The organism is Ectopseudomonas alcaliphila, assembly GCF_900101755.1.
Lineage (GTDB): Bacteria > Pseudomonadota > Gammaproteobacteria > Pseudomonadales > Pseudomonadaceae > Aquipseudomonas > Aquipseudomonas alcaliphila.
Genome location: NZ_FNAE01000009.1, coordinates 108,200 through 154,166 on the forward strand (window position 1 = coordinate 108,200; position 45,967 = coordinate 154,166).

At 62.1% G+C, this 45,967-nt stretch carries 41 protein-coding genes and 1 pseudogene (1 of these 42 only partly in view); 11 read left to right on the top strand and 31 right to left on the bottom strand.

Annotated elements, in window-relative coordinates; translation table 11 throughout:
• From BLR77_RS21880 to rpsB, 22 genes are all read right to left on the bottom strand, one after another.
• On the bottom strand, positions 1 to 145 hold the 5' portion of the coding sequence (locus BLR77_RS21880) for a septum formation initiator family protein (RefSeq protein WP_074681781.1). 134 nt of this gene lie to the left of the window's left edge; 145 of the gene's 279 nt are visible here — the first part of the coding sequence; it begins with the start codon at positions 143 to 145; its stop codon lies beyond the left edge, outside the window.
• A 421-nt stretch (positions 146 to 566) separates the two neighbouring features.
• A complete protein-coding gene (gene eno, locus BLR77_RS21885; protein WP_074681783.1) occupies positions 567 to 1,856 on the bottom strand; it encodes a phosphopyruvate hydratase in 1,290 nt (429 codons plus the stop codon).
• Between the two features lie 147 nt (positions 1,857 to 2,003).
• Positions 2,004 to 2,849 carry a 3-deoxy-8-phosphooctulonate synthase gene (gene kdsA / locus BLR77_RS21890; protein WP_074681785.1) on the bottom strand — a complete coding sequence of 282 codons (846 nt, stop codon included), beginning with the start codon at positions 2,847 to 2,849 and terminating at the stop codon, positions 2,004 to 2,006.
• A 3-nt stretch (positions 2,850 to 2,852) separates the two neighbouring features.
• Positions 2,853 to 4,484, bottom strand: a complete 1,632-nt coding sequence (locus tag BLR77_RS21895; RefSeq protein ID WP_074681787.1) for a CTP synthase — start codon at positions 4,482 to 4,484, stop codon at positions 2,853 to 2,855.
• A 151-nt stretch (positions 4,485 to 4,635) separates the two neighbouring features.
• Complete coding sequence (gene tilS, locus BLR77_RS21900) at positions 4,636 to 5,958, bottom strand: tRNA lysidine(34) synthetase TilS (protein WP_074681789.1); 1,323 nt, start codon at positions 5,956 to 5,958, stop codon at positions 4,636 to 4,638.
• Between the two features lie 58 nt (positions 5,959 to 6,016).
• Positions 6,017 to 6,967 carry an acetyl-CoA carboxylase carboxyltransferase subunit alpha gene (locus tag BLR77_RS21905; RefSeq protein ID WP_074681791.1) on the bottom strand — a complete coding sequence of 317 codons (951 nt, stop codon included), beginning with the start codon at positions 6,965 to 6,967 and terminating at the stop codon, positions 6,017 to 6,019.
• Between the two features lie 136 nt (positions 6,968 to 7,103).
• Positions 7,104 to 10,634 (bottom strand): DNA polymerase III subunit alpha, encoded by a 3,531-nt coding sequence (gene dnaE, locus BLR77_RS21910; protein ID WP_074681793.1) that lies wholly within the window; start codon positions 10,632 to 10,634, stop codon positions 7,104 to 7,106.
• Positions 10,635 to 10,748: 114 nt separating this feature from the next.
• Complete coding sequence (rnhB, locus tag BLR77_RS21915; RefSeq protein ID WP_074681795.1) at positions 10,749 to 11,348, bottom strand: ribonuclease HII; 600 nt, start codon at positions 11,346 to 11,348, stop codon at positions 10,749 to 10,751.
• Positions 11,348 to 12,481 (bottom strand): lipid-A-disaccharide synthase, encoded by a 1,134-nt coding sequence (gene lpxB, locus BLR77_RS21920; protein WP_074681797.1) that lies wholly within the window; start codon positions 12,479 to 12,481, stop codon positions 11,348 to 11,350. Before lpxB ends, rnhB begins: the two co-directional genes overlap by 1 nt.
• 5 nt (positions 12,482 to 12,486) lie before the next feature.
• The gene (lpxA, locus tag BLR77_RS21925) at positions 12,487 to 13,263 is read right to left on the bottom strand and encodes an acyl-ACP--UDP-N-acetylglucosamine O-acyltransferase (protein WP_074681799.1); all 777 of its coding nucleotides are present in this window, start codon (positions 13,261 to 13,263) and stop codon (positions 12,487 to 12,489) included.
• Complete coding sequence (fabZ, locus tag BLR77_RS21930) at positions 13,260 to 13,700, bottom strand: 3-hydroxyacyl-ACP dehydratase FabZ (protein ID WP_017674781.1); 441 nt, start codon at positions 13,698 to 13,700, stop codon at positions 13,260 to 13,262. Before fabZ ends, lpxA begins: the two co-directional genes overlap by 4 nt.
• Before the next feature lie 47 nt (positions 13,701 to 13,747).
• Entirely contained in the window at positions 13,748 to 14,803 is a 1,056-nt protein-coding gene (gene lpxD / locus BLR77_RS21935) for a UDP-3-O-(3-hydroxymyristoyl)glucosamine N-acyltransferase (protein ID WP_074681801.1), read from the bottom strand.
• Between the two features lie 2 nt (positions 14,804 to 14,805).
• The gene (locus tag BLR77_RS21940) at positions 14,806 to 15,309 is read right to left on the bottom strand and encodes an OmpH/Skp family outer membrane protein (RefSeq protein ID WP_074681803.1); all 504 of its coding nucleotides are present in this window, start codon (positions 15,307 to 15,309) and stop codon (positions 14,806 to 14,808) included.
• 44 nt (positions 15,310 to 15,353) lie between these two features.
• On the bottom strand, positions 15,354 to 17,714 hold the full coding sequence (gene bamA / locus BLR77_RS21945; protein ID WP_074681805.1) for an outer membrane protein assembly factor BamA: 2,361 nt from the start codon (positions 17,712 to 17,714) through the stop codon (positions 15,354 to 15,356).
• An 84-nt stretch (positions 17,715 to 17,798) separates the two neighbouring features.
• Entirely contained in the window at positions 17,799 to 19,151 is a 1,353-nt protein-coding gene (gene rseP, locus BLR77_RS21950; RefSeq protein WP_074681807.1) for a sigma E protease regulator RseP, read from the bottom strand.
• A gap of 54 nt (positions 19,152 to 19,205) precedes the next feature.
• Positions 19,206 to 20,390, bottom strand: coding sequence for a 1-deoxy-D-xylulose-5-phosphate reductoisomerase (gene ispC / locus BLR77_RS21955; RefSeq protein WP_074681809.1), 1,185 nt, complete (start codon positions 20,388 to 20,390; stop codon positions 19,206 to 19,208).
• Positions 20,387 to 21,202 (bottom strand): phosphatidate cytidylyltransferase, encoded by an 816-nt coding sequence (locus BLR77_RS21960; RefSeq protein WP_074681811.1) that lies wholly within the window; start codon positions 21,200 to 21,202, stop codon positions 20,387 to 20,389. Before BLR77_RS21960 ends, ispC begins: the two co-directional genes overlap by 4 nt.
• Positions 21,202 to 21,948, bottom strand: a complete 747-nt coding sequence (uppS, locus tag BLR77_RS21965) for a polyprenyl diphosphate synthase (protein ID WP_074681813.1) — start codon at positions 21,946 to 21,948, stop codon at positions 21,202 to 21,204. The genes BLR77_RS21960 and uppS overlap by 1 nt, the downstream gene beginning before the upstream one ends.
• A gap of 17 nt (positions 21,949 to 21,965) precedes the next feature.
• On the bottom strand, positions 21,966 to 22,523 hold the full coding sequence (frr, locus tag BLR77_RS21970) for a ribosome recycling factor (RefSeq protein ID WP_074681815.1): 558 nt from the start codon (positions 22,521 to 22,523) through the stop codon (positions 21,966 to 21,968).
• Positions 22,520 to 23,263: a UMP kinase gene (gene pyrH, locus BLR77_RS21975; protein WP_004424012.1), complete on the bottom strand. Its 744-nt coding sequence runs from the start codon at positions 23,261 to 23,263 to the stop codon at positions 22,520 to 22,522. Before pyrH ends, frr begins: the two co-directional genes overlap by 4 nt.
• A 185-nt stretch (positions 23,264 to 23,448) precedes the next feature.
• The gene (gene tsf, locus BLR77_RS21980; protein WP_074681817.1) at positions 23,449 to 24,312 is read right to left on the bottom strand and encodes a translation elongation factor Ts; all 864 of its coding nucleotides are present in this window, start codon (positions 24,310 to 24,312) and stop codon (positions 23,449 to 23,451) included.
• Between the two features lie 129 nt (positions 24,313 to 24,441).
• Complete coding sequence (rpsB, locus tag BLR77_RS21985; protein ID WP_074681819.1) at positions 24,442 to 25,185, bottom strand: 30S ribosomal protein S2; 744 nt, start codon at positions 25,183 to 25,185, stop codon at positions 24,442 to 24,444.
• Positions 25,186 to 25,467: 282 nt separating this feature from the next.
• Between rpsB and map the strand changes: the two genes are divergently transcribed.
• The 8 genes from map (at position 25,468) to BLR77_RS22025 (ending at position 34,389) form a co-directional block, all read left to right on the top strand.
• A complete protein-coding gene (map, locus tag BLR77_RS21990) occupies positions 25,468 to 26,250 on the top strand; it encodes a type I methionyl aminopeptidase (protein ID WP_045735080.1) in 783 nt (260 codons plus the stop codon).
• 85 nt (positions 26,251 to 26,335) lie between these two features.
• Entirely contained in the window at positions 26,336 to 29,035 is a 2,700-nt protein-coding gene (locus BLR77_RS21995) for a [protein-PII] uridylyltransferase (protein ID WP_074681821.1), read from the top strand.
• Positions 29,036 to 29,072: 37 nt separating this feature from the next.
• Positions 29,073 to 30,269: a succinyldiaminopimelate transaminase gene (gene dapC / locus BLR77_RS22000; RefSeq protein ID WP_074681823.1), complete on the top strand. Its 1,197-nt coding sequence runs from the start codon at positions 29,073 to 29,075 to the stop codon at positions 30,267 to 30,269.
• A gap of 304 nt (positions 30,270 to 30,573) precedes the next feature.
• On the top strand, positions 30,574 to 30,921 hold the full coding sequence (locus tag BLR77_RS22005) for an ArsC family reductase (RefSeq protein WP_074681825.1): 348 nt from the start codon (positions 30,574 to 30,576) through the stop codon (positions 30,919 to 30,921).
• Positions 30,922 to 30,957: 36 nt separating this feature from the next.
• Positions 30,958 to 31,992 carry a 2,3,4,5-tetrahydropyridine-2,6-dicarboxylate N-succinyltransferase gene (dapD, locus tag BLR77_RS22010; RefSeq protein WP_074681827.1) on the top strand — a complete coding sequence of 345 codons (1,035 nt, stop codon included), beginning with the start codon at positions 30,958 to 30,960 and terminating at the stop codon, positions 31,990 to 31,992.
• Between the two features lie 79 nt (positions 31,993 to 32,071).
• Positions 32,072 to 33,277 (top strand): aminotransferase class V-fold PLP-dependent enzyme, encoded by a 1,206-nt coding sequence (locus tag BLR77_RS22015; RefSeq protein ID WP_074681829.1) that lies wholly within the window; start codon positions 32,072 to 32,074, stop codon positions 33,275 to 33,277.
• A 103-nt stretch (positions 33,278 to 33,380) separates the two neighbouring features.
• Positions 33,381 to 33,791 (top strand): SufE family protein, encoded by a 411-nt coding sequence (locus BLR77_RS22020; RefSeq protein WP_074681831.1) that lies wholly within the window; start codon positions 33,381 to 33,383, stop codon positions 33,789 to 33,791.
• 67 nt (positions 33,792 to 33,858) lie between these two features.
• The gene (locus tag BLR77_RS22025; protein ID WP_074681833.1) at positions 33,859 to 34,389 is read left to right on the top strand and encodes a hypothetical protein; all 531 of its coding nucleotides are present in this window, start codon (positions 33,859 to 33,861) and stop codon (positions 34,387 to 34,389) included.
• 132 nt (positions 34,390 to 34,521) lie between these two features.
• Here BLR77_RS22025 and BLR77_RS22030 read toward each other — a convergent pair whose 3' ends face one another.
• The 3 genes from BLR77_RS22030 to tcdA all read right to left on the bottom strand — a co-directional run bounded on the left by BLR77_RS22030 (position 34,522) and on the right by tcdA (position 36,776).
• Positions 34,522 to 34,983, bottom strand: coding sequence for a YehS family protein (locus BLR77_RS22030; RefSeq protein WP_074681835.1), 462 nt, complete (start codon positions 34,981 to 34,983; stop codon positions 34,522 to 34,524).
• A 39-nt stretch (positions 34,984 to 35,022) separates the two neighbouring features.
• Positions 35,023 to 35,817, bottom strand: a complete 795-nt coding sequence (locus BLR77_RS22035) for a substrate-binding periplasmic protein (RefSeq protein ID WP_074681837.1) — start codon at positions 35,815 to 35,817, stop codon at positions 35,023 to 35,025.
• A gap of 149 nt (positions 35,818 to 35,966) precedes the next feature.
• On the bottom strand, positions 35,967 to 36,776 hold the full coding sequence (gene tcdA, locus BLR77_RS22040; protein WP_074681839.1) for a tRNA cyclic N6-threonylcarbamoyladenosine(37) synthase TcdA: 810 nt from the start codon (positions 36,774 to 36,776) through the stop codon (positions 35,967 to 35,969).
• A gap of 199 nt (positions 36,777 to 36,975) precedes the next feature.
• On the opposite strand from tcdA, the gene dapE reads away from it, so the two are divergent.
• From dapE to BLR77_RS22055, 3 genes are read left to right on the top strand one after another with little or no spacing between them, the layout of a single operon-like run.
• Positions 36,976 to 38,118 carry a succinyl-diaminopimelate desuccinylase gene (gene dapE / locus BLR77_RS22045; protein WP_074681841.1) on the top strand — a complete coding sequence of 381 codons (1,143 nt, stop codon included), beginning with the start codon at positions 36,976 to 36,978 and terminating at the stop codon, positions 38,116 to 38,118.
• Positions 38,115 to 38,921 carry a putative RNA methyltransferase gene (locus BLR77_RS22050; RefSeq protein ID WP_074681843.1) on the top strand — a complete coding sequence of 269 codons (807 nt, stop codon included), beginning with the start codon at positions 38,115 to 38,117 and terminating at the stop codon, positions 38,919 to 38,921. Before dapE ends, BLR77_RS22050 begins: the two co-directional genes overlap by 4 nt.
• A gap of 26 nt (positions 38,922 to 38,947) precedes the next feature.
• The gene (locus BLR77_RS22055; protein WP_074681845.1) at positions 38,948 to 39,322 is read left to right on the top strand and encodes a hypothetical protein; all 375 of its coding nucleotides are present in this window, start codon (positions 38,948 to 38,950) and stop codon (positions 39,320 to 39,322) included.
• A 209-nt stretch (positions 39,323 to 39,531) separates the two neighbouring features.
• Here BLR77_RS22055 and BLR77_RS22060 read toward each other — a convergent pair whose 3' ends face one another.
• The 6 genes and pseudogenes from BLR77_RS22060 to BLR77_RS22085 all read right to left on the bottom strand — a co-directional run bounded on the left by BLR77_RS22060 (position 39,532) and on the right by BLR77_RS22085 (position 45,739).
• Positions 39,532 to 39,741: a cold-shock protein gene (locus tag BLR77_RS22060; protein ID WP_004423973.1), complete on the bottom strand. Its 210-nt coding sequence runs from the start codon at positions 39,739 to 39,741 to the stop codon at positions 39,532 to 39,534.
• 229 nt (positions 39,742 to 39,970) lie between these two features.
• Complete coding sequence (locus tag BLR77_RS22065) at positions 39,971 to 40,963, bottom strand: DUF4340 domain-containing protein (RefSeq protein ID WP_074681847.1); 993 nt, start codon at positions 40,961 to 40,963, stop codon at positions 39,971 to 39,973.
• Positions 40,964 to 41,130: 167 nt separating this feature from the next.
• On the bottom strand, positions 41,131 to 42,957 hold the full coding sequence (locus BLR77_RS22070; RefSeq protein WP_074681849.1) for a GldG family protein: 1,827 nt from the start codon (positions 42,955 to 42,957) through the stop codon (positions 41,131 to 41,133).
• 9 nt (positions 42,958 to 42,966) lie between these two features.
• Positions 42,967 to 43,698 carry an ABC transporter permease subunit gene (locus tag BLR77_RS22075; protein WP_003244158.1) on the bottom strand — a complete coding sequence of 244 codons (732 nt, stop codon included), beginning with the start codon at positions 43,696 to 43,698 and terminating at the stop codon, positions 42,967 to 42,969.
• A complete protein-coding gene (locus tag BLR77_RS22080) occupies positions 43,695 to 44,618 on the bottom strand; it encodes an ABC transporter ATP-binding protein (RefSeq protein WP_074681851.1) in 924 nt (307 codons plus the stop codon). The genes BLR77_RS22075 and BLR77_RS22080 overlap by 4 nt, the downstream gene beginning before the upstream one ends.
• Before the next feature lie 168 nt (positions 44,619 to 44,786).
• Positions 44,787 to 45,739: pseudogene (locus BLR77_RS22085) on the bottom strand (integron integrase).
• Positions 45,740 to 45,967: the final 228 nt, after the last annotated feature.

Sequence of the window (45,967 nt, forward strand, 5' to 3'; positions counted from 1 at the left end):
ACCGCTCGTTCTCGCCCTGCTGTTCGGCGATCTGCTGTTGCAGACGGCTGGCAGACGCCAGGCTGCCGTCGCCTATCCACAGTCGATACTGCAGACCGACCAGCAACAGGATCAGCACGATAAACAGCCAATACGGACTACGCATGGAGCGGCTCGCAGATTGAGTCATCGGCATGGTAGGGGCTGCGTTCATGCTTGAAAAGAAGCCGTCTGATGAGTGACATGGGGTTTCGGTACCTGCATCCGTGCATTGGTTCCCAAGGATCGACGAAGCGTCCACGAAAAAGGGCGACTTGCGTCGCCCATTTTCAGACTAGAACGATCTCGCGAGCTAGAGACCTACAAGGCGCAACGACCAACGGGAGTAACAGCCGAAGGCTGGCCCGAAGGGTGAGCGCCAGCGAATCAAACAGGCGAGGAACGGTCGGAGTCGCGCTCGACTTTACTGAAGTAAATGAGCATTACTCGTTTCACTCGCCCTTCGGGCCGTCCTCCGGACGTTCAGTGACAAGTCACTGTCCGAGCCTGTTTTTAACGCAGTAGGGCCGACGCGCAGCAGATCGTGATCAGCCGCGGAACTCGGCACGGCCCTTGTATGGGGCTTTGGCGCCGAGCTGCTCTTCGATACGCAGCAGCTGGTTGTACTTGGAAACGCGGTCGGAGCGGCACAGCGAACCGGTCTTGATCTGACCGGCGGCAGTACCCACGGCCAGGTCGGCGATGGTGCTGTCTTCGGTTTCGCCGCTGCGGTGCGAGATCACTGCGGTGAAACCTGCAGCCTTGGCCATCTGGATGGCTTCCAGCGTCTCGGTCAGCGAGCCGATCTGGTTGAACTTGATCAGGATCGAGTTGCCGATCTGCTCATCGATGCCGCGCTTGAGGATCTTGGTGTTGGTGACGAACAGGTCGTCGCCCACCAGTTGTACCTTGGCGCCGATCTTGTCGGTCAGCACTTTCCAGCTGGCCCAGTCGGACTCGTCCATGCCGTCTTCGATGGAGATGATCGGATAACGCTCGGTCAGACCGGCCAGGTAGTCGGCGAAGCCTTCACCGCTGAATACCTTGCCCTCGCCAGCCAGGTCGTATTGACCGTCCTTGTAGAACTCGCTCGATGCGCAGTCCAGCGCCAGGGTCACGTCGTCGCCCAGCTTGTAGCCGGCGTTGGCAACGGCTTCGGCGATGGCTGCCAGGGCGTCTTCGTTGGAGGCCAGGTTCGGTGCAAAACCACCCTCGTCACCCACAGCGGTGTTCAGGCCACGAGCCTTGAGCACGGCTTTGAGGTGATGGAAGATCTCGGCGCCCATGCGCAGGGCGTCGGCGAAATTCTTGGCGCCGACCGGCTGCACCATGAACTCCTGGATGTCGACGTTGTTGTCGGCGTGCTCGCCGCCGTTGATGATGTTCATCATCGGCACCGGCATGGAGTAGACGCCCGGGGTGCCGTTCAGGTCGGCGATGTGCGCGTACAGCGGCACGCCCTTGGCCTGAGCAGCGGCCTTGGCGGCAGCCAGGGACACGGCGAGGATGGCATTGGCGCCCAGAGTCGCCTTGTTCTCGGTACCGTCGAGTTCGATCATCGCGCGGTCCAGAGCTTTCTGGTCGACGGCGTCTTTGCCGAGCAGCAGGTCACGGATCGGGCCGTTGATATTGGCGACGGCCTTCAGCACGCCCTTGCCCAGGTAACGGCTCTTGTCGCCGTCACGCAGCTCCAGCGCTTCGCGCGAGCCAGTGGAGGCGCCAGACGGAGCGCACGCGCTGCCGACGATACCGCCTTCCAGAATTACATCCGCTTCCACGGTGGGGTTGCCGCGGGAGTCGAGAACCTCACGACCCTTGATGTCGACGATCTTTGCCATTCTTGATAACGCTCCAAAGGTTGACGATAAGACGGCAGCAGCAGGCTGCACTGGGCCGTCGCTGCCCGAGGGCAGATCGACGGCTCACTCTGACTCACGGGTCAGGGGGATTTTTCTCGGGCGGCACTTTACCGGATTACGACCGGCTCAGGCAGTCTCGATTGGCGGAAAACTCTTGATCAGGTCATCCAGCTGCTTGAGCTGGGTGAGGAACGGCTCCAGCTTGTTCAGACGCAGGGCACAGGGGCCGTCGCACTTGGCGTTTTCCGGATCCGGATGGGCTTCGAGGAACAGACCCGCCAGGCCCTGGCTCATGCCGGCCTTGGCCAGGTCGGTGACCTGGGCGCGGCGGCCGCCAGCGGAGTCGGCGCGACCACCCGGCATCTGCAGGGCGTGGGTCACGTCGAAGAACACCGGGTACTCGAACTGCTTCATGATGCCGAAGCCGAGCATGTCCACCACCAGGTTGTTGTAACCGAAGGAGGAACCACGCTCGCAAAGGATCAGCTGATCGTTACCGGCCTCTTCGCACTTGGTCAGGATGTGCTTCATTTCCTGCGGAGCGAGGAACTGAGCCTTCTTGATATTGATCACAGCACCGGTCTTGGCCATGGCCACCACCAGGTCGGTCTGCCGCGAGAGGAAGGCCGGCAGCTGGATGATGTCGCACACTTCGGCCACGGCAGCTGCCTGATGCGGCTCATGGACGTCGGTGATTACCGGCACGCCGAAGGTCTTCTTCACTTCCTCGAAGATCTTCATGCCCTCTTCCAGACCCGGGCCACGGAAAGAAGTGACGGAGGAACGATTGGCCTTGTCGAAACTGGCCTTGAATACATAAGGGATGCCGAGCTTCTCGGTCACCCGCACGTATTCCTCGCAGGCCTGCATGGCCAGGTCACGCGACTCGAGCACGTTGATGCCACCGAACAGCACGAACGGCTTGTCGTTGGCGATCTCGATGCCGCGAACCTTGATGATCTTCTGTGCCATGTTTCAGACCTTCTTCGCTTTCTGAGCCAGCGCGGCGTTGACGAAACCGCTGAACAGCGGGTGACCATCACGCGGCGTGGAGGTGAATTCCGGGTGGAACTGGCACGCGACGAACCACGGATGGTCCGGTGCCTCGACCACTTCGACCAACGCGCCATCGCCGGAACGACCGGTGACCTTGAGGCCAGCCTCGGTCAGTTTCGGCAGCAGGTTGTTGTTCACCTCGTAACGGTGGCGGTGACGCTCGACGATCACGTCCTTGCCGTAGCAGTCATGCACCAGCGAACCGGCCTGCAGCTGGCAATCCTGCGCACCCAGACGCATGGTGCCGCCCAGATCGGAGCTCTCGCTGCGCTGCTCGGTGGCGCCGGTCGCGTCCTGCCATTCGGTAATCAGACCCACCACCGGATGAGCACTGGCCATGTCGAATTCGGACGAGTTGGCGTCGGTCCAACCCACGACATTGCGCGCATACTCGATCACTGCCACCTGCATGCCGAGGCAGATGCCCAGGTAAGGGATCTTGTTCTCACGGGCGTACTGCACGGTCTTGATCTTGCCTTCCACGCCACGCAGACCGAAGCCACCCGGCACCAGGATGGCGTCGACGCCTTCGAGCAGCGAGGTGCCCTGGTTCTCGATGTCTTCGGAATCGATGTAGCGCAGGTTGACCTTGGTGCGGTTCTGGATGCCGGCGTGACTCATCGCTTCGATCAGCGACTTGTAGGCGTCCAGCAGTTCCATGTACTTGCCGACCATGGCGATGGTGACTTCTTTTTCCGGGTTGAGCTTGGCATCGACGACGCGGTCCCACTCGGACAGGTCGGCGCCGCCGCACTCCAGGCCGAAACGCTCGACGACGAAATCGTCCAGGCCCTGGGCATGCAGCACACCCGGAATCTTGTAGATGGTGTCGACGTCTTCCAGGCTGATCACCGCACGCTCTTCGACGTTGGTGAACAGGGCGATCTTGCGCCGCGAGGACACATCGATCGGGTGGTCGGAGCGGCACACCAGCACGTCAGGCTGCAGGCCGATGGAGCGCAGTTCCTTGACCGAATGCTGGGTCGGCTTGGTCTTGGTCTCACCGGCGGTGGCGATGTACGGCACCAGGGTCAGGTGCATCAGCATGGCGCGCTTGGCGCCCACTTCCACGCGCAGTTGGCGAATGGCTTCGAGGAACGGCTGCGACTCGATGTCGCCGACGGTACCGCCGATTTCCACCAGGGCCACGTCGGCATCGCCGGCACCCTTGATGATGCGACGCTTGATCTCGTCGGTGATGTGCGGAATGACCTGGATGGTCGCCCCCAGGTAGTCACCACGGCGCTCCTTGCGCAGTACGTCTTCGTACACACGGCCGGTGGTGAAGTTGTTGCTCTTGCTCATCGTGGTGCGGATGAAGCGCTCGTAGTGGCCCAGATCGAGGTCGGTCTCGGCACCGTCGTGGGTGACGAACACCTCACCGTGCTGGAACGGGCTCATGGTGCCCGGATCGACGTTGATGTAAGGGTCCAGCTTGAGCATGGTGACCTTCAGGCCCCGCGCCTCCAGGATGGCCGCCAGTGAAGCCGAGGCGATGCCTTTCCCCAATGAAGAAACAACACCACCCGTGACGAAGATGTAGCGCGTCATGAAAAACCCTAGAAGTCTGCGTTTAAGCGGTCAGTGCCGCCGGGGAAAGCGAAGGAGCGCCATCAGTACGAACAATGGCAAGCTCGCCAAGCTCCCTGAGGGAGTCGGCAAAAGCTGTAGTAAGACGGGAGCGTAGTCTACCCGAAAGCCCTTACCAGCTCAAACCTTGCGCGCCGATAGGCGGCGACCAGTGCAGACGCGCCCCGCAGGCTTCGATTTCTGACGACTGCGACAGGTTCGCCACCGCCATCAGTTCGTCGCCATCGAACAGCAGCGGCAGGCGTGGACGCGCGAATGCCGGCACCCGCAGTTCGTTGAGCAGACGCTTGAGATCGCGCCGGCCACGCCCCGGCACCTGCAGCGACTCACCACCCTGGCGGTAGCGCAAATGCCAGCGACCTTGCGGCAGCTCGCCCAGTAAATGCACACGACCATTGCCGGGAAGTTCGACCGACTCGGGAAACGCGCCACAGGGTAGATCGATTGCATCGAGCGGCTGCAGCCACTCACCACTGAGCCACCAGAGCCGACCGTCGGCACGATGCAGCTCACCATCGGCCAGTCGCCAGACTGGTGCCGCATCCAAACCAGCATCACGCAGGTCACACCAGCCCGCCCAGTGATCGCTATCAGGCATACGGCTAAGCGGCGCCAACCAATGTCGCAGCAGATTGCGCTGACGCGCACCACTCAGAGCAGTCACTGCCGACAAGTCCAGAGACGGCAGGGGCAGCCAGGGGCATGCAGAAACGCCGCGAGCACCCAGCAGATCCATCTCCGCTAACTCATCGAGCAGTTGCTGCGCTTCAGACAGATGGCTTGCGCTGCGCGCCAGACTATTCGACGCCTGCGGCCAGCGCTCAGCCAGCAGCGGCATCACCTGCCTGCGCAGGAAGTTGCGACTGAAACGCTCGTCGGCATTGCTCGGGTCCTCGATCCAAGCAAGCCCGTGGCTCTGCGCATAGGCCTGCAGCTCAGCCCGGGAACAATCGAGCAGCGGCCGAACCAGACTGCCCTGCCCCAGCGGTCGACTGGCCGGCATCGCCGCCAGCCCACGCACGCCAGCACCGCGTAATACACGAAACAGCAGCGTTTCGGCCTGATCATCGCGGTGCTGGGCACTGAGCAGCACGTCGCCCGCGCTCAGCTGCTCGCTGAAAGCCTGGTAACGCGCACGTCGCGCGGCCTGCTCGAGACTGGCCCCAGGCGTGACCTGAACCCTGGCGACGTCGAGAGGAATGTCCAGCTGCTCGCAAACACTTGCACAATGCGCGGGCCAGGCGTTGGCCGCAGGCTGCAGCCCATGATGGACATGAATGGCAGAAATCGGCGGCAGGCCCTCACGCCGAGCCCAGTCGGCGAGCACGTGCAGCAGCACGCTGGAATCCAGGCCACCAGAGAAGGCAACGCGCCACGCCGGGGCCGCACGCCAGGGCTGCAAGGCCTGGCGCAGGCGAAGTTCGAGAGCAGTCATCATTCAAGCTTAAACAACAACGGGCCCGAAGGCCCGTTGATATATGCGTAGAAACGACTCAGGCGATGCCGTAGCTCATCAAACGGTCATAACGACGCTTGAGCAGCGCCTCGGTGTCGTGCTGCTGCAGGCTGGCCAGTTGCTTGGTCAGTTCCTGGCGGATCGACTCGGAAGCTGCTGCCGGATCACGGTGCGCGCCGCCCAGCGGCTCGCCGATCACCTGATCGACGATACCCAGATCCTTCAGACGCTCAGCGGTGATGCCCATGGCTTCAGCGGCATCTGGCGCCTTCTCGGCGGTACGCCAGAGAATCGAGGCACAACCTTCCGGCGAGATCACCGAGTAGGTGGAGTATTGCAGCATGTTCAGCTGATCGCAGACACCGATGGCCAGCGCACCGCCAGAACCACCCTCACCGATCACCGTGGCGATGATCGGAGTTTTCAGGCGCGCCATCACGCGCAGGTTCCAGGCGATAGCCTCGCTCTGACCACGCTCCTCGGCATCGATACCCGGGTAGGCACCGGGGGTGTCGATGAAGGTGAGGATCGGCATCTTGAAGCGCTCGGCCATTTCCATCAGGCGGCATGCCTTGCGATAGCCCTCAGGACGCGGCATGCCGAAGTTGCGACGCACCTTCTCGCGCACTTCACGGCCCTTCTGGTGGCCGATGATCATCACCGGCTGATCGCCCAGACGGGCAATACCGCCGACGATCGCGGCGTCGTCGGAGAAGTGGCGATCCCCGTGCAGCTCATCGAACTCGGTGAAGATGTGCTGGATGTAATCCAGGGTGTACGGGCGGCGCGGGTGGCGTGCCAACTGCGCGATTTGCCAACTGGTCAGGTTGCCGAAGATGCTTTCGGTCAGGGTGCTGCTCTTGTCCTGCAGGCGGGCAATCTCATCGCCGATATTCAGCGAGTTGTCGTTACCAACCAGGCGTAGCTCTTCGATCTTGGCTTGCAGGTCGGCGATCGGCTGTTCGAAATCGAGGAAATTCGGGTTCATAGTCATCCGTCTTGCGTCGACGGCCAAGTGGCCGGGGAGCTGTATCCATTAGGCGCCCTACCTTAAGGGATAGGACGCAGCGGGTCGACACCCAGGGTGTCGATGCCAACACAAAGGGGGAATTCCCCCTCTCGCATCAGCGGTAGTGCAAAAAGACGTTGTCGCGCCCGAACTGGTCACGCAATGCCTGAATCAAAGTGTCGGCCGGGTCGATTCGCCAGGCCTCGCCGAATTGAAGCAAGGCACGTGCCTCCTCGCCACTGTAGTCGACGGTCACCGGGCAGGCGCCCTTGTGCTTGCTGCACAGCTCGGCCAACCAGCGCAGTCGGTCACCCTTCAATGCCTCGCTGGCGACCTTCACGCGCAGGCTGTCGGCCAGACCGGTGCGGGCTTCTTCCAGGCTCATCACGCGTTTGGCACGCAGGCGCAGACCGCCGGAGAAGTCGTCGTTGCTGACTTCGCCCTCGACCACCACCAACGCATCGTTCTGCAGCAGCGCCTGGTTGCTGGCGAAAGCATCGGCGAACAAGGACGCCTCGATACGCCCGGAACGGTCGTCAAGGGTGATGAAACCCATCTTGTCGCCCTTCTTGTTCTTCATCACCCGCAGGTTGACGATCATCCCGGCGATGGTCTGGGTATCGCGCGCCGGCTTGAGCTCGACGATGCGCTGGCGGGCGAAACGGCGAATCTCGCCTTCGTACTCGTCGATGGGGTGGCCGGACAGATAGATGCCCAGGGTGTCCTTCTCACCCTTCAGACGTTCCTTGATCGGTAGCTCGCGCGCCTTGCGGTGGTTGGCGTAGACATCAGCCTCAGGCTCGGCGAACAGGCCGCCGAACAGGTCCATGTGGCCACTCTCGGCGCTGCGCGCGGTCTGCTCGGCCGACTGCACGGCTTCTTCCATGGACGCCAGCAGCACGGCGCGGTTCTTGTCCACGCTGGCCTGGTAGGCCTTGAGTTCGTCCTGGTAGTACGGCCCGAGACGATCCAGCGCGCCACTGCGGATCAGCGCTTCGAGGGTGCGCTTGTTGATGCGCTTGAGGTCGACGCGGTTGCAGAAATCGAACAGATCCTTGAACGGCCCACCTTCGGCGCGGCATTCGACGATGGCCTCGACCGGCCCCTCGCCCACGCCCTTGACCGCACCCAGGCCGTAGACGATACGGCCGTCGTCGTTGACGGTGAACTTGAACTCGGACACGTTCACGTCCGGCGGATCGATGCGCAACTTCATGTTGCGGCACTCTTCCACCAGGATCACCACCTTGTCGGTGTTGTGCATATCCGCCGACAGCACCGCCGCCATGAAAGGCGCCGGGTAATGCGCCTTCAGCCAGGCCGTCTGGTAGGACACCAGACCGTAAGCAGCCGAGTGCGATTTGTTGAAGCCATAACCGGCGAACTTTTCCACCAGGTCGAAGATGTTGCCGGCCAGTTCTGCATCGATGCCGTTGTTGGCACAACCTTCGATGAAGCCGCCGCGCTGCTTGGCCATTTCCTCGGGTTTCTTCTTACCCATGGCACGACGCAGCATGTCCGCCTGGCCCAGGGTATAGCCCCCCATGACCTGGGCGATCTGCATCACCTGCTCCTGATACAGGATGATGCCGTAGGTGGGCTTGAGCACCGGCTCGAGGCCGGCGTACTGGTAGTCCGGGTGCGGGTAGGACAGCTCGGCGCGGCCGTGCTTACGGTTGATGAAGTCGTCCACCATGCCGGACTGCAGCGGACCGGGGCGGAACAGCGCCACCAGTGCGATCATGTCTTCCAGGCAGTCGGGCTTGAGCTTCTTGATCAGCTCCTTCATGCCGCGCGATTCAAGCTGGAAGACTGCAGTGGTCTCCGCTTTTTGCAGCATGTCGTAGGTTTTCTTGTCATCCAGCGGGATGAAGTCGATGTTGACCAGATCCTCGTCCGAGGCACCATCGCGCTTCTGAACGCGGTGGATGGTCTCCATCGCCCACTTGATGATGGTCAGGGTACGCAGACCTAGGAAGTCGAACTTGACCAGGCCGGCCTGCTCGACGTCGTCCTTGTCGAACTGGGTCACCAGACCGCCACCCTCTTCGTCACAGGCGATCGGCGAGAAGTCGGTGAGCTTGGTCGGCGCGATCACCACGCCCCCGGCGTGTTTACCGGTACCACGCACCACACCTTCGAGCTTGAGCGACATGTCCCAGATTTCGGCGGCTTCTTCGTCGTTCTTGAGGAAGTCGCGCAGCGGCTCCTCCATCTCGTAGGCCTTCTCCAGGGTCATGCCCACTTCGAAGGGGATCATCTTCGACAGACGGTCGGCCAGACCGTAGGACTTGCCCTGGGCCCGGGCCACGTCGCGCACCACCGCCTTGGCCGCCATCGAGCCGAAGGTGATGATCTGGCTCACCGCGTTGCGCCCGTATTTCTCGGCGACGTAGTCGATCACCCGGTCGCGGCCGTCCATGCAGAAGTCGACGTCGAAGTCGGGCATGGACACCCGCTCGGGGTTGAGGAAACGTTCGAACAGCAGGTCATAGGCCAGCGGGTCGAGGTCGGTGATCTTCAGTACGTAGGCCACCAGCGAACCGGCGCCCGAACCACGGCCTGGGCCGACCGGCACGCCGTTGTTCTTGGCCCACTTGATGAAGTCCATCACGATCAGGAAGTAACCGGGGAAACCCATCTGAATGATGATGTCGAGTTCGAAGTTGAGGCGGTCGATATAGACCTGCCTCTTGGCCTCATAGTCCGGCGTATCCTTGGGCAGCAGGACTTCGAGACGCTCCTCCAACCCCTCGAACGAGGCATGGCGCAGGTAGTCGTCGATGCCCATGCCATTGGGTGTGGGGAAATCCGGCAGAAAGTATTTGCCGAGCTGCACATCGATATTGCAGCGCTTGGCGATCTCGACGGTGTTCTCCAACGCCTCGGGCAGGTCGGAGAACAGCTCCCACATTTCGGCAGCGCTTTTCAGGTACTGCTGATCGGAGTAGTGCCTGGGCCTGCGCGGGTCGTCCAGGGTACGGCCTTCACCGATGCAGACGCGGGTTTCGTGAGCCTCGAAATCACCCTGCTTGATGAAGCGCACGTCGTTGGTCGCCACCAGCGGCGCCTCGACACGATCGGCCAGCGCCACGGCGGCGTGCAGGTATTCCTCGTCGCCAACTCGGCTGGTGCGTTGCACTTCCAGATAGAAACGATCCGGGAACACTGCCATCCATTCACGCAGGCGCACTTCGGCCAGCGCTTCGTCACCGGCCAGCAGCGCCTGACCGACTTCGCCTTCACGCGCGCCGGATAGCGCGATGAGACCTTCGGCGGCGTCCTTGACCCAGTCACGCTGGATGATCACCAGGTCGTTGCTCTGCCCTTCGGCCCAGCCACGGGAGATCAGTTCGGTGAGGTTGCGGTAGCCCTTGGCGTTCATCGCCAACAGGGTCAGGCGCGTCAGTGGGCCGTCTTCCTCGGCGCTGGCCATCCAGATATCGGCGCCGCAGATCGGCTTGACCCCGGCGCCCATGGCCGTCTTGTAGAACTTCACCAGCGAGCACATGTTGCTCATGTCGGTGACCGCTACCGCCGGCATGCCGGCCCCGGTGACGGCCTTGATCAGCGGTTTGACCCGCACCAGGCCATCGACCAGGGAGTATTCGGTGTGCAGACGCAGGTGGACAAACGCTTGAGTCATGGGCGGCCTTGCAGGTGAAAACGACAAAGCGCGGATTGTAGCCTAAGAGGGTCTGGCTGAGGGCCAGAGCTTCAACAGGTGTGGCATTTCCCGGATTGCATCCGGGCTACGCGGCTACACGCCTTCCAGCAAGGCACGCACCGGAGCGAAGGAACGCCGATGAATCGGCGTGGGCCCGAGACGTATCAGCGCTTCGAGATGAACGGGCGTGGGGTAGCCCTTGTGACCGGCGATGCCATAACCGGGATAGAGACGATCCATCTCGAGCATCTCGCGGTCGCGACTGACCTTGGCCAGGATCGAAGCCGCGGCGATGGCCGGCACCCGGCTGTCGCCCTTGACCACCGGGGCGCTCGGCACCGCCAGTTTCGGGCACCGATTGCCGTCGATCAGCGCCAGTTTCGGCGTCACGCTCAGCCCTTCGACCGCGCGCTGCATCGCCAGCATGGTGGCATGCAGGATATTCAGTTGGTCGATCTCCTCCACCTCGGCGCGGGCGATGCACCAGGCCAGAGCCTTTTCGCGAATCTCGTCGAACAGCGCTTCACGGCGCGCCTCGGAGAGTTTCTTCGAGTCGTTCAGACCAATGATCGGCCGAGCGGGATCAAGAATCACCGCCGCCGTGACCACGGCACCGCAGAGGGGGCCACGGCCAACTTCATCGACGCCGGCCACCAGCTCTTCAACCAAAGTGAAGTCGAGCCCCAGCTGCATCAGGCGCGTCCAGCCAGTTTGAGCACAGCCTCGGCCGCCGACACCGAAGCATCGCGACGCAGTGCACGGTGAATCACGTCGAAGCCTTCGGTTTGCACTTGCCCACCGTCGATCAGCGGCGCCACCGCCTGGGCCAAAGCCTCAGGCGTCGCTGCATCCTGAATAAGCTCAGGCACCAGCAGACGCTCGGCCAGCAGATTAGGCAGCGAAATATAGGGGCTTTTGACCAGGCGCTTGAGAATGCGATAGGTCAGCGGCGCCACACGATACGCCACCACCATCGGTCGCTTGTACAGCAGCGCTTCCAGGGTCGCGGTCCCCGACGCGATCAGCACCGCATCGCAGGCAGCCAAGGCCTCATGGGAACGGCCATTGAGCAGTGTCAGCGGCAGATCACGCCCGGCCAGCATCTGTTCCAGCTGCTCGCGACGCTCGGGCGTGGCGCAAGGCAGCAGGAAGCGAATACCGGGGCGCAGTGCGCGCAGACGAATCGCCGCATCAAGAAACAGCTCACCGAGACGTGCGACTTCACCGCCACGACTGCCAGGCATCAAGGCTACCACCGGCTCATCCTGCGGCAGATCCAACGCCTCGCGTGCGGCAGCACGATCAGCCTGCTGAGGAATGGCATCGGCCAGCGGATGCCCCACGAAACGCACTGGCACCTGATGCTCGTCGTAGAACTGCGCTTCGAACGGGAACAGCGTCAACATCAGGTCGCAGGCTTCACGAATCTTCAGCACGCGCTTCTGCCGCCAGGCCCAGACCGAGGGGCTGACGTAGTGCACGGTCTTGATGCCGGCACGGCGCAGCCTGAGCTCCAGGCCCAGGTTGAAATCGGGGGCATCGATGCCGATGAACACGTCCGGTTTGGCAGCGATCAGGTCGCGAGCCAGTTGACGACGGCGGCCGAGCAGCTCGAACAGACGACCCAGCACCTCGACCAGGCCCATCACGGCCAGACGCTCCATCGGGAAGTAGGATTTCAGGCCCTCGGCTTCCATGCGCGCACCACCAACACCGATGAACTCGGCATCCGGATAGCGCTGCTTGATGGCCTGCATCAGGCCGCAACCGAGGATGTCACCGGACGCCTCACCGGCGACCAGTGCGACGCGAATAGGTCTGCTCATAAGAATCAGCGGGTGATGCCGCGCGTGGAGGCCTGAATCGAATCACGGAAAATCGCCACTTCCGGGAACTGAGCAGCAGACTCGGCCAGCTCGGTCAGTGCCTGCTCGACGGTCAGCCCCTGGCGATAAACCAGCTTGTAGCCTTTGCGCAACGCGGCGATGGCCTCGGCAGAGAAACCACGACGACGCATGCCCTCGAAGTTCATGCTACGCGCCTCGGCCGGGTTACCGAACACGGTAACGAAAGCCGGCACATCCTTGCCAATCGCGGTACCCATGCCCGAGAAGCTGTGCGCACCAATGCGGCAGAACTGATGCACCAGGGTGTAACCGGACAGAATCGCCCAGTCGTCGACCCAGACATGCCCGGCCAGCGCAGTGTTGTTGACCAGAATGCAATGGTTACCGATCACGCTGTCATGGCCGATATGGGCATAGGCCATGATCAGGTTGTGATCGCCAAGGGTGGTTTCGCTGCGATCCTGCACGGTGCCACGGTGGATGGTGACGCCTTCGCGAATCGTGTTGTGATCGCCGATCACCAGGCGAGTTAGCTCGCCCTTGTATTTCAGGTCCGGCGTATCTTCACCGATCGAGGAAAACTGGTAGATGCGGTTGTGCTTGCCGATCACCGTCGGTCCTTTGAGCACTACGTGCGGACCGATGACTGTACCCTCGCCGATTTCCACATCGGCCCCGACAATGCTCCACGGGCCAACGACGACGTCGTCAGCCAATCTGGCACTGGGGTCGATGATCGCGCGGGGGTCAATCAAACTCATAGCTTGCGTTCCGCACAGATGATTTCAGCGGCGCAGACTTCCTTGCCATCGACAGTGGCGCGGCACTCGAATTTCCAGATGCTGCGACGGTCGCTCAGGTACTTGGCTTCCAGGGTCAGCTGGTCGCCTGGCAGCACCGGCGAGCGGAAGCGCAGCTTGTCCGAACCGACGAAGTAATAAAGCGTGCCATCGGCTGGCTTCACACCCATCATCTTGAAGCCGAGGATACCGGCAGCCTGGGCCATGGCCTCGATGATCAACACGCCCGGCATGATCGGGTGCTCGGGGAAGTGTCCGTTGAAAAACGGCTCATTGATGCTGACATTCTTATAGGCGCGAATCTGCTTGCCTTCGACGTCCAGGTCCACCACGCGATCCACCAGCAGGAACGGATAGCGGTGCGGCAAATATTCACGAATTTCGTTGATGTCCATCATGTCCGGTTAAGCCTGTAAGAAAAGAAAAGAGCACGGGCACGCCGCGCTCAGGCATCAGATGAGACGTTTGCCGCTTGGGTCACGGCGGCCAGCTGTTTTTCCAGCTCACGCAGTCGCTTGGCCATCTCGTCCAACTGACGAATACGGGCTGCACTCTTCTTCCACTCGCCCGCCGGTTGCATGGCAGTACCTGAAGAATAGGCGCCCGGCTCGGTGATCGAACGGGTCACCATGGTCATGCCGGTGACGAACACGTTGTCGCACACCTCGATATGACCAACCATCCCAACACCGCCGGCGATCATGCAGTTCTTGCCGATCTTGGTACTCCCGGAAATACCGCAGCAGCCAGCCATGGCAGTGTTGTCACCGATCTGCACGTTGTGCGCGATCATGATCTGGTTATCCAGTTTCACGCCATTACCGATCAAGGTATCGGACAGCGCACCGCGATCGACCGTGGTATTGGCACCGATCTCGACGTCATCGCCGATGGTCACCCCACCAATCTGCGCGATCTTCTGCCAGACGCCCTTCTCGTTGGCGAAACCGAAGCCTTCGCCACCGATCACCGCGCCGGACTGGATCACCACACGTTTGCCGATCTGCACATCGTGGTACAGCGTCACGCGTGGGGCCAGCCAGCCGCCATCACCAACCACGCTACGCGCACCGACCACGCAATGCGCACCGATGCTGACTTCTGCGCCGATACGCGCACCACGTTCGATGACCGCAAAGGCGCCGATACTAGCGCTCGGATCGACCTGAGCATCTTCGGCGACCTGGGCGGTAGCATGGATACCCGGCGCAGCCTTGGGCTTGCGATCGAACACATGCGAAAGCTGGGCATAAGCCAGGTAAGGGTTGGCAACGATCAAGGCATCGCCAGCGTAGCCTTCGGCATCAGCTGCGGTCAGCAGCACAGCACCGGCCTGGGTCTGCTCCAGGAACTTGCGGTACTGGGCGTTGGCCAGGAAGCTCAACTGTTCGGGCCTGGCCTCCTGTAAGGTGGCCAGGCCCGTGATGACCTTAGCTTCGGCGCCACGCAAGGTGGCGCCCAGGCGCTCGGCCAATTGGCCGAGGGTAAATGTCACAGTCATGCTTAACGCATCTGATTCATGCGCTCGATGACCTGGCGAGTGATGTCGTACTGAGGTTTGACATCGATCACCGCACCGCGCTCGAGCACCAGGTCGAAGTTACCGTTCTTGATCACTTCTTCGACGGCCTTGTCCAGGTTCGGCTTCAGCTTGGCCAACATTTCACGATCAGCGACGGCCTTGGCTTCGTTCAGTTCCTTGGACTGGAACTGGAAGTCACGGGCCTTCTGCTTGAACTCGAGCTCAAGGCGCTCGCGCTCGGCCTGCTGCATCTTATCGCCATCCTTGACCATACGATCCTGGATGCGCTTGGCGTCACTCTCCAGGGTCTTGAGCTTGTTCAACTGCGGGCCGAATTTCTTCTCGGCATCAACGGCGTAGCGCTTGGCCGCATCCGACTCGAGCAGGGCCATCTGATAGTTCAGCACGGCCACCTTCATCTCGGCGAACGCCGGAGTGGCGATCAGGGCGGCGGTGAACAGAACCAGTTGAGTCAACTTACGCACAATGCACTCCTGCAACAAAACTGTTGGCTTTCTGTGAAACGAACTTAGAAGGTTTGACCCAGGGAGAACTGGAATACCTGAGTATCGGCATCATCCGGCTTCTTGATCGGCATGGCCAGACTGAAACTCAGCGGGCCCAGTGCAGTGATCCAGGTCAGGCCGACACCCACGGAGCTGGCCAGGTTGCTGAAATCGATGTCGCAGCTGTCGCTGAGCTTCTTCTGGCTCGACGAGCAGTTGGTGTCGAAGACGTTACCCACGTCCCAGAACAGCGCGGTACGCAGCGAGCGCTGATCCTTGACGAACGGCAGCGGGAAGAGCATCTCGACGCCGCCCTGCACCAGCACGTTACCACCGAACGGCAGCGGATCCTGATCCGGATCAGCGAGAGTACCGGCTTTGGTACCGCTGCTAGGCGTACTGCGCGGGCCCAGGCTGCTGTCCTTGAAACCACGTACCGAGTTGAAACCACCGGCATAGTAGTGTTCGTAGAACGGCAGTTCAGCGGTGGAACCGTAGCTGTCGCCATAACCCAGCTGGGTATGGAAACGCAGGGTGTAGTTGTCGCTGATCGGGGTGAACACCTGGCCGCGGTAGTCGAGCTTGTAGAACGACAGATCGCTACCCGGCAGCGTGGTTTCCAGCACCAGGCTCTGCGAATGACCACGGTTGGCCAGCACGCCACGGTTCAGGGTCGACTCGGACCAGCCGATGGAGCCCTTGAAGTTCAGGTAGTCGTCACCCTCGGCCTCGATGAAATCGAAGATCTCGTCGACGGTGTAACGGCCGGTATCGATGCTGTCCTGCTGCACGGTCAGACCGTAGGTCAGACGCGCGGTTTCGCTGATCGGATAGCCGATGTTGATACCGGCGCCCAGACTGTCGACCGAATAGCTGGATACGTCGACATCGAGCTCATCGTAGTCGGTGGTGCGGTAGAAGGCGTTGTAACCCAGGCTGACACCGTCGACGGTCCAGTAGGGGTCAACGAAGCCGAAGCTGTATCGGGTCTGGTATTCGCTACGGGTCAGGCCGATGCTGACGCGGTTACCGGTACCGAGGAAGTTGTTCTGACTGATCGAACCGCCGAGGATCAGACCGGCGTTCTGGGCGAAACCGACACTGGCGGTGATGGAGCCAGACGGTTGCTCTTCGACGCTGTAGTTGACGTCGATCTGGTCGTCGGTGCCCGGCACCTGCGGCGTTTCGACGTTGACTTCCTTGAAGAAGCCCAGACGTTCCAGACGCACCTTGGACTGGTCGATCAGGTAGGTCGAGGCCCAGCCACCTTCCATCTGACGCATTTCGCGACGCAGCACCTGGTCTTCGGACTTGGTGTTGCCGCGGAAGTTGATGCGGTTGACGTAAGCACGCTTGCCAGGATCGACGAAGAAGGTGATCGAAACGGTGTTGTCCTCGTCGTGCGCTTCCGGTACGCCGTTGACGTTGGCGAAGGTATAACCCTCGTTACCCAGGCGACGGGTGATCAGCTCACTGGTGGTGGTCATGATCTTGCGCGAGAAGACCTGACCTTCCTTGACCAGCAGCAGTGCACGTACGTCCTCTTCCGGCACCTTGAGGTCACCGGACAGTTTCACGTCGCGCACGCTGTACTTCTCACCCTCTTCGACGTTGACGGTGATGTAGACGTGCTTCTTGTCCGGGGTGATGGATACCTGGGTGGAGCTGATATCCATGTTGATGTAGCCGCGGTCCAGGTAGTAGGAGCGCAGACGTTCGAGGTCACCGGACAGTTTCTCGCGGGCGTACTTGTCGTCGTTCTTGAAGAAGGACAGCCAGTTGGTGGTCTTCAGCTCGAACAGATCCACCAGATCTTCATCGGAGAAAACGGTATTACCCACCACGTTGATGTGGGAGATAGCGGCAACGGTGCCTTCGTTGATGGTGATCTTCAGCGCCACGCGGTTACGCGGCTGCGGAATCACTTCGGCTTCGATCTCGGCCGAGTAGCGGCCCTGAGCGACATACTGGCGTTGCAGTTCGTTACGCACGCCTTCGAGAGTGGCGCGCTGGAAGATCTCGCCCTCGGCCAGACCGGACTGGTTCAGGCCCTTGAGCAGGTCTTCGGTGCTGATGGCCTTGTTACCTTCGATCTCGATACCGGAGATGGAGGGACGCTCGACCACGGTAACCACCAGCACGTCGCCATCGCGACCGAGCTGGATATCCTGGAAGAAGCCAGTGCGGAACAGAGAACGAGTGGCATCGACCAGCTGGCGATCATCTACCTGCTCACCCACGTTGAGCGGCAGTGCGCCGAATACGCTACCTGCGGAAACCCGCTGCAGGCCATTGACGCGTATATCGGAGATGGTGAAGGACTCGGCGTGAACTTCGGCGATCATCAATGCGGACAGTACCGCAGGTAGCAGCAGACGTTTCATGAAGTCCTTTCTTATTCCAACTGACGATAAAAACTGCCGCTTAGGCGACACTTCTTTAAATCTCAAGAACGTATTCAGCAATGCTTACAGGCGGCTGAGGTCGTTGACCAGGGCAAGCAACATGACCCCGATGACCAGACTGATGCCGATCTGCATCCCCCAACCCTGAACCCGCTCAGACAAGGGGCGACCACGCACCCACTCGACCAGATAAAACAGCAGATGCCCACCATCCAGTACAGGAATGGGCAGCAGATTGAGAACCCCCAGGCTAATACTCAGATATGCAAGGAATTTCAGGAAATCCCCCAGCCCTGACTCAGCTGAAGCGCCCGCCACTTTAGCAATGGTTATCGGCCCACTCAAGTTTTTTACCGAGAGCTCCCCGAACAGCATTTTCTTCAGCGAATCGAGGGTCAGCAGGCTCATGGACCAGGTTTGACGCATACCTTCGACGACGCCATCGAGCGGGCCGTAGCGCACCTCGCGGAGCATCTCCGGCGGCCATTCGACGCCCTGCACGCCCGCGCCCAGGTAGCCACTGCGGGCCTCCCCCTCACCGCGCGACGCCAGGGTCAGCTGTACGTCCTGCGCTTGCCCCGCGCGCTCGAAGCGCAGCGTGACCGCCTCGCCCGGTAATGCCCTTACGCGATCGACCAGCCCCTGCCAGTCGGCAAGCGGCTCACCATCGAGCGCCAGCAGTCGATCTCCGGCTTGCAGACCTGCTGCATGGGCAGGCCCCTTGGCGTCGACCTCTGCCAGGACCGGCTCCAGCGCCGGACGCCAGGGACGGATGCCCAGCGAACCGATCGGGTCCGGCTCATCGGCACCGCGCAGCCAGTTGTCCAACTGCACCTGCTTGGACGTCTCGACGGTGGAACCCGGCTCGAGCACACGCAGGTCGAGCGTACCGCTCTCGCCCAGACGCCTTACCAGTTGCAGGTTGACCGCCGCCCAGCCACTGGTGGCCTCACCGTTGACCGCAACGATCTCCTGCCCGGCGCGCAGGCCGGCGACATCCGCCAGGCTGTCCTGCTGCACCGCGCCAATCACGGGTCGCACCTGCTGGCTGCCAAGCATGGCGACAAACCAGAAGAACAACAGCGCCAGCAGGAAATTGGCCAGCGGGCCCGCAGCCACGATGGCGATGCGCTGGCGCACGCTCTTGCGATTGAAGGACTGCTCGACAAGCTCGGGCGGCACGTCGCCCTCGCGCTCATCGAGCATCTTGACGTAGCCACCGAGGGGGATGGCCGCTATGACGAACTCGGTGCCTTGGCGGTCATGCCAGCGCACGAGCGGCGTGCCGAAGCCAACGGAAAAACGCAGAACCTTGACGCCGCAGCGGCGGGCCACCCAGAAGTGTCCGTACTCGTGAAAGGTCACCAGGACACCCAATGCGATCAGGGTGCCAACCAGCATGTACAAGCCACTCATTTCACTTCTCCAGCCGCTCTAGCTCCGGCACAAGCCAAGCCAATACAGGCGTTATCAACGACCAGCCAACCATTGCTGCGCCAGTTCACGCGCACGGGCATCGGCCTCGAATACTGCGTCGAGCGCTTCGACAGCCTGCACGGGCTGGGCGTTCAACACGGACTCAATCATACGCGCGATATCAGCAAAACGGATGCGCCGCTGCAGGAAGGCCTCGACCGCCATTTCATTAGCAGCATTGAGCATCGCCGGAGCACTGCCGCCGACCTGCGCCGCCTCACGCGCCAGGCGCAAACAGGGAAAACGCTGCTCATCGGGGCGCTCGAAATCCAGGCGACCGACGGTGAACAGATCCAGAGGTGACACGCCCGAGTCGATGCGTTCCGGCCAGGCCAGGGCATGAGCGATGGGCGTGCGCATGTCCGGGTTGCCCAACTGGGCCAGCACCGAACCGTCGATGTAATCGACCAGCGAATGAATCACGCTCTGCCGATGGATGACCACCTCGATCTGCTCGGGACGGGCATCGAACAACCAGCAGGCCTCGATCATCTCCAGGCCTTTGTTCATCATGCTCGCCGAATCGACGGAAATCTTGCGCCCCATCGACCAGTTCGGATGCGCACAGGCCTGCTCCGGCGTAACGTGTTCCAGCTCGGCCAAGGGCGTCTCACGAAACGGCCCACCAGAAGCAGTCAGCAGTACGCGGCGCACACCGACAGCCTGCAGTCCCCGTGAATAGTCGCCAGGCAGACACTGGAAAATGGCGTTGTGCTCGCTGTCGATCGGCAGCAGCACCGCCCCACTCTGCTTGACCGCCTGCATGAACAAGGCGCCGGACATCACCAGCGCTTCCTTGTTGGCCAACAGCACCTTCTTGCCGGCCTGCACCGCGGCCAGGGTCGGCTTGAGGCCAGCCGCGCCTACGATGGCCGCCATCACGCAATCGACGGCGGCATCGGCAGATACCGCACATAGCCCTTCTTCACCAACCAGCACTTCGGTCGCGAGCCCGGCCTGACGCAAATTACCCTGCAGTTCGAGCGCGGAATCGGCGTCCGGCACTACCGCGTAACGTGGGCGATGCCGCAGGCACAGCGCCTGCAGCTCCACCAGACGCGAGAAGCCCGTCAGCGCGAATACGCTGTAACGCTCAGGGTGGCGCGCGATCACATCCAGCGTACTGAGGCCAATAGAGCCGGTAGCGCCCAGCACGGTGACCTGCTGCACCATGCTCACAGCGAACCCCAGCCCGCCAGCCAGAGCAATGCTGCAAACACCGGGACGGCCGCTGTCAGACTGTCGATACGATCCAGCACACCGCCATGACCCGGCAGCAGGTTACTGCTGTCCTTGATCCCGGACTGACGCTTGAACATGCTTTCGGTCAGATCGCCGACCACGGAAATCAGCACTACCACAGCTGCACCGCCCAGAGCCAGGAGCAGTCCACCAGCGGACCAGCCTTGCTGCAGACCGACCACCAGGGTGATCAACAGACTGGCCGCGAGACCGCCATACAGCCCTTCCCAGCTCTTGCCCGGACTGACCTTGGGCGCCAGCTTGCGCTTGCCAAAGGTCTTGCCGGAGAAATAGGCACCGATATCCGCACCCCAGACCAGCACCATCACTGCAATGATCAGCGCATTGGCCTGCGGCCACTGCTTGAGCAGGATCAGCCCTTGCCAGGCAGGCAGCAGAATCAGCAGCCCGATCAGCAAGCGCCCCGGCACACCGCCCCAGTAGCGACTGCTGTCGGGATAGGTCATGACCAGAAAGGTCGCGGCCGACCACCACAGCACAGCCACCACCAGCAACACCGGCGCAACGGCCGGAACCATGTACAGCAAGCCCAGCAACACGGCCACTGCAGCCGCATAGGCCACACGCAACGACTGCGCCTCGAACCCAGCCAGGCGGGCCCATTCCCAGGCACCCAGCGTGACTACCGCACCAATGAACAGTGCAAAGGCACCGCCGTCGAGCAGGAAAAACCCGCCCAGGGCGATGGGCAACAGCACCAGCGCCGTGATGATTCGTTGTTTGAGCATTAAGAGCGCGCCTCAGCTTCCACCTGCTCGCTGGTCTTGCCGAAGCGACGCTGGCGGGTAGCGAAATCGGCCAGCGCCTTGCGCATGGCCTCATGCTTGAAGTCCGGCCAATACAGGTCGGAAAAGTACAGCTCGCTGTAGGCCAACTGCCACAGGAGGAAGTTACTGATGCGGCGCTCGCCCCCCGTACGGATGCACAGGTCGGGCAGAGGCAGGTCACCGGTAGCCAGACAGCCCTGCAGCAATTGCGGGGTGATGTCCTCAGGCTGCAGATGGCCTGCCTGCACCTCACGCGCCAGGCGCTGAGCGGCCTGGGCGATATCCCACTGACCACCGTAGTTGGCAGCGATCTGCAAGGTGAAGCGACGATTGCCAGCAGTCAGCTGCTCAGCTTCGCGCATGGCAGCCTGCAACTCGGGATGAAAACGCGAGCGATCACCGATGATGCGCAGGCTGATATCGTTATCCAGCAGCCGCTTGGCCTCACGACGCAGCGCCCCCAGGAACAACTCCATCAGCGCCCCGACCTCTTCGGCCGGACGCTGCCAGTTCTCACTGGAGAAGGCGAACAGGGTCAGCACCTCGACGCCCGACTCGGCACACACCTCGATCACCGCGCGAACCGCGTCGACTCCAGCCTTGTGCCCTGCCACACCCGGCAACAGGCGCTTCTTCGCCCAACGGTTGTTGCCATCCATGATGATGGCGACATGCCGCGGCACCGCCCCCAGCTTGTTCTTGTCCATGTATGGGCGCCCAGCCGTCAAACGGCCATCAGGTCTGCTTCTTTGACCTCGAGCGCCTTGTCGACATCACCGATGAACTTGTCGGTGATCTTCTGCAGCTCGTCAGCAGCGCGGCGCTCTTCGTCCTCGCTGATTTCCTTGGCCTTGGACAGCTTCTTCAGCTCGGCCAGGGCATCGCGACGCACGTTGCGCACGGCAACCTTGGCGTCTTCGGCAACGCCACGCGCCTGCTTGGTGTAGCCCTTGCGGGTTTCCTCGGTCAGAGCCGGCATCGGCACACGAATGGTGGTGCCGGCGCTGCTCGGGTTCAGGCCCAGATCGGAGGTCATGATGGCCTTCTCGATGGCGGCGCCGAGGCTCTTGTCGTGCGCAACGATCTTCAGGGTACGCGCGTCCTCAACGGTGATCGCAGCCACCTGATTCAGCGGCATGTCGCTACCCCAGGCCGGCACCTTGATGCTATCGAGAATGCTCGGATGGGCACGACCGGTTCGAATGGAGGCCAGGTTACGACCCAGCGCCTCCAGGGACTTGCTCATGCGCTCCTGAGCGTCTTTCTTGATGTCGTTGATCATTGTGCATCCTCCTCGATCAGAGTTCCTTCGGCGCCACCCACTACAACGTTCAGCAGTGCGCCGGGTTTGTTCATGTTGAAAACACGCAGCGGCATGTTGTGATCGCGGCACAGGCAGATGGCGGTCAGGTCCATCACGCCCAGCTTGCGATCGAGCACCTCGTCATAGGTCAGGCGCTCGAACTTCTCGGCATGCGGGTCTTTGAACGGGTCGGCAGTGTACACGCCATCGACCTTGGTCGCCTTCAGTACCACGTCCGCATCGATTTCGATGGCGCGCAGGCAGGCAGCCGAATCGGTGGTAAAGAAGGGGTTGCCGGTACCAGCAGCGAAAATCACCACCTCACCGGTCTTCAGGTGGCGCATGGCCTTGCGGCGGTCGTAATGATCGGTGACGCCGACCATGGAAATCGCCGACATGACGATGGCCGGGATGTTCGAACGCTCCAGCGCATCACGCATGGCCAGCGCATTCATCACGGTGGCCAGCATGCCCATGTGGTCACCGGTGACGCGATCCATACCAGCAGCGGACAGCGCCGCGCCACGGAACAGGTTGCCCCCACCGATCACCAGACCGACCTGCACACCGATACCGACCAGCTGGCCGACTTCCAGCGCCATGCGATCGAGCACCTTGGGATCGATACCGAAATCCTCGGAGCCCATCAGGGCCTCGCCGCTAAGTTTGAGCAGAATGCGTTTGTAACGAGGTTGGCGACCAGTTGTCTGCTGAGCCATTGCAAGTCTCTCCTGCGGCGATTTGAATTCTGTTGCAGCGTTTGCGCGCTGCGATTATCCGGCATGGAACCCATGCCGACGACCATTGTTTGCATGGCCGCCACGACATTCGTGCCCCTCTATTCGGCAAAGAGGCTGCACGCGCAAGCGGGCAGCCTCTCTGGGACAACTGGCCGAACCGCCGATTACTGCTTGCTGGCAGCAACCTGAGCGGCAACTTCGGCAGCGAAGTCGGTCTCGGCCTTCTCGATACCCTCGCCCACTTCGTAACGAACGAAGGAAACGATTTCGGCACCGGCTTTCTTGACCAGGTCACCGACCTTGACTTCCGGATCCATGATGAAGGCTTGCTCGACCAGGCTGGCTTCTGCCAGGAACTTGCTGATACGGCCTTTGATCATGTTCTCGACGATGTTTTCCGGCTTGCCGGAGATCTTCTCGGCGTTCAGCTGCAGGAAGATTTCCTTTTCCTTGGCAACCAGCTCTTCGGAGACCTGATCCGGCGAAACAACGGCCGGGTTGGAGGCAGCGACGTGCATGGCAACGTGCTTGGCCAGTTCGTCGTCGCCGCCTTTCAGGACAACCAGAACACCGATGCGGTGGCCGTGCAGGTAGGCACCAACGGTTTCGCCGGAAACAGCGGTCAGGCGACGGATGTTGACGTTCTCGCCGCACTTGGCAACCAGCGCTTCACGAGCGGATTCGCGCGAGGCGATCAGCGGAGCGGCTTCGGTCAGGTTCTTCTCGAACGCTTCGTCGATGCTTTCTTTGACGAAGGCCTTGAAGTCGTCCTGCAGAGCCAGGAAGTCGGTCTGCGAGTTGACTTCGATGATCAGGCCACGGCCACCCTCGACGCGTACGGCGATGGAGCCTTCGGCGGCAATGTTGCCAGCCTTTTTGGCAGCCTTGATGGCACCGGAAGCGCGCATGTCATCAATGGCTTTCTCGATGTCGCCACCAGCGGCAACCAGCGCCTTCTTGCACTCCATCATGCCTTGGCCAGTACGCTCACGCAGTTCTTTAACCAGGGCTGCAGTAATTTCTGCCATCTTGAAAATCCTCTCGGTAGGTCTTCAACCATTCACCCGCATGGCGGGCGATCAAATCTGTGAGTGGCAAAAAGGGGGCTTAGCCCCCTTCTTGCACAGCGCGTAACGCTAGATGCTTTGCGTTACCGCTTAGCCTTCGGCGCTCTCGGCAGCCGCGGCTTCTTCGATGAACTCTTCAGTGCCGCCGCCAGCATTGCTGCGACCACGGATCACGGCGTCGGCCATGGCACCCATGTACAGCTGGATGGCGCGGATGGCGTCGTCGTTACCCGGGATGATGTAGTCAACGCCTTCCGGGCTGCTGTTGGTATCGACGATGCCGATAACCGGGATGCCCAGCTTGTTGGCTTCGGTGATAGCAATGCGCTCGTGGTCAACGTCGATCACGAACAGAGCGTCCGGCAGACCGCCCATGTCCTTGATACCACCCAGGCTGCGATCCAGTTTTTCCAGATCACGGGTGCGCATCAGCGCTTCTTTCTTGGTCAGCTTGGTGAAAGTGCCGTCCTGAGACTGGGTTTCCAGCTCGCGCAGGCGCTTGATCGAAGCACGGATGGTCTTGTAGTTGGTCAGCATGCCGCCCAACCAGCGGTGATCGACGAACGGCGAGCCGCAACGAGCAGCTTCTTCGCGAACGATCTTGCCAGCGGAACGCTTGGTGCCGACGAACAGGATCTTGTTCTTGCCAGCAGCCAGCTTCTCAACGAAAGCCTGAGCTTCGTTGAACATCGGCAGGGTTTTTTCGAGGTTGATGATGTGAATCTTGTTACGCGCGCCGAAAATGTACTTGCCCATTTTCGGGTTCCAGTAACGGGTCTGGTGGCCGAAGTGCACACCGGCCTTCAGCATATCGCGCATGTTGACTTGGGACATGATAGTTCCTTGATAAGTCGGGTTAGGCCTCCACGTATCCCAGCTTCCAACCCTCGAACTTGTCGAAAGGCACCCAGGAAACCGTGTCGATACGTGTGTGGGTTTGAGCTTTCGGGCTTAGTGCCCGTAAAGCGGCGCGTTTTATACCACACAAAGCCGGCTCAGGCTACAAAAGCTGGCAAACAACGCAGTAACGCCCTGCAGCGGTTGCAGTGCCCTTTGGGGCTGGCACGGCGAAGCTGCTAATATATCGCCCTTTCCGTTCGTGCCCGAGAGCTTCATATGACCGTCACCATCAAATCCGCCGAAGAAATCGAGAAAATGCGCGTGGCCGGCCGCCTGGCCGCCGAAGTGCTGGAGATGATCGGTGAACACGTCAAGCCTGGCGTCACCACCGAGGAAATCGACCGCATCTGCCACGACTATATCGTCAACGTGCAGCAGGCCATTCCCGCCCCGCTCAACTACAAGGGCTTCCCCAAGTCGATCTGCACCTCGATCAACCACGTGGTGTGCCACGGCATTCCCAATGACAAGCCGCTGAAAGACGGCGACGTGCTGAACATCGACGTCACCGTGATCAAGGATGGCTACCACGGCGATACCAGCAAGATGTTCATGGTCGGCAAGGTCGCCGAGTGGGCCGAGCGTCTGGCCAAGGTCACCCAGGAATGCATGTACAAAGGCATCGAACTGGTCAAACCCGGCACGCGCCTGGGCGATATCGGCGAAGTGATCCAGAAGCACGCGGAAAAGAACGGTTTCTCCGTGGTCCGCGAATACTGCGGCCATGGCATCGGCGCGGTCTTCCATGAAGAGCCGCAGGTGCTGCACTACGGCAAGGCCGGCACCGGCATGGAGCTCAAGGAAGGCATGACCTTCACCATCGAGCCGATGATCAACCAGGGCCGCCCGGAAACCCGCCTGCTCGGCGACGGCTGGACCGCCATCACCAAGGACCGCAAGCTGTCGGCGCAATGGGAGCACACTGTGCTGGTCACCGCAGACGGCTATGAGATCCTGACCCTGCGCAGCGACGACACCCTGCCGCGCACCTCGGCCTGACCGCGACCCGTAGGGTGCGCCGTGCGCACCATTGAAGCTTGTGGTGCGCATCGCGCACCCCACCTTATATAAGGAAGGCAACTGCATGCCGCAGATGGACCCCGAACTGTTTGACCGCGGTCAGTTCCAGGCCGAGCTGGCCCTGAAATCCAGCCCCATCGCTGCATTCAAGAAGGCCATCCGCGGCGCGCATGAGGTGCTCGATGCGCGCTTTCGCGCCGGCCGTGACATTCGCCGCCTGGTCGAAGACCGCGCCTGGTTCGTCGATCAGATCCTGCAGGAAGCCTGGAAGCGCTTCACCTGGAGCGAGGATGCCGACATCGCCCTGCTCGCCGTTGGCGGTTACGGCCGTGGCGAGCTACACCCTTACTCGGACATCGACCTGCTGATCCTGCTCGACAGCAGCGATCACGAAATCTTTCGCGAGCCCATCGAAGGCTTTCTCACCCTGCTCTGGGACATCGGCCTGGAAGTCGGCCAGAGCGTGCGCTCGGTCGACGAATGCGCCGAAGAGGCGCGCGCCGACCTGACGGTGATCACCAACCTGATGGAAAGCCGCACCATCGCCGGCCCCGAACACCTGCGCCAGCGCATGCAGCAGGTGACCAGCACCGATCAGATGTGGCCGAGCAAACACTTCTACCTGGCCAAGCGCGACGAGCGCAGAGCGCGTCATGCCAAGTACAACGACACCGAGTACAACCTCGAACCCAACGTCAAGGGCTCGCCCGGCGGCCTGCGCGACATCCAGACCGTGCTCTGGGTGGCGCGCCGCCAGTTCGGCACGCTGAACCTGCAGGCCCTGGTCGGCCACGGCTTCCTGCTGGAGAGCGAATACGCCCTGCTCTCCTCCAGCCAGGAATTTTTGTGGAAGGTGCGCTACGCCCTGCACATGCTCGCCGGGCGCGCCGAAGACCGCCTGCTGTTCGATCACCAGGCCAAGATCGCCGCCCTGTTCGGCTATCAGGACGGCGACGGCAAGCGCAGCATCGAACACTTCATGCAGAAGTACTACCGCGTGGTGATGGGGATTTCCGAGCTGTCGGACCTGATCAACCAGCACTTCGAGGAAGTGATCCTGCGCGCCGGCGAAAGCGGCCCGGCCACGCCGCTGAACAGCCGCTTCCAGGTGCGCGACGGCTATATCGAAGTCACCCACCCGAACGTGTTCAAGCGCACGCCCTTCGCCATCATCGAGATTTTCGTGCTGATGGCGCAGCACCCGGAAATCAAGGGTGTACGCGCCGACAGCATCCGCCTGCTGCGCGACAGCCGCCACCTGATCGATGACGAGTTCCGCAAGGATATCCGCAACACCAGCCTGTTCATCGAGCTGTTCAAGTGCAAGGAAGGCATTCACCGCAACCTGCGCCGCATGAACCGCTACGGCATTCTCGGCCGTTACCTGCCGGAGTTCGGCCATATCGTCGGGCAGATGCAGCATGACCTGTTCCACATCTATACGGTCGACGCGCACACCCTCAACCTGATCAAGCACCTGCGCAAGTTCCGTTGGCCGGAGCTGGCGGAAAAATTCCCGCTGGCCAGCAAGCTGATCGACAAGCTGCCCAAATCGGAGCTGATCTACCTCGCCGGTCTGTATCACGACATCGGCAAGGGCCGTGGCGGTGATCATTCGGAGCTGGGTGCGGTCGACGCCGAAGCCTTCGCCCGCCGCCATCACCTGCCGGCCTGGGACAGTGCCCTGATCGTCTGGCTGGTACAGCACCACCTGGTGATGTCCACCACCGCGCAGCGCAAGGACCTTTCCGACCCGCAGGTGATTCACGATTTCGCCCAGTTCGTCGGCGACCAGACGCACCTGGACTACCTCTACGTGCTGACCGTGGCCGATATCAACGCCACCAACCCCAGTCTGTGGAATTCCTGGCGCGCCAGCCTGCTGCGCCAGCTCTATACCGAGACCAAGCGCGCCCTGCGCCGCGGCCTGGAAAACCCACTGGATCGTGAAGAGCAGATTCGCCAGACCCAGAGCGCGGCCCTGGACACCCTGGTACGTGGCGGCACCGACCCGGACGATGCCGAACAACTGTGGAGCCAGCTCGGCGACGACTACTTCCTTCGCCACACCGCCACCGACGTGGCCTGGCATACCGATGCCATTCTTCAGCACCCCAACGATGGCGGCCCGCTGGTGCTGATGAAGGAAACCACCCAGCGCGAGTTCGAGGGCGGCACGCAGATCTTCATCTACGCACCGGACCAGCACGACTTCTTCGCCGTGACCGTGGCTGCGATGAGCCAGCTCAACCTGAACATTCACGACGCGCGGATCATCACCTCCACCAGCCAGTTCACCCTCGATACCTACGTGGTGCTGGATGCCGACGGCGGCTCGATCGGCAACAACCCGGCACGCATCCAGCAGATTCGCGAAGGCCTGATCGAAGCGCTGAAGAACCCGGACGACTACCCGACCATCATCCAGCGCCGCGTACCGCGCCAGCTCAAGCATTTCGCCTTCGCGCCGCAGGTGACCATCCACAACGACGCGCAGCGCCCGGTGACCATCCTCGAACTGACCGCACCGGACCGGCCCGGCCTGCTGGCGCGGATCGGGCGAATCTTCCTCGAATACGACCTGTCGCTGCAGAACGCCAAGATCGCCACCCTCGGCGAGCGCGTCGAGGACGTATTCTTCGTCACCGATGCCAACAACCAGCCGCTGTCCGACCCCGAACTCTGCGCGCGCCTGCAGGAAACCATCGTCCGCCGCCTGTCCGAGCCCAGCGCTCAGCCGCAGCCCCTGCAGATCGACATATGATTGCGCCGCCCCGCTTTCCGAAGTACGCGAGATAACGATGAATCCAGCCCTCGACCAGCTCCAGCCCTACCCTTTCGAGAAACTGCGCGAACTGCTCGGCAGCGTGCAACCGGCCGCCGACAAGCGCCCGATCGCCCTGTCCATCGGTGAACCCAAGCATCGCTCGCCTGACTTCGTCGGCCAGGCGCTGACCGCCAATCTCGACAAGCTCGCCGTCTACCCGACCACCCTCGGCCTGCCGGAACTGCGCCAGAGCATTGCCAACTGGTGCGAACGCCGCTTCGGCGTGCCGACTGGCTGGCTCGATGCCGCGCGCCACGTGTTGCCGGTCAATGGCACGCGCGAAGCCCTGTTCGCCTTCACCCAGGCGGTGGTCGACCGCAACGCCAAGGGCCTGGTCGTCAGCCCCAACCCCTTCTATCAGATCTATGAAGGCGCAGCGTTCCTCGCCGGTGCCGAGCCGCACTACCTGCCGTGCCTGGAAGCCCACGGCTTCAATCCGGACTTCGATGCAGTGCCGACAGAAGTCTGGCAGCGCTGCCAGATTCTGTTCCTCTGCTCGCCAGGCAACCCCACCGGCGCTCTGATCCCGGTCGAGACGCTGAAGAAACTGATCGCCCTGGCCGACGAGCATGACTTCGTCATCGCCGCTGACGAGTGCTACAGCGAACTGTACTTCGATGAAGACGCACCACCGCCCGGTCTGCTCAGCGCCTGCGCCGAACTCGGCCGTAGCGACTTCAAACGTTGCGTGGTGTTCCACAGCCTGTCCAAGCGCTCCAACCTGCCGGGTCTGCGCTCGGGCTTCGTCGTCGGCGACGCCGAGATCCTCAAGCACTTCTTGCTGTACCGCACCTACCACGGCTGCGCCATGCCGGTCCAAACCCAACTGGCCAGCGTGGCGGCCTGGAACGACGAGGCGCACGTACGCGCCAACCGCGACCTGTACCGTGAGAAGTTCGCTGCCGTGCTGGACATCCTCGCCCCCGTGATGGACGTGCAGCGCCCCGATGGCGGTTTCTACCTGTGGGCGCGCACGCCGGGTGACGACACCCTGTTCACCCGCGACCTGTTCGCCAGCGAGCACGTCACCGTGGTGCCCGGCTCGTACCTGTCGCGTGAAGTGAATGGCGTCAACCCAGGTGCCGGCCGCGTGCGCATGGCGCTGGTGGCACCATTGGCCGAATGCATCGAGGCCGCCGAACGCATCGCCCGCTTCATCCGCAGCGCCTGAACTGCTTCAACAGTCGCGGCTAAAGCCCCTCCCACAGCTAATTGATTTGTAGGAGGGGCTTTAGCCACGAGCCTCTGACTTCGTAGCCCGGATGCAATCCGGGGATAGCCCGCCTATGGGGTCCCGGATTGCATCCGGGCTACGCGTATCTGGCGGCTCAGTTCATCAGATCGTCTCACCGTGGCGGTTGCCAGCCCTGCAACACATCGCAGCGACAGCCTCCGCCACGCCAGGATGCGACGTGGCATAATGGCCCGCTATATTTACCGGACCTTCCGGCACGCCACTCATCAGAGGAAGATCAATGAGTTACGTCCTGTATGGCATCAAGGCCTGTGACACGATGAAAAAGGCCAGAACCTGGCTCGATGAACACCAGGTCGACTATGCCTTTCACGACTACAAGAGCGTCGGAATCGACCGTGCAAACCTGGAAAAGTGGTGCAACGAGCATGGCTGGCAGACCGTCCTGAACCGCGCTGGCACCACCTTCCGCAAGCTGGATGACGCGCACAAAGCCGATCTCGACCAGGCCAAAGCCATCGAACTGATGCTGGCCCAACCGTCGATGATCAAGCGCCCGGTACTCGATCTGGGCAACAAGACCCTGGTCGGCTTCAAACCGGATAACTACCAAGCCGCGCTGGCCTGATCACTCTCACCCGATTTCGTTGCAAGGAACCCATCTATGAGCACCTCCCTCTTCAGCATCGCCTTTGGTGTTGGCACCCAGAACCGCCAGGGCAACTGGCTGGAAGTCTTCTACGCCCTGCCGCAGCTCAACCCGACCAGCGAGCTGGTGGCCAAGGCCGCCGAGAAGCTCGGCTATCAGGGCGGCAACCAGGCCATCGCCTTCACCAGCACACAGGCTGCTGACCTGGCCGAAGCGCTGAAAGGCGTGGACGCCGCCCAGTCGGCGCTACTGACCCGCCTGGCCGAAAGCCACAACCCACTGGTCGCCACCTTCCTGGCTGAAGATGCTGCGCTGACCAGCACCCCCGAGGCCTACCTCAAGCTGCACCTGCTGTCGCATCGCCTGGTCAAGCCGCACGGCCTGAGCCTGGCCGGCATCTTCCCGCTGCTGCCCAACGTCGCCTGGACCAGCCAGGGCGCCGTCGACCTGAACGAACTGGCTGAACGTCAGCTGGAAGCGCGCCTGAAGGGCGAGCTGCTGGAAGTGTTCTCGGTGGACAAGTTCCCGAAAATGACCGACTACGTGGTGCCGGCCGGCGTGCGTATCGCAGACAGCGCCCGCGTGCGCCTGGGCGCCTACATCGGCGAAGGCACCACGGTGATGCACGAAGGTTTCGTCAACTTCAACGGCGGTACCGAAGGCCCAGGCATGATCGAAGGTCGCGTCTCCGCTGGCGTGTTCGTCGGCAAGGGTTCGGACCTGGGCGGCGGCTGCTCGACCATGGGCACCCTGTCCGGCGGTGGCAACATCATCATCAGCGTCGGCGAAGGCTGCCTGATCGGCGCCAACGCCGGTATCGGCATCCCGCTGGGCGACCGCAACACCGTCGAAGCCGGCCTGTACATCACCGCCGGCACCAAGGTGAACCTGCTCGACGAGGGCAATGCCCTGGTCAAGGTGGTCAAGGCACGCGAACTGGCTGGCCAGGCGGACCTGCTGTTCCGTCGCAATTCGCTGACCGGCGCCGTGGAGTGCAAGACCCACAAGTCGGCCATCGAGCTGAACGAAGCCCTGCACGCCCACAACTGATCCCGCGTAGGGTGCGCCGTGCGCACCGCTCAGCCATGCGACCTGGTGCGCATGGCGCACCCTACGGGATAGGCTCCCCATGTCACTGATCTCCCCCTGGCGTGCCGATTTTCCCGGCATTCTCGCCCTCGAAGCCGAGGGCCAGACCTATCTGGACAGCGCCGCCACCGCGCAGAAACCGCAGGCGGTGCTGGACGCCCTGCTCGGCTACCTGGCCAGCGGCGTGGCCAACGTGCACCGTGCCCAGCACCTGCCGGGCGAGCGCGCCACCCGCGCCTTCGAGGCCACACGCAGCAAGGCCGCGCAGTGGCTGAATGCGGCCCGCAGTGAGGAGATCATCTTTACCCGCGGTAGCACCGAATCGCTCAACCTGCTTGCCTATGGCCTGGAACATCTGCTGCAGCCCGGCGAGCAGATTGTCATCAGCGCGCAGGAGCACCACGCCAACCTGCTGCCCTGGCAGCAAGTGGCCAAGCGCCGCAATCTCGAGTTGGTGGTATTGCCACTGGATAACACCGGCAGCATCGACCTGCAGCAAGCGGCTCGCCTGATCGGCCCGCGTACGCGCCTGCTGGCCGTCTCGCAGCTGTCCAACGTACTCGGGCGCTGGCAAGCGCTGACCGAGCTGCTGACCCTGGCCCGCACGCAAGGCGCACTAACTGTGGTCGACGGCGCCCAGGGCGCGGTGCATGGTCGTCATGACATGCAGGCGCTGGGTTGCGACTTCTACGCGTGCTCCTCGCATAAGCTCTACGGTCCGGATGGCGTCGGCCTGCTTTACGGGCGGGGTGCAGCGCTGGCGAAGTTGCAGCATTGGCAGTTCGGCGGCGAAATGGTGCTCGACGCCGACTACCACAAAGCGCACTTTCGCCCGGCGCCGCTGGGCTTCGAGGCCGGCACACCCGCGGTTTCTGCGGTCATCGCCCTGGGCGCTGCACTGGATTGGTTGAGCAGCCTGGATCACCTGACCGTGGCCCAGCACGAAGCGGCTCTGCATGCCGAACTGCTGGCCGGCCTGCAAAGACGTGACGGTGTTCGCCTGCTTGGCCAGCCTCAGTTGGCGCTGGCCAGCTTTTGCGTCGACGGCGTACATAACGCCGACCTGGCTCATCTGCTCAGCGAGCAGGGCATCGCCGTGCGCGCCGGGCATCACTGCGCCATGCCACTGATGAAAGGCCTGGGTCTGAGTGGTGCCATCCGCGTCTCGCTCGGCCTGTACAACAACGGCGAGGACCTGCAGCGATTCTTCAGCGCCCTGGATAGCGCCCTGGAACTGCTGCGATGAAATGCCGCCAACGGCTTTTCGTAGGAGCGGCTTCAGCCGCGAATATCGGCACTAGGACCATCGCGGCTGAAGCCGCTCCTACATGCTACGGGAGGCTCTCGCCATGAGCTTGTCAGTCGCCGCCCAACAAGCGCTCGACGCCTTCAGCGCCTGCCCCGGCTGGGAGCAGCGCGCGCGCCTGTTGATGCAATGGGGCGAACGCCTGGAACCATTGAGCGATGCCGAACGCGTCAACGAACACCGCGTGCATGGCTGCGAGAGCCTGGTCTGGCTGGTGGCAGAGAAAGAGGATGGCATCTGGCATTTCCGCGCCGGCAGCGACGCCCGCCTGCTGCGCGGCCTGCTTGCCATATTGCTGGCCCGGGTCGATGGACTTAGCGGTGACAAACTGGCAGCGCTCGACCTGGTCGACTGGTTCAACCAGTTGGGCCTGCAACGACAGCTCTCGCCGTCACGCAGCAATGGTCTCAATGCGGTGCTGCAGCGTATGCGAGAACTGGCGCAAGAAAGCTAGAAGCAGGTTCGGCCTCGCCCGGCGTCGATAATGTATGCTCGCCTCCCCCGAACTCATGGAGCGAGTCATGCCTATTTTTATCCGCGTAGGGCTAGCCGCCCTGCTTAGCATCGCCTTGGTTTACGTCGGCCCACAGTTGCTTGGAGGAATGCTGGCATTTCTGCCGGACGCCTTCTACGAGGCGCTACCGATGCATCCCTTCATCTTGATCCTGCTCTTGTCCGGCCTGCTTGCCGGGATTTGCCTGGCGCTGATGGCTCCGAATCGGCGCCTCGTCACCAGCGGCTTGGTCGCATTCGGCTTGATCGCCCTGGGCAGCATCAGTTTTTACAACAATCTATGCAGCCCAGAAGAAACGCAGCGTATCCATGATGACTGGGCCGCCATACCCCAGTACAACTTGGGACAACCGCTGGATCAGCAACCTTTGCAGTTCGGTGCGCTCAACAGCGTCAGCTACGACTGCCTATTGCCTGAGACTGGCTGGGACAGCGCAGGCGCCATCGCTGGGGATCTGCTGACCAGCTTTCTGGGGGTAGCCTTGGGCATATTGCTGGTCCCGCGCCGCCGGCAGCGGCCAACCCCCGAAATCATCTAGGGAAACTCTGAAAAAGCCGTCATTCCCGCGCAGGCGGGAATCCAGGACCTGCGAATTTCCTAGGCTCCCGCATTCGCGGGAGTGACGAAAACTGCTTTTCCAGTACATCCCTAGGCAATGTGCAGCAGGGATTCAGCCCCGCTCGCGCAGCGTCAGCCCCCGCAGAAAATTGCGCAGGATCTGGTCGCCGCACTCGCGAAAATGCTTGTGACCCGGTGCGCGAAACAGAGCGCTGAGCTCGGTCTTGGTCATCGGCAGGTCAGCCAATTGCAGAATCACCTGGATATCGTCGTCACGCAGCTCGAAGGCCACGCGCAGCTTCTTCAGGATGAGGTTGTTGCTCAGGCGCTTTTCCACCGGCAGACGCGGACGGCTGTCGTCCTTGCCGCGCTTGTGGAACACCAGGCCTTCGAGCACGTGCGCCAGCAGCACATCGCTGCAGGATCGATAACCGGGTTCGTCCTCACGCAGCAGGCAGGCCGGGATCAGACCCGGCTCGACGGGATAATCCGCCAACCGGCAAAGCTCTTCCAGCTTGTCATCGCTGACATCCAGCAGATAGCGCAGGCTGCGCAGTACATCGTTATTGAGCATGCAGAAAACTCTTGGAGGAAGGAGGTAGGCAGGTGCGCCTCAGTCGCGCACCGTCTGAGCCGAGGCGCTGGGTTTCCAGTCATCGGCGTTACCGGAATTTAGCGCCTGCTGCAGGCGCTGCAGGTCACCACGCTCGGCAAAGTCACCCAACCTGGCATTGAACAGGCGCAACAACTTGGCGCTCTCGGTATCGCCCTTGCGAAACAGCAAGCGCAGCGGCTCGGTATTCAACTGCCGCGGATGATGCACGATATTACCGCCATCTTCTGGAAACAAACGACGCAACATGGCATAGCCAACAGCACGATCCTGTGGATGCAGGTCGATGCGCCCCAACTCCAGAAGACGAAAGCTGGTGTCTTCCTTGCCATTCTGCTCGACGCTCAGGCGGCCGGCCTGCAGCGCTTCGTCGAACGCCGGGCCGTACGAATAACCCAGAGTCGTGCCGATGTGATACTTCAGCAAGTCCTCGACCGAGGTCCAGTCGAACGCCTGGTCGCGACGATGGAACAGGACGATTTCCCCGCGCACCAGCGGGTCACTACAAATGCCGTAATTGAGCCGACTGGGGCTGCAGCTATAGGGCATGATCGCGTGCAATTGGCCCTGCTGCAGCATCAGTACGTTACGGTCCCAGGGATGGAAGATGAACTCGACCTGATAACCCTCTTCAGCGAACACCGCGCTGATCAGGCGCGCCAGAGCGCCACCATCACTACGCTCCTGATCGACATAAGGCGCCCAGTCACCGGTGCCGATACGCAGCTTTCGCGCTTCGGCCTGAACGGGCCCCAGGGCTACCAGCAAAATGGGCAACGTCAGGGAGGCGAGCATCCGTGCCCAGCGTCTTCTCAGCGCGACGCTACAAAACAGGTACGACACAAATCACCTCTGATACGAATCATGTTCGACCTATCCCTGTCGGCTACCGCAACCTCTCCCCTCGACCCAGCATAGTCAAACGCACCGCGCAGGGGCGTTTCTCAAGTCTTGCCCTGGCGCTCTGCCGGACGACGGGCGCCAGCCACCAGCTTGTCCACCAGCTTGGCCGCAGCGGCCATGCCGAAGCTGGCGGTGACCATCATCACCGCGCCGAAGCCACCGGCGCAGTCCAGCCTCACCCCTTCGCCGACGAAACCCTTGGCCTGACAGACCGTGCCATCCGGCTTGGGATAGCGCAGCTGCTCGATGGAAAACACGCAAGGCACGCTGTAGGTGCGGCCAGGTGTGCGAGAGAAGCCGTAGTCGCGGCGCAACATGCTGCGCACCTTGGCCGCCAGTGGGTCGTTGAAGGTCTTGTTCAGGTCGGTGACCTGAATCTGCGTCGGATCGACCTGCCCACCCGCGCCGCCAGTGGTGACGATCTGAATCTTGCGCCGCTTGCACCAGGCGATCAGCGCCGCCTTGGCCGGCACACTGTCGATGCAGTCGATCACCCCGTCGAGCTGCTCGGTGATGTACTCGGCCATGGTTTCGCGGGTGACGAAATCGGCCACCGCGTGCACCACGCAGGCCGGATTGATGGCGCGGATGCGCGCCGCCATCTCGTCGACCTTGGCCTTGCCCACCGCGCCTTCGATGGCATGCACCTGACGATTGGTGTTGGTGATGCAGACGTCGTCGAGGTCGAACAGCGAAATCTCGCCGACACCCGAACGCGCCAGCGCCTCGGCCGCCCAGGAGCCGACACCGCCGATGCCGACTACCGCCACGTGCGCCGCGGCCAGGCGCTGATAGCCCTCCTGGCCGTAAAGCCGGGCTATGCCGCCGAATCGCTGATCGTCTGTGTTCATCTCACCCCCTGCAGGAAGGCGCGCATTATAGAGATAGCACCCTGCCCACCCAAGCCTGTCGAACAGGTCAGCCGTCGGCCCGCCCTATCAAGCTGCCTTCACCGCGAATGCGCCGCGCCGCGCGCCTTATGACCTGATCGTTAACGGCTTTTGCTTTAAGATGGCCAGCTTTCACGCCAGCCGCCGTACCGGAGCCGCAATGACCGCCACCCTCACCCCGACCCTGGAACTCGCCTTCGACCTGATCCGCCGCCCGTCCGTGACCCCGGTCGACGAAGGCTGCCAGGAGCTGATGATGCGCCGTCTGGCCGCCTGCGGTTTCGACGTCGAGCGCATGCGCATCGAAGAGGTGGAGAACTTCTGGGCCAAACGTGGTGGCGACGGCCCGGTGCTGTGCTTCGCCGGCCACACCGACGTGGTGCCCACCGGCCCGCTGGACGCCTGGCAGTACCAGCCGTTCGACGTACGCGTTGATGAAGAGGGCATGCTCTGCGGCCGTGGCGCGGCCGACATGAAAGGCAGCCTGGCGAGCATGATCATCGCGGTGGAGCGCTTCGTCGCTGACCACCCGAACCACAAGGGCGCCATCACCTTTCTCATCACCAGCGATGAAGAAGGCCCGGCCCAGCACGGCACCAAGGCGGTGGTCGAGCGCCTGCGCGAGCGCAACGAGCGCCTGGACTGGTGCATCGTCGGCGAGCCATCGAGCACCACCCTGCTCGGTGACGTGGTGAAGAATGGTCGTCGTGGCTCGCTCGGCTGCACCCTCACCGTCTACGGCAAGCAAGGCCACGTCGCCTACCCGCATCTGGCGAAGAATCCGATTCACCTGGCTGCCCCGGCGCTGGCCGAACTGGCCGCCGAGCACTGGGATCACGGCAACGACTACTTCCCGCCGACCAGCTTCCAGGTGTCCAACCTCAACTCCGGCACTGGCGCCACCAACGTCATCCCCGGCGAGCTGAAGGCAGTGTTCAACTTCCGCTTCTCCACCGAATCCACCGTCGAAGAGCTGCAGCAGCGCGTCACCACCATCCTCGACAAGCACGGCCTGGACTACCACCTGGAGTGGGCGCTGTCCGGCCTGCCCTTCCTCACCCAGCCGGGTGACCTGCTGGACGCCGTGGCCGCCAGCATCAAGAGCGTCACCGGTCGCGACACCACGCCATCCACCAGCGGCGGCACCTCCGATGGCCGCTTCATCGCCACCCTGGGCACCCAGGTGGTCGAGCTCGGCCCGGTCAACGCCACCATCCACCAGATCAACGAGCGCGTGCTGGCCAGCGATCTGGACCTGCTTACCGAGGTTTACTATCAGACCATGGTGAAGTTGCTGGCATGAGCCTGATCTGCCCCATCTGCCAGACGTCGCTGGAGCCGAGTGACAGCGGTCTGATCTGCAGCAACCGGCACAGCTTCGACCGCGCGCGGCAGGGGTACTACAACCTGCTGCCGGTGCAGCACAAGAACAGCCGCGACCCCGGCGACAACGCCGCCATGGTCGAGGCGCGCCGCCGCTTTCTCGACGGTGGCCACTACGCGCCGCTGGCCGCGCGCCTGGCCGCGCTGGCTGCCGAGTACAAGCCGGCGCGCTGGCTGGATATCGGTTGTGGCGAGGGTTACTACACCGAACAGATAGCCCGTGGCCTGCCCGCCGCCGACGGCTACGCCCTGGACATCTCCCGTGAAGCGGTCAAACGCGCCTGCAAACGCGCTGCGCACCTGAGCTGGCTGGTGGCGAGCATGGCCCGCGTGCCTTTGGCCGATGCCAGTTGCGGTCTGCTGGCCAGCGTCTTCAGCCCGCTGGACTGGAGCGAAGCCAAACGCCTGCTCGCCCCCGGCGGCGGCTTGCTGCGCATGGGCCCGACCCGCGTACACCTGATGGAACTGCGGCAGAAGCTCTACGACGAAGTACGCGACTACGACGATGAGAAGCACCTGGCGCTGATTCCGCCCGGCATGCACCTGGCCCACAGCGAAACCCTCGAATTCCCGCTGCACCTGGCCGACGCTCAGGCTCGCGCCGACCTGCTGGCCATGACCCCACACGGCTGGCGCGCCAGCGTCGAACGCCGCGAAGCGGTGATCGCCGAGCCCTTCGAAGTTACCGTCGCCATTCGCTACGATTGGATCGTCAAAACTTAGAGCACCAGCCCTCAGGATTAGAAGCCATGCGCCAACCCGATATCGAGATCTACCTGAAAGACGCCGAGCGCGACGCCGTGGCGCAGTGGCTGGGCCAAGCCCTGGGCCCGTGCAGTGATTGGCAGCAAAAAGGCCAGACCTTCAAATGCCAGGCCGGCAATGTGCCGGTGACCTGGCTGCCGAAAGCCGTGGGCAAATGGCACAGCCTGTACCTGGAAAGCGACGCCACCCCCTGGGCCGACGACCTGGCCTGCGCCCGCGCCGCCCATGCCGCGCTCGGCGTGCAGGTGCGCTGCGCGCCCGGCACCTGGGTGGAAGATGAAAGCGACGAAGAAGCCGACCGCTGGATCAAGGTCGATGCCGACGGCGAAACCGAGATCGTCTGGCGTACTGATCAATAGCGGCCGCTTTGCGCAATACCCGTCACGCACCAAATCTGTAGGAGCGGCGCCTCGCCGCGAATCTGGGCTGCACGGCCTGGCAAAGCTTCGCCCCGGAGCGAGGCTCCTACGCAAAGCTGCTTGGGATCATTACCTTCGCCCGTAGCCCGAACAGACCACAAACAACAAGGCCCGTCATCGACGGGCCTTGTTGTATTTCGAGCTGGAGCTCAGACCGCGGAAACGTCTTCCGCCTGCAGGCCCTTCTGGCCCTGGGTCACGCCAAACTCGACCTTCTGGCCTTCGACCAGAGTGCGGTGGCCATCGCCGCGAATGGCGCGGTAGTGAACGAATACGTCCGGGCCGCTTTCGCGCTGAATGAACCCGTAACCCTTGGAATCATTGAACCATTTGACGGTTCCCGTCTCACGATCTGCCATTACCAACTTCTCCAAACTCGCTATGTTTTTATTGTCCCGAAGGCGCTTTGACGGCTCGGTAAAAACGTTCTTCTCAGCGTTCGCCCCCCCCGGCAATCGAGCATGGAGCAGGTCAAGCGATTCGCGTTCTTGCTGCAGCCGAAGGCCGAGTATAAAGCATGGATTGTGACTGAAAAGCACTTTTTAAGAACCGGCACGAACCCAGAAGATATGCGGGTTACAGCTTGTTTTATGAGCTTTTGGCCAACAGATCGCGCAACTTCTTCGCCAGCCGCGTTACCAGATCGGGCTCCAGTCGATATGCCCAGTCACTGCGCGCACTCACCTCTGCGGCGTTGAAACCTTCACGCTCGCCAAGCACCAACCAATACTGCTCACCCTGCTTATACAACGCTCCTTCGAGTTTTTCCTCGGCAAAACCGCTGAGGCTGAACTGCAGCATCGGCGCCTGCTTGAAACCTATCTGCGCCAATGGCGCGGCATCGGCGAACTGCAGGTTGGAGAAAACCAGGACGACGCCATTGGCCGCACCCTCGAAGCTGAGTTTCTGCTCCTTGCGCAGCTCTGCGACAGCGAAGTTGTACTGTTGGGCATCGGCACGCGTCAGCGTGAGTTTCTCGCCATCGGCGTAGCGCAACTCGAGGCGCGCGATACCGGTGAAGGGAATGTCGCTGACACGCCGATCCAGCCAGTCCAGCTCACGCGTCGGCACCTGCAACTGCTGATCGATCAGCCAGACCTGATCCTCACCGGCGCGTCGCACCAGTTGCCCACTGCCCTGCTGGGACGGGTTGCCCAGGCGCAGATTCAGTTGCGGGTGATCATCAAACTGCAGCTTCAGACGCAGCGCCAGCTCATCAGCCTCGCCCTCCTCGGCCAGGCCCAAACGAGCATGCCACTGAGCATTGGCAGTCTTGGCCTCCACCGTGCGCGCCTCACGCAACGCCCGCAGCAAATCGGCCAAGGGTTGCGGCGCCGCCGGGTAATCGGCCTTGGCCGGCACCACCCAACCATCCTCACGCCGCTCGATACGTACCGACGGCTGCCCCGGCTGCTCGATCTCCAGTGCCTGCAACGTGTTCAGATACCCTTGCTCGACGGCCAGCCAGGGCGCACGCTCGACCTGAGCCATGCTTTGCTGCTGGCTGTGCTGCACCGCTGCGTAACCCAGCACGCAAAGCAGCACGATGACGACCAATGCGATCAGACCTTTACGTCCCATGATCTTTTCACCCTTGGATAGGATGAAGCCACGTAGGGTGCGCCGTGCGCACCGATGCTTCCAGACTGGTGCGCACCACGCACCCTACGGACCTCGAGAAAACCAGACATTGGTGGAGGCACTTCAGCGGCAACGGTCGCGGCTGAAGCCCCTCCCACAGGTGAACATCAAGCGCGACGACGGCGCCTCCACAGCCACAACGCCATCACGCCGAGGGTCAGCAAAGCCGGCATCAGGGCGATGTTGATGACCTTCAGCGTGCGGCCCAGCGCCTCGATATCGGCATTGAGCTGGTAACGCACCTCGCGCAGCTCCTTGCGAATCTCCAGCTTCTGCTGGATGAAGCGCTGCAGGGCGCCCTGCTGCTCCGGCGTCAACTCCAGGCTTGGGTCGTCGCTTTGCTGCAACGCCGCCAGTTGCTGCTCGGTCTCGGCCAGACGCGCCTGCAGGGCCTGCTCCTTGTCGCGGAAGCGCTGTTCGGCGGCGCGCTGCAACTCTTCGACCACCACGAACGGACGACTGAAGCGCCCACGTGAACGCACGCTGATCAGCGCCTCGGAGCCAGTCAGGTTGTCCAGCGCATTGATGGCGAAGCTGCCGTTGTCCGCCCAGGGCTGCGGGATGCGCTGGCCGAAGAAGTCCTGCACCTGCACCCACATGCGATCACTGAGAATGTCGGTATCAGCCACGGCGATGACGTTGATGTTGTCGGCCTGCTTGAGCCCATCCTTGCGTCCTTCGATGCCATCGGGAAAGGCACTCTGCGCCGGGCCGTCGATACGCGCGGCGATGTTGTAGCGCTCGCCGGTCGGCTCCAGCTCGCGGATCAGCTCCTCGGGGTTGCTGAGCATGGCGAAGCGCTGAGCGTCGAAGGGCATGGCGTATTCGGAGCTCTGCATCAGCGGGGTGAAACGCGTCTTCGCCCCTTCCACCGGCTCGAGGATGCCGGCGGTGGCGACGGTGACGCTCTCCAGCCCCGCGGTGGCGATGTCGTCCTGATCCAGCGCCTTGCGTGGCAGGCTCAGCCAGGCCGCATGGCGCACCGGACGCTGGCCCTGACCACGGTTGACCGACATGGCATAGGATCCATCGCCGAGCACCTTGTCCGGCAGCAGGCGCAGGCCCCAGGCCTTGAACAGCGGCTCGATGTTCGACGCCCTGTCCACCGCCACCTCGCCCGGCATATCGCCCGTATCGGCCTCGGCATAGGGGTCGACGAACACCATCAGCTTGCCGCCGCGCAGCACGAACTGGTCGATGGCGTACAGGGTCTGCTCGGGCAGGTTCTTCGGATGCACCAGCCACAGCACCGAGACGTTCTCGGGAATCAGATCGACGTCGCTCTTGAGCTGCTCGATCTGGAACAACTGGCGCACCTGCTCCAGCACCATCCACGGCGGCGTCGGCTGCCGCGCCATCATGTCGAAGCCGCCGGTCATCGGCAGCCCGGAGAGCACGCCAACCACCGGCAGCTCCGGCTTGGCCAGGGTCTGCACCAGGCGGCTCAGCTCATACTCCAGATGCTCCTCCTGATCCAGGGCGAAGAACGGGATCACCTGGGTGTCGTCCAGGCCGTTGGTGCCGACCAGGCCGAAGTAGATCGAGTCGCCACCCTGCTGCAGCGGAATGCCCTGCAGGCCGAACTCGGCAGCCTTGTCCTCGTCCTCGGAGAACGGCTCGGGGTCGATGATGTGCAGGCGAATCTTGCCGCCGGCCTGGGCCTGGTAGGCCTTGAGCATCTCCTCCACACGCTGGGCATAGGTGCGCAGCGCCGGCAGGTTCTTGGCCACCTTGTCCGAGTAGAAGAAGTACAGGTTGATCGGCTCGTCCAGCTCGGCAAGGATCTGCTTGGTGCCGTCGGAGATGGTGTAGAGCTTCTGCTCGGTCAGGTCCAGGCGCGCACCGCCCAGGCCCAGGCCAGCCAGCAGGTTGAAGGCGAGAAAGGCCACCGCAATCAGCAGCAGCCCGGCGCCGGAATAGATCAGCTTTTTCATGGGCGCTCCTCAGTCGGCTTTCTTCAGGTCGATGACCACGGCGGTGGCGGTCAGCCAGGCGGCGATCAGCGAGAGGAAATACAGCAGGTCGCGCAGATCGATCACGCCCTTGCTGATGGCATCGAAGCGCACCAGAAAGCTCAGCGATGCGATGGCGTCCACCAGCCACTGCGGCGCCCAGGCGAAGGCGTCGAGCACCATCGGGAAACCGCTGACGATGAACAAAAAGCAGGCACTGACCGCGAGGATGAAGGCGATCACCTGATTCTTGCTCAGCGCCGACATGCACGAGCCGATGGCCAGATAGGCGCCGGCCAGCAACCAGCTGCCGATATAACCGGTGACGATAGCGCCATTGTCCGGCTCGCCCAGGTAGTTGACCGTGATGATCATCGGGAAGGTCAGCAGCAGCGCGATACCGGCGAACACCCAGGCCGCCAGGAACTTGCCTGTGACCGCCTCGAAGCGGGTGATCGGCAGGGTCATCAGCAACTCGATGGAGCCGGACTTGCGCTCCTCCGCCCACAGGCGCATGGCAATCGCCGGCACCAGGAACAGATAGAGCCAGGGGTGGAAATTGAAGAAGGCGGAAAGATTGGCCTGACCGCCCTCGAAGAAGCCGCCCAGGTAGAAGGTGAACACCCCGGACAGCACCAGGAAGATGACGATGAACACATAGGCCAGCGGCGTGGCGAAGTAGCTCGCCAGCTCGCGCTTGAAGATCACGGGCAACTGGGTCATGGCTGCTCTCCCCGGGTCAGCGTACGGAACACTTCATCCAGGCGGCCGCGTTCCACGTTGAGTTCCTTGACCTTCCAGCTGCGCTCGGCAATCAGCGCATTGACCTGCGGGAAGATCACTTCGCCCGGCTGCGCCAGCACGCTCAGGCTATGTTCGCGGGCGTTCTCCTCGACACCGGCGACGCCCGGCAGCGCCGCGAGGGCAGCCTGATCCAACGCCTCATCGGCCACCAGCGTCACCGCCTGGTGATAGCGCGAGCGGCTTTCCAGCTCCAGCGGCGTACCATCGGCCAGTAAGCGGCCCTGGGCGATCACCACCGCACGTGTGCACAGCGCCGTGACCTCTTCGAGGATATGGGTAGAAATGATCACGATCTTGTCGCGGGCCAGCCCCTGAATGAGCTGACGCACCTGATGTTTCTGGTTGGGGTCGAGACCGTCGGTGGGCTCGTCGAGGATCAGCACGCGCGGGTCATGCAGAATCGCCTGGGCCAGGCCGACGCGGCGCTTGAAGCCCTTGGAGAGCGTCTCGATGCTCTGCTCCAGCACCTTCTCCAGCTCCACCTGCTCCACCGCGCGCTGGACGCGCAAGGCCTTCTCGGCGCCGCGAAAGCCGCGCACCTCGGCGATAAATTCAAGAAAGCCGCGCACCGTCATGTCCCCATAACAAGGCGCGCCTTCCGGCAGATAACCGATCTGCCGCTGGGCCTTGAGGGTCTGGGTCTGGATATCGCAACCGAGGATGCTCGCCGTACCGGAGGTCGGCGCAAGAAAGCCGGTGAGCATCTTCATGGTGGTGGATTTACCGGCCCCATTTGGGCCGAGAAAGCCCAGCACTTCCCCTGGCTGGACCTGGAACGACAAGTCGTCGACTGCCGTGTGCTGCGCAAAACGCTTGGTCAGGTTTCTTATATCGATCATGGCCTCTCACCGTCGCGAATGGCCTGCGCTCAGCGAAACCATCGCGAGAGCGCAGGCCGCAAGAACGCCGGACGCAGACAAAAGCACACGCCCGGACGAGGGCAAGACCGTAGCAGAACTGAAAAGTTCAGTCAGCAGACCGAAACAAGTAGTAAATGGAATATGTGTTCAGCGATCCAGAGGACTCAATACCGCCAGGCCACCTCGGTTGAGCACATGGGTGTAGATCATGGTTGTCTTCACATCTGAGTGGCCGAGCAACTCCTGCACGGTGCGAATGTCCTGGCCTGCTTCCAGCAGATGCGTGGCAAAGGAATGACGTAACGAATGTGGCGTCGCATGCTTGACCAAGCCAGCACGCCGCGCCGCCTCACGCACCGCCCTCTGGATGGTTTTCTCATGCAGGTGATGGCGATAAATGCCGTGCCCGCGTGGATCCTGAGAGCGATTGCCCGACGGGAAAACGAACTGCCATCCCCACTCCTTCGCCGCATTCGGATACTTGCGCGCCAGGGCGAACGGCAAATTAGCCTCGCCAAAGCCTTCGGCCAGATCGCCCTGATGCACGCGCTGCACCTTGTTCAAATGTTGCCGTAACGGCTCGACGACACGCATTGGCAGCATGGTTACCCTATCTTTCTTGCCCTTACCATCACGCACGATGATTTCTCGCCGGGTAAAGTCGACACCCTTGACTCGTAGCCGCAGCGCCTCAAGCAATCGCAATCCAGCACCATAGAGCAGATTCGCAACGATCCAGCTATCGCCCTGCAGTTGAACCAACAGGGCATCGACCTCACTACGGGTAAGCACCACCGGCAGATGCTTGGGTTTCTTCGCCCGTACGACCCCCTGCAACCAAGGCAAATCCAGCTTGAGCACCTCCTTAGAGCGGCCAGAGCCTGGTTCTGTGTCGAGGCAGACACGTCGCGCTTAACCGCAAGATGGGTCAGAAAAGCCTCGATTTCCGCCGCGCCCATCTCCGCCGGATGCCGATAGTGGTGAAAGCGGATATAGCGCTTTACCCATTCGGCATAGACAGCTTCGGTACGGATGGAATAGTTTCTGACTCGAATTTGCTGGCGCAGTTGATCCAGCAGCTTGGGCTTGCCGTCATCCATGTCGCGTCTCTCCCTAGGTGCTGTCGCGTTTGCCGCGACAACCTTCAAGCTAGACAAGGACTTGCAAGACGACAAGGAAGATTATGCGACAGCTGTCGCGTGGAAACGCGACATGAATGTCGTCTAATTAATAGTTAGGTGCACTACAAAATATGAAATCTCTATTCAGGTATATAGTGGCGATATCAACAGCATTTTTTGTAGCGCTTTGGCTACTGCCGTTTTTCG

Excerpts from the sequence above, each read along its gene's own strand:
- eno (WP_074681783.1), bottom strand. The coding sequence starts at position 1,856 with ATGGCAAAGATCGTCGACATCAAGGGTCGTGAGGTTCTCGACTCCCGC.
- kdsA (WP_074681785.1), bottom strand. The coding sequence starts at position 2,849 with ATGGCACAGAAGATCATCAAGGTTCGCGGCATCGAGATCGCCAACGAC.
- BLR77_RS21895 (WP_074681787.1), bottom strand. The coding sequence starts at position 4,484 with ATGACGCGCTACATCTTCGTCACGGGTGGTGTTGTTTCTTCATTGGGG.
- tilS (WP_074681789.1), bottom strand. The coding sequence starts at position 5,958 with ATGACTGCTCTCGAACTTCGCCTGCGCCAGGCCTTGCAGCCCTGGCGT.
- BLR77_RS21905 (WP_074681791.1), bottom strand. The coding sequence starts at position 6,967 with ATGAACCCGAATTTCCTCGATTTCGAACAGCCGATCGCCGACCTGCAA.
- dnaE (WP_074681793.1), bottom strand. The coding sequence starts at position 10,634 with ATGACTCAAGCGTTTGTCCACCTGCGTCTGCACACCGAATACTCCCTG.
- rnhB (WP_074681795.1), bottom strand. The coding sequence starts at position 11,348 with ATGCAGCTGGGGCTCGACTTCACTTTGGTTGAAGAGCTGGTGGCCGGC.
- lpxB (WP_074681797.1), bottom strand. The coding sequence starts at position 12,481 with ATGAGCAGACCTATTCGCGTCGCACTGGTCGCCGGTGAGGCGTCCGGT.
- lpxA (WP_074681799.1), bottom strand. The coding sequence starts at position 13,263 with ATGAGTTTGATTGACCCCCGCGCGATCATCGACCCCAGTGCCAGATTG.
- fabZ (WP_017674781.1), bottom strand. The coding sequence starts at position 13,700 with ATGATGGACATCAACGAAATTCGTGAATATTTGCCGCACCGCTATCCG.
- lpxD (WP_074681801.1), bottom strand. The coding sequence starts at position 14,803 with ATGACTGTGACATTTACCCTCGGCCAATTGGCCGAGCGCCTGGGCGCC.
- bamA (WP_074681805.1), bottom strand. The coding sequence starts at position 17,714 with ATGAAACGTCTGCTGCTACCTGCGGTACTGTCCGCATTGATGATCGCC.
- rseP (WP_074681807.1), bottom strand. The coding sequence starts at position 19,151 with ATGAGTGGCTTGTACATGCTGGTTGGCACCCTGATCGCATTGGGTGTC.
- BLR77_RS21960 (WP_074681811.1), bottom strand. The coding sequence starts at position 21,202 with ATGCTCAAACAACGAATCATCACGGCGCTGGTGCTGTTGCCCATCGCC.
- uppS (WP_074681813.1), bottom strand. The coding sequence starts at position 21,948 with ATGGACAAGAACAAGCTGGGGGCGGTGCCGCGGCATGTCGCCATCATC.
- frr (WP_074681815.1), bottom strand. The coding sequence starts at position 22,523 with ATGATCAACGACATCAAGAAAGACGCTCAGGAGCGCATGAGCAAGTCC.
- pyrH (WP_004424012.1), bottom strand. The coding sequence starts at position 23,263 with ATGGCTCAGCAGACAACTGGTCGCCAACCTCGTTACAAACGCATTCTG.
- tsf (WP_074681817.1), bottom strand. The coding sequence starts at position 24,312 with ATGGCAGAAATTACTGCAGCCCTGGTTAAAGAACTGCGTGAGCGTACT.
- rpsB (WP_074681819.1), bottom strand. The coding sequence starts at position 25,185 with ATGTCCCAAGTCAACATGCGCGATATGCTGAAGGCCGGTGTGCACTTC.
- map (WP_045735080.1), top strand. The coding sequence starts at position 25,468 with ATGACCGTCACCATCAAATCCGCCGAAGAAATCGAGAAAATGCGCGTG.
- BLR77_RS21995 (WP_074681821.1), top strand. The coding sequence starts at position 26,336 with ATGCCGCAGATGGACCCCGAACTGTTTGACCGCGGTCAGTTCCAGGCC.
- dapC (WP_074681823.1), top strand. The coding sequence starts at position 29,073 with ATGAATCCAGCCCTCGACCAGCTCCAGCCCTACCCTTTCGAGAAACTG.
- BLR77_RS22005 (WP_074681825.1), top strand. The coding sequence starts at position 30,574 with ATGAGTTACGTCCTGTATGGCATCAAGGCCTGTGACACGATGAAAAAG.
- dapD (WP_074681827.1), top strand. The coding sequence starts at position 30,958 with ATGAGCACCTCCCTCTTCAGCATCGCCTTTGGTGTTGGCACCCAGAAC.
- BLR77_RS22015 (WP_074681829.1), top strand. The coding sequence starts at position 32,072 with ATGTCACTGATCTCCCCCTGGCGTGCCGATTTTCCCGGCATTCTCGCC.
- BLR77_RS22020 (WP_074681831.1), top strand. The coding sequence starts at position 33,381 with ATGAGCTTGTCAGTCGCCGCCCAACAAGCGCTCGACGCCTTCAGCGCC.
- BLR77_RS22025 (WP_074681833.1), top strand. The coding sequence starts at position 33,859 with ATGCCTATTTTTATCCGCGTAGGGCTAGCCGCCCTGCTTAGCATCGCC.
- BLR77_RS22030 (WP_074681835.1), bottom strand. The coding sequence starts at position 34,983 with ATGCTCAATAACGATGTACTGCGCAGCCTGCGCTATCTGCTGGATGTC.
- BLR77_RS22035 (WP_074681837.1), bottom strand. The coding sequence starts at position 35,817 with ATGCTCGCCTCCCTGACGTTGCCCATTTTGCTGGTAGCCCTGGGGCCC.
- tcdA (WP_074681839.1), bottom strand. The coding sequence starts at position 36,776 with ATGAACACAGACGATCAGCGATTCGGCGGCATAGCCCGGCTTTACGGC.
- dapE (WP_074681841.1), top strand. The coding sequence starts at position 36,976 with ATGACCGCCACCCTCACCCCGACCCTGGAACTCGCCTTCGACCTGATC.
- BLR77_RS22050 (WP_074681843.1), top strand. The coding sequence starts at position 38,115 with ATGAGCCTGATCTGCCCCATCTGCCAGACGTCGCTGGAGCCGAGTGAC.
- BLR77_RS22055 (WP_074681845.1), top strand. The coding sequence starts at position 38,948 with ATGCGCCAACCCGATATCGAGATCTACCTGAAAGACGCCGAGCGCGAC.
- BLR77_RS22060 (WP_004423973.1), bottom strand. The coding sequence starts at position 39,741 with ATGGCAGATCGTGAGACGGGAACCGTCAAATGGTTCAATGATTCCAAG.
- BLR77_RS22065 (WP_074681847.1), bottom strand. The coding sequence starts at position 40,963 with ATGGGACGTAAAGGTCTGATCGCATTGGTCGTCATCGTGCTGCTTTGC.
- BLR77_RS22070 (WP_074681849.1), bottom strand. The coding sequence starts at position 42,957 with ATGAAAAAGCTGATCTATTCCGGCGCCGGGCTGCTGCTGATTGCGGTG.
- BLR77_RS22075 (WP_003244158.1), bottom strand. The coding sequence starts at position 43,698 with ATGACCCAGTTGCCCGTGATCTTCAAGCGCGAGCTGGCGAGCTACTTC.
- BLR77_RS22080 (WP_074681851.1), bottom strand. The coding sequence starts at position 44,618 with ATGATCGATATAAGAAACCTGACCAAGCGTTTTGCGCAGCACACGGCA.